Source organism: Citrobacter sp. RHB35-C21, assembly GCF_013816515.1.
GTDB lineage: Bacteria > Pseudomonadota > Gammaproteobacteria > Enterobacterales > Enterobacteriaceae > Citrobacter > Citrobacter braakii.
The window spans coordinates 1,956,857-2,014,527 of sequence record NZ_CP057147.1 but is presented as its reverse complement, the minus strand read 5'-3'; the positions used below and the strand labels follow the sequence as shown (position 1 = coordinate 2,014,527).

The following is a 57,671-nucleotide window of genomic DNA, read 5'->3' as shown; positions in this document are numbered from 1 at the left end:
CGCGAAAACCCGCAGGTTCGCGACAAAGTGGTGGCCATCTTCGCCGATGCGGAACCCTTTACGCCATCAGATAACGTAGACGCACAGTTGTACAATGGTTTTTTCAGCGATGCCGACCGTGCCGCAATGAAAATCGTCCTGGAAACTGAGCCGCGCAATTTACCGGCGCTGGATATATCCTTTGTCGATAAGCGCATTGAAAAGCTGCTGTTTAACTACCGCGCACGTAACTTCCCCGGAACGCTGGATGAAGCCGAACAGCAGCGCTGGCTGGACCATCGTCGTCAAATATTCACACCAGAGTTTTTGCAAAATTACGCCAATGAATTGCAGATGCTGAGCCAGCAATATGCAGATAACAAAGAGAAACTGATGCTGCTGAAGTCACTCTGGCACTATGCGCAAGAGATTGTATAACTCCCACGTATAAAAAAACCGGAGAACATGTCTCCGGTTTTTTTTATCTAAATACAGCTATTACGCGATATCTTCGTCGTACTGTGGCACCGGGTTACGGAAACTTTTGGTCACGCAAGCCAGGTAAATCAGACCAATAGCGGCCCAGATCAGACCCAGAACCATTGAGCTCTCTTCCAGGTTCACCCACAGCGCACCAACGGTCAGCGCACCGCACATTGGCAGGAACAGATACTGGAAGTGGTCTTTCAGCGTCTTGTTACGCTTCTCACGGATCCAGAACTGGGAGATCACCGACAGGTTAACGAAGGTAAACGCCACCAGCGCACCGAAGTTAATCAGCGCCGTCGCCATCACCAGGTCGAAGTTAATTGCCAGCAGAGCAATCGCACCAACCAGAATGATGTTCATGGACGGAGTACGCCATTTCGGGTGGACATAACCGAAGAAACTTTTCGGGAACACACCGTCACGCCCCATCACATACATCAGACGCGCTACGCCTGCATGCGCCGCCATACCTGACGCCAGTACGGTAATGGTAGAGAAAATCAGCGCGCCGACCTGGAAGAACTTACCAGCGACATACAGCATGATTTCCGGCTGCGAAGCGTCCGGATCCTTGAAGCGTGAGATATCCGGGAAGTACAGCTGCAACAGATAGGTGGAGACGATAAAGATCAGGCCACCAATCAGCGCGGTCAGGAAAATCGCCCGCGGGATCACACGTTCAGCGTCTTTGGTTTCTTCAGACAGGTTGCTGATACCGTCAAAACCGGTGAACGAGAAGCACAGAATAGTCGCTCCCGTGATCATCGGGATCACATGCGCATCACCTGACCAGAACGGACGGCTGCTCGCCAGCGTACCGGCACCTTCCCCTTCGAACACGCCATAAACGACCATGCCGAGGATCACTGCAATCAGCACCACCTGCAACAACACGATAACGGTGTTGAAATTCGCAACAGATTTCAGGCTGCGCAGGTTAAAGGCGGTCATAAAGGCCACCAGCGCCACCACGAATATCCATGACGGTATCGACGGCACCAGAGCTTCAAAATAAATTTTCGCCAACAGAATGTTGATCATCGGTGCGAACAGGTAGTCCAGCAGTGATGACCAACCCACCATAAAGCCAACGGTCGGGCTAATGGATTTCTGGGCATAAGTGTAGGCAGAGCCTGCAGACGGATAGCGACGCACCAGTTTACCGTAGCTCAGTGCGGTAAAGAGGATGGCGATCAGTGCAAAGGCGTAAGCTGTCGGGACGTGACCATCGGTCATTCCTGATACGATACCGAATGTATCGAACAGCGTCATCGGCTGCATATAGGCAAGGCCCATCATGACAACCGGAACCAGCGTAAGCGTTTTACGTAATTCCACGCGAGAGGTGTTTGGAGTAGCGTTATGCGACATGGTTATCCCCCATTACGGCGAAAACCGTCGCGTAAGCAAAAAATTGCCCCATTTTTTGTTAATCCTCAGCGACAACAACTGTCGATTTTTAAGTAAGTATCTATCCGGTACGAAGCCCGGCCTCTTTTATGAATGATTGGTTTGATGCAAAAAAATAACCGACGCGTATTAAAACGTCGGTTAATGTCATTTTTTGCAAGCGGCGTATTTTGCACTAATTTGGAGAGAAATAACAAGAGATTGAAGCTACTACAAAAGAATATTTTTTCTTAACTGATTGATTTATCAGCAGCCGTTTTAACGTACACCCCCGCAATAGCACTATTTGCTAAAATCTCATCTCGCCACCAGGCACTGGCCAACCCGGCAGTCTGTTCATTCCAACCTATCCACACGGGTTCAAAGATAATTTGTGCGACTACCTTTTTCTCAATCAGAGCGCCGCTCTCCAGAAATCGCTGCGCCAGATAGCGCGGAATATAGCCGCATCCCAGACCACTGATTTGCAGTTCCAGCTTGGTTTTGAAGTCAAAAACGGTGATGGCTTCCTGATCGTCGAGCACCTGAGAGCCCGAAACGTTGGCATGCTGTGCATTGTCGCCCACCACAATCGCGCGAAATCGCCGAATAGTGCGACGATTCAACGGCTCCTGTTCCTGCGCCAGCGGATGATGCGACGCAACCACAAACACCTGCTCCAGAACCCCTAGCTGCGCAAAGCCAAATTCGCTCGCGGCAGGCGGTTCATGCGTGGCGCCGACAATAATATCTGCCCGCCCCTGAGTAAGGGCATCCCAGGAGCCGCCCAGCACGCCATTGATAAATTTCAGGCGCGTCACACTGTGGTGTTGATAGAAAGATTCGATGAGAGGGGCCAGCAGCGAAAAGGGAAACGTATCATCTACGCCAATAACCAGTTCATTCTCCCAGCCTTCGTGAAGTTTAATCGCCTGCTTTTCGAGTTCGCGGACGGTGTGCAACACCTCCCGCCCCTTTTCCAGCAGCATCTGCCCGGTACGGGTAAACTTAGCCCGATGGCCGCTGCGATCGAGTAGCTGAATATTAAGATCGCTTTCCAGCTTATGGACGGTGTAGCTAAGCGCAGACGGCGTCTTAAACAATTTTGCCGACGCCGCAGCGAAACTGCCCTCTTTTTCCAACGCATCGAGGATGATAAGAACGTCCAGCAGTGGTTTCATACTCGCCCCCTGGCGGTATCAGCGGCACTCTGCTGGTCTGTCACTCCATCGGCATCACCAGCGGGTCAGGATACTGGTACTCAAACCCAAGCTCGTTACAAATACGGTTGCCATCAATGACTTTACCTTTACCGTTATCCTCATTACCACGAAATTCCGGCGGCTCCATCCCCAACTGGCGGGCCATCTGTGGATAGAACACATTGCGCGCCGGATGCATAGGCGCACATATATTATAGATGTGTCCCCCTTTTGGTGCTTGCAGCAGCAAAGAGATGGCGGAAACCACATCATCCAGATGCACCAGATTTACGCCATGGTGTCCATCTGGTGCCGTCTTGCCAGCGAAAAAACGACCGGGATGTCTTCCCGGGCCGACAAGTCCGGCCAGGCGCAAAATATCCACCGAAGTGCCGGGTAAATTGTGCAACCAGTCTTCAAGTTCTTTCAAAACGCGACCACTTGCCGTGACCGGGTTACGCGGAGTCCCTTCTTTCACGATGCCTTGTGCATCGCCATAGACCGACGTCGAACTGGTAAAAATAATCCGCGGGATACGGTACGCCAGCGCACTGTCGACCAGCTCCTGCATAGCCTGCAGGTAAAATGTCTCCCCCGGACCGCTACGGCGCGCAGGTAGCGTAATAACCAGCGCGTCGGCGTCCATCAGTGCGTCGAGATCGTCTGTCTCACAGACCAGTTCAGGCTCCAGGCGCAGCGAGTAGCTCTCTATACCACTCATGCGGGCCGCTTCCACCCCATCCAATGTGGTTTTGCTGCCGGTAACCTGCCAGCCTCTCGCCGCCAGCGACATAGCTAACGGCATGCCTAACCAACCTAAACCGACAATTGCGACCTTTTTCATGCCTTCTCTCCTGACTTTTGGCCTATAACGCAAGGCTACGCTAGCCCACAGTGGCTGACAATTCATAGTATCAATATGAAATGAATTAATGATCAAAAAAAGCCCTTGCTTTCCGTAGCTAAAGTGGTTTAGGTTAAAAGACATCAAATGAATAAACATTCATCGAGAAAATTTATGACACGCGCTCAATTCAAACACCATCATCACCATCATCCTGACTAGTCTTTCAGGCGATGTGTGCTGGGAGACATTTAAATCTTCCAGCGGTGCATGAGCGTATGAGAAAGCCCCCGGAAGATTTCTTCCGGGGGCTTTTTTTTGTGCGTGACCCAAACTGATTCAGACAGGATAACGAGGAATAAAGAATGTTAGATAACACCCGTTTACGCATAGCTATGCAGAAATCAGGTCGTTTAAGCGATGATTCACGCGAATTGCTGGCCCGTTGCGGCATTAAAATTAATCTTCACACCCAGCGCCTGATCGCGATGGCTGAGAATATGCCGATCGATATTCTGCGCGTGCGTGATGACGATATCCCGGGTCTGGTGATGGACGGCGTCGTTGATCTCGGCATCATCGGGGAAAACGTTCTCGAAGAGGAACTGCTCAACCGCCGGGCACAGGGTGAAGATCCGCGCTATTTTACCCTGCGTCGTCTGGACTTCGGCGGTTGCCGTCTTTCGCTGGCTACCCCGGTTGATGAAGCCTGGGATGGCCCGGCAGCGCTGAACGGTAAGCGTATCGCTACCTCTTACCCACACCTGCTTAAACGTTATCTTGATCAAAAAGGAGTGTCGTTTAAATCCTGTCTGTTAAACGGCTCTGTAGAAGTCGCTCCCCGCGCAGGTCTGGCTGATGCGATTTGCGATCTGGTGTCAACCGGAGCCACACTTGAAGCCAACGGTCTACGTGAAGTGGAAGTGATTTACCGCTCTAAAGCCTGCCTGATTCAGCGCGACGGCGAAATGGCCGAAGCCAAGCAACAACTGATCGACAAACTGCTGACCCGTATTCAGGGGGTCATTCAGGCACGTGAATCAAAATACATCATGATGCACGCACCGAGCGAACGTCTGGACGAAGTCATCGCCCTACTGCCAGGCGCTGAGCGCCCTACCATTCTGCCACTGGCGGGTGACCAGCAGCGCGTAGCCATGCACATGGTCAGCAGCGAAACCCTGTTCTGGGAAACGATGGAAAAACTGAAAGCGCTCGGCGCCAGCTCAATTCTGGTGCTGCCGATTGAGAAGATGATGGAGTGATAGCCATGAGCTTCAATACCCTGATCGACTGGAATAGCTGTAGCCCCGAGCAGCAGCACGAACTGCTGATGCGCCCGGCGATATCCGCCTCTGAAAGCATCAGCCGCACGGTGGCCGAGATTCTTGAGAACGTCAAAAATAACGGCGACCGGGCGCTGCGTGAATACAGTGCAAAGTTTGACAAAACCGAGGTCGGCGCGCTGCGCGTCAGCGAAGAAGAAATTCAGCAAGCCAGTAGCCGCCTGAGCGACGAGCTGAAACAAGCCATGCAGGCGGCGGTGCGTAATATTGATGCGTTCCACACCGCGCAAATTCTGCCGCCGGTGGATATTGAAACTCAGCCTGGCGTGCGCTGCCAGCAGATTACTCGCCCTATCGCCTCCGTAGGCCTGTATATTCCAGGGGGATCGGCACCGCTCTTCTCGACCGTATTAATGCTGGCGACCCCGGCGCGTATCGCCGGCTGCAAAAAAGTGGTGCTCTGCTCACCGCCGCCGATTGCCGATGAAATCCTCTACGCCGCGCAACTGTGTGGCGTAAAAGAGGTGTTCAACGTGGGCGGCGCGCAGGCCATTGCCGCGCTGGCGCTGGGTACCGAGTCTATTCCTAAGGTCGATAAAATCTTCGGGCCGGGCAATGCTTATGTGACCGAAGCCAAACGTCAGGTCAGCCAACGTCTTGACGGCGCGGCTATCGACATGCCTGCGGGCCCGTCTGAAGTGCTGGTTATCGCCGACAGCGGCGCGACGCCTGACTTTGTTGCCTCTGATCTGCTTTCTCAGGCCGAACACGGCCCCGACTCGCAGGTTATCCTGCTGACGCCAGACGCTACGCTTGCCGAAGGCGTGGCCAAAGCCGTTGAACGCCAGCTTGCCGAGCTTTCCCGCGCCGACACCGCACGTCAGGCGCTCGCCGCCAGCCGACTGATCGTCGCCAGAGATCTGGAGCAATGCGTGGCCATATCTAACGCCTACGGCCCGGAGCATCTGATTATTCAGACCCGTAACGCGCGTGAACTGGTTGATGATATCACCAGCGCTGGTTCGGTCTTCCTGGGTGACTGGTCTCCTGAGTCGGCTGGCGACTATGCTTCCGGCACCAACCATGTTCTTCCGACCTACGGCTATACCGCAACCTGCTCAAGCCTTGGGCTGGCTGATTTCCAGAAACGGATGACGGTACAGGAATTAACTCCCCAAGGTTTCTCTACCCTGGCCTCCACCATTGAAACACTGGCCGCGGCTGAACGACTGACTGCCCACAAAAATGCCGTCACCCTGCGCGTTAACGCCCTGAAGGAGCAAGCATGAGCACTGACAACTTTCTCAGCGTCACTGATTTAGCCCGTAAGAATGTTCGCGAGTTAACGCCCTATCAGTCTGCCCGTCGTCTTGGCGGTAACGGGGACGTGTGGCTCAACGCGAATGAGTACCCAACCGCCGTTGAGTTCCAGCTACGCCAGCAGACGCTGAACCGCTATCCAGAGTGTCAGCCGAAAACCGTAATTGAGAATTACGCGCAGTATGCTGGCGTCAAACCAGAGCAGGTGCTGGTCAGCCGCGGTGCAGATGAAGGGATCGAACTGCTGGTGCGCGCTTTTTGCGAACCCGGTAAAGATGCAATTCTCTACTGTCCGCCGACTTACGGCATGTACAGCGTCAGCGCCGAAACGATTGGCGTTGAATGCCGCACCGTCCCGACCCTGGATAACTGGCAGCTGGATTTACAAGGCATCGCGGACAAGCTTGATGGCGTGAAAGTGGTCTACGTATGCAGCCCCAATAACCCAACCGGCCAACTGATAAATCCGCAGGACCTACGTTCACTGCTCGAAATGACGCAGGGTAAAGCCATCGTGGTCGCTGATGAGGCATATATTGAGTTTTGTCCGCAGGCCACGCTGGCAGGCTGGCTGTCTGAGTATCCGCATCTGGCAGTATTACGCACGCTGTCTAAAGCGTTTGCTCTCGCCGGTTTACGCTGCGGATTTACGCTGGCGAATGAAGAGGTTATCAATCTGCTGTTAAAGGTGATTGCCCCCTACCCGCTTTCTACCCCGGTAGCGGATATTGCCGCCCAGGCGCTGACGCCACAAGGGATTTCCGCCATGCGCCAACGCGTAGAGCAGATCCTGCAAGAGCGTCAGTATCTGGTGGAGAACCTGAAAACCATTCGCTGTGTAGAGCAGGTTTTCGACTCTGAAACCAACTATGTTCTGGCGCGCTTCACCGCATCAAGCAGCGTATTTAAATCTTTGTGGGATCAGGGCATTATCTTACGAGATCAGAATAAACAACCTTCATTAAGCGGCTGCCTGCGAATTACTGTCGGAACCCGCGAAGAGAGCCAGCGCGTCATTGACGCCTTACGTGCGGAGCAAGTATGAGCCAGAAGTATCTTTTTATTGACCGTGATGGAACCCTGATTTCCGAACCGCCAAGTGACTTTCAGGTCGATCGCTTTGACAAACTCGCCTTCGAGCCGGACGTCGTTCCCGTTTTGCTGAAGCTGCAAAAAGCCGGCTTTAAGCTGGTGATGATTACTAACCAGGATGGACTCGGTACGCAGAGCTTCCCGCAGGCCGATTTTGACGGTCCGCATAACCTGATGATGCAAATATTCACCTCTCAGGGCGTAGCATTTGATGAGGTGCTGATCTGCCCGCACCTGCCAGCGGACGCGTGTGATTGCCGTAAGCCAAAAGTGAAACTGGTTGAGCAGTATCTGGTTGAACAGGCCATGGATGTGGCAAACAGCTACGTCATTGGTGATCGGGCGACCGATATTCAGCTCGCAGAAAACATGGGCATTAGCGGATTACGCTACCACCGTGACACCCTGAACTGGGCGATGATCGGTGAGCAGTTGACCAAAAGAGACCGCTACGCGCACGTTGAGCGCAATACCAAAGAGACGCAGATTGATGTCAAAGTCTGGCTGGACCGCGAAGGCCGTAGCAAAATCAATACCGGCGTTGGCTTCTTTGACCACATGCTGGATCAAATCGCCACCCACGGCGGTTTTCGCATGGAGATTGCCGTCAAAGGCGATCTGTATATTGACGATCACCACACCGTTGAAGATACCGGTCTGGCGCTGGGTGAAGCTTTAAAGCTGGCATTAGGCGATAAACGCGGTATCAACCGTTTTGGTTTTGTGCTGCCGATGGACGAGTGCCTGGCACGTTGCGCGCTGGATATCTCGGGGCGTCCGCACCTGGAATACCGCGCGGAGTTTACCTACCAGCGCGTTGGCGATCTGAGCACAGAGATGATTGAACACTTCTTCCGTTCACTCTCTTACACCATGGGTGTCACCTTGCACCTGAAAACCAAAGGGAAAAATGACCACCACCGTGTGGAGAGCCTGTTTAAAGCCTTTGGTCGTACGCTGCGTCAGGCTATTCGCGTAGAAGGCGATACGCTGCCCTCCTCAAAAGGAGTGCTGTAATGAACGTGGTGATCCTTGATACCGGCTGCGCCAATCTGCACTCGGTGAAATCCGCCGTCGCGCGCCATGGATACGACCCGGTTGTCAGCCGTGACCCGGACGTGGTGCTGCGTGCCGATAAACTGTTTCTGCCGGGCGTCGGTACCGCCCAGGCGGCTATGGACCAGTTGCACGAGCGTGAACTGATTGAACTGATTAAAGCTTGTACGCAACCGGTACTGGGGATCTGTTTAGGCATGCAACTGCTTGGCCGCCGCAGCGAAGAGAGTAACGGTGTCTCTCTGCTGGGCATTATTGAGCAGGACGTTCCGAAGATGACCGATTTCGGTCTGCCGCTGCCGCATATGGGCTGGAATCGCGTCTATCCGCAGGCAGGAAATCGTCTGTTCCAGGGCATTGAAGATGGCGCATATTTCTACTTTGTACACAGCTATGCTATGCCGGTGAACCCGTGGACCATTGCCCAGTGCCATTACGGCGAACCGTTTACCGCGGCAGTACAAAAGGACAATTTCTTTGGCGTGCAGTTTCACCCTGAACGCTCGGGCGCGGCTGGGGCGCAGTTGCTGAAAAACTTTCTGGAGATGTAATGATTATTCCGGCATTAGATTTAATCGACGGCACGGTGGTGCGTCTTCATCAGGGCGATTACGCAACGCAACGTGATTATGGCAACGATCCTCTCCCCCGTTTACAGGATTACGCAGCTCAGGGTGCCGAAGTACTGCACCTGGTTGATTTAACTGGCGCGAAAGACCCGGCGCAGCGGCAGATCCCGCTGATTAAAACGCTGGTCGCTGGTGTCAATGTTCCGGTACAGGTTGGCGGTGGCGTGCGTACTGAAGCGGACGTTGCGGCGCTGCTTGACGCAGGCGTGGCGCGCGTGGTGGTAGGTTCGACGGCAGTAAAATCCCCCGAGGTAGTCAAGAGCTGGTTTGCCCGTTTTGGCGCCGACGCGCTGGTACTGGCGCTGGACGTTCGTATTGACGAGCGCGGTAATAAACAGGTAGCGGTTAGCGGCTGGCAGGAAGATTCCGGGGTTTCTCTGGAAGAACTGGTTGAGACCTATTTACCCGTCGGCCTGAAGCACGTGCTGTGCACCGATATCTCCCGCGACGGTACGCTGGCTGGCTCAAACGTCGCGCTTTATGAAGAAGTGTGCGCCAAATATCCGCAGGTAGCATTCCAGTCATCTGGCGGCATTGGCGGGATCGAGGACGTAGCAGCCCTGCGTGGAACCGGCGTACGCGGCGTGATCGTCGGACGCGCCCTGCTGGAAGGTAAGTTCACCGTTGAGGAGGCCATTCAATGCTGGCAAAACGCATAATTCCTTGTCTGGACGTTCGTGATGGGCAGGTGGTAAAAGGCGTCCAGTTTCGCAATCACGAGATTATTGGCGACATTGTCCCGCTGGCAAAACGCTATGCCGATGAAGGCGCAGATGAACTGGTGTTCTACGATATCACCGCCTCCAGCGATGGCCGCGTAGTGGATAAAAGCTGGGTATCTCGCGTGGCGGAAGTGATCGATATTCCGTTCTGCGTTGCCGGTGGCATTAAATCCATCGACGATGCGGCGCGCATCCTCTCCTTCGGGGCGGATAAAATCTCTATCAACTCCCCGGCGCTGGCCGAACCGGAGCTTATCACTCGTCTGGCTGACCGCTTTGGCGTGCAGTGTATCGTGGTAGGCATTGATACGTGGTATGACGCAGAAACCGGCAAATATCATGTTAATCAATATACCGGGGATGAAAGCCGTACCCGCGTCACGCGGTGGGAAACGCTGGACTGGGTGCAGGAAGTACAGAAGCGCGGCGCGGGTGAAATCGTCCTGAACATGATGAATCAGGACGGCGTACGCAACGGCTACGATCTGGAGCAACTGAAAAAAGTGCGCGATGTGTGCCACGTACCGCTGATCGCGTCCGGCGGCGCGGGCACCATGGAACACTTCCTTGAAGCATTCCGGGACGCCGACGTTGACGGCGCGCTTGCCGCTTCCGTCTTTCACAAGCAAATTATTAATATTGGCGAATTAAAAGCGTACCTGGCAACACAGGGCGTGGAGATCAGGATATGTTAACGAAGCAACAATGCCGCGAGCTGGACTGGGAAAAAACCGACGGACTGATGCCAGTCATCGTGCAGCATGCGGTTTCCGGTGAGGTACTAATGCTGGGTTATATGAACCCGGAAGCACTGGATAAAACGCTTGAAAGCGGCAAAGTGACCTTTTTCTCGCGGACCAAACAGCGCCTGTGGACCAAGGGTGAAACCTCCGGTCACTACCTGAACGTGGTGAGCATCGCGCCCGACTGCGACAACGACACCCTGCTGGTGCTGGTTAACCCGATTGGCCCGACCTGCCATAAAGGCACCTCAAGCTGCTTTGGCGATGCCAGCCACCAGTGGCTGTTCCTGTATCAACTCGAGCAACTACTGGCCGAACGTAAAACCGCTGACCCGGCAAGCTCCTACACCGCGAAGCTGTATGCCAGCGGCACCAAACGCATTGCGCAAAAAGTGGGTGAAGAAGGCGTAGAGACCGCGCTGGCCGCAACCGTGAACGATCGTTTCGAACTGACCAATGAAGCCTCTGATCTGATGTATCACCTGCTGGTTCTGCTGCAGGATCAGGACCTCGACCTGACGACGGTGATTGAGAATTTACGCAAAAGACATCAGTAATAGACAGATACCGGCACTATGCCGGTATCTTTATTTAACTGAGTGTTTAATCATTTCCGAATAAATCTCTGGTATAGACTTTATCGGCTACATCCAACAGTTCTTCGGCCATCCGGTTAGAGATTATAACATCGGACTCGCTTTTAAATTTATCCAGATCACGCTCAACCCGCGAATTGAAAAAACTATCATCTGGCAATACAGGCTCATAGATTATGACCGGGATACCTTTCGCTTTAATACGCTTCATAATACCCTGGATAGACGATGCCCGGAAATTATCTGAGCCACTTTTCATAATCAATCGGTAAATACCGACGACCTTTGGCTTTCGTGAAATAATTGCATCAGCAATAAAGTCTTTTCGCGTCCGGTTAGCATCAACGATTGCTGAAATAATATTATTTGGTACAGATTTATAGTTGGCGAGTAATTGCTTAGTGTCTTTTGGCAGACAGTATCCACCGTAACCGAATGAGGGATTGTTGTAATGGTTACCAATACGCGGGTCCAGACAAACCCCTTCGATGATCTGTCGAGCATTAAGCCCCAGGCTTTCTGCATAGCTATCAAGTTCGTTAAAATAGGCAACACGCATCGCCAGATAGGTATTTGCAAAGAGCTTGATAGCTTCGGCTTCAGTTGAATCTGTAAATAGGGTCGGAATATCTTTCTTCAGAGCCCCTTCCTGTAGCAGTGCAGCAAACGTTTCAGCACGGGAAGATCGTTCACCAATTACAATGCGTGAAGGGTACAAATTGTCATATAGCGCTTTACCCTCTCGCAGGAATTCTGGGGAAAAGATGATATTGTCTGAGCTATACTTTTGACGCATCGATTGAGTAAAACCGACAGGAACCGTTGATTTTATTACCATTACTGCATCTGGATTTATTTTAATAACATCCTGTATAACTGACTCGACACTGCTAGTATCGAAATAATTAGTTTTGGGATCGTAATCTGTTGGGGTAGCAATAATGACAAATTCTGCGTTCTGATAAGCTTTGTACTTATCCATGGTAGCGCTGAATGTTATATCTTTTGATTGCAGATACTGTTCAATTTCTTGATCAACTATCGGAGATATCCGATTATTTAGCATCTCGACACGGGAAGGAACTATGTCCAGAGCAATGACCTGATGATGTTGGGCGATAAGAAGACCATTTGACAGGCCAACATATCCGGTACCAGAAATGGTGATTTTCATTTCATGCTCTCAGTATTATCTTAATATTTAATCATGATGTCGTACATCCTGATAAGAGAATAATGTTTTAACGTTTTGTTGAATATTGTGTCAACGAAGGTTAAAACAATTCAGATTTTCTTTATCAGAGTACGCTAGAAATATTAAGTAAAGATTAAGCAATCAACTTAAATCAATAAGATTTGAGAGGAAAAATCATCTACATCGCAGGTGGCATCGAGTTCCCCCGCGGGACAAAACTGAGACCGACTCTCAGTCTCAGAGAGCTTTTCCTGAACTCTTTATGTAATATGTACCATATGTTCTTCAACATCATGAGTTTATTGATATATCAAATACTCTATAATCATTTCTTAGTTTTATATTTACGATATCAACGCCGCAGCATTGCGGCTCAAAATAATTCCCTATAGTTCGATCATTTGCAAGTAAGGGCATTTACTGAATGAAAGAAGTGGCTTTTTGCTTTTCAAATTACCTATTACACATGAAATTGAAAGTATTGCGGTCGGTTTACCGACATTTTTTCAAGATGTGAAGTCTGTTCTTGAGCGACCATACAATATGATATTGACAGCACCAAAAAATTTAAGATGCTTTCTGAGATTTACTTATGATTAAATTACTATCAGTTATATGGGTATCAGATTCTCATTTCCCCATGAGTAACATTATTGATAGTTCCAGTCTGTTATTATTCACATTCATGGAAGACTCTATTTATGCAAAAAACCCGGTTATGTCCCGGGTTTTTTATTCTATCAAGGTGTTTAAAAAACGAATTTGATAGAGAGGATAGCATTCAATTTTCAGCTAAAGCATTCAATTTCTATTAATATTTAAAGGCCTTTGCAGATTACGGCAAATGAATGTTTCATCTCCGGTGCGCCCTGCTAGCGTAACCGAAAACTCCCCATCGAGTGAAGAAGTATCAATAGTTGATATAAAACCGGCATTGTCAAGTTCCTCCCTTCCGAACACAGCCACTAAATCACCGCGGTTATTTCTGTTACTAGTGAAATACCGTTTATGGTGGTTTTTATCCGTCAGCGTAACATATATGGCGTCAAATAATACACCCTGCGCGGTCGATTTAGCTAGCCAGCCCTTAACGCTAAGTGGAAGTGAATAATCTTCTCCTCTAATAGGATCAATAGCCTGATCAATACTGCCTTCACAATCGATATCCGTTGAACGTACCGTAGCAGGCAACGTAACTGGCTCATTGTAGTTGATTTTACGCCGCTGGTATGTGATTAGTGGAGTTTCTGTTGCGACAAACTTTGCCTCAAACTCAGGCTCGAAATAGTAATCAGAATCTGTTTCGAACATCACTTCAGCTACATCTTCTCCGCTGAAACCAAGAGGCTCAAGACCATCGAGAAGCGGTGAGGCCCAAACGCCACTTTGAGCGTTTATAATATTTAAACGATACTGCCGTTGCTCACCTGATTTAAGTTTGTAACTTATTTTTACAATATTCCCTCTAAAAAAGAAGTTTTTAAGTTTTCCTAAAGTTGTAATTTTAAAATCAGGGTAGACCTTAACAATATTTTGTTTAGCCTCAGGTACTGGATACCACATACCAAACTTCATTCGCTCCGATTTTTTGAGCACAAAATTAGCAACTTGTTTTTGATCTCGCGCAGAAAATAACAGCATAGGTTCATCATTTCTGCCGTGAACAAAACCACTGGCGCTATAATTCTCAAGAATTGCCATAGATGTCAATGGGTCTTCGTTAAGAATGAATTTATTGTCAAGACCAATGAAAGTATTACACTCGGCATTTCCACATGCAAGACCGCCATTCCAGAGGATTTTTTGCGGTTTCTCGGGGCTGTTCAAAAACTCTGCATTCGCCAGATCGAGTGCTGGAGTTAATGTCATGTAATTTTGAAAAAGCGGACGCGGTTTATAATTGAGCTTATTAGCATACATATACTCATTATTGTATGGATATACATCAATAGTTGATTCACCAATTTCCCTGACAAAATCATCATCGAGTTTATACTGTTCGTAATCCTGAGCCATTCGATCTTGATATGACATCCCCGCAGCAAATGGTAATTTGAATGGGTTATTCATCGAAGGGATATTTATGGTGGAAAACGCGAGTCCAAGTTTTGGTGAGTTATGATATGCAGAATGCGTACCAAGATAATACAAACTAAAAAAAGAAATAAAGAACAGGCCTTTCACAAACCTTCCTTTATCAAAAGAAATAAGTAACATGATAAAGGCACATGGCACAACAAAATAGATTACATAATGATCTGCTCGTCCGAATCCTAGTTTAAACAATAACAACCAAGTTACAACCAATGGCAATATGAATAATTTACGCTTGAATATACCATAGGCAATAAAACAGCCCAAAACTATAAAGGAACATACATATGCAAAAGGATAATTTACGATATCGAGAGTCATATCGACACCGTTACCATAGCTAAGCTGAATATTCGTAGTGAAATATTTCAGTACCAAACTTGCATCACCGTAAACCAGTATACCAATGACAAATGAAGATACTGCAAACGAGATAATAAAACAGACCGTTTGTTTTAATCGAAAATCTCGCAAAAACTGAGCAGCAAGATATCCGCCAAAAACTGCGATAGTTATTAGTCCATAAAAGAAACGGATGTATAAAACAAAACCAGCCAACACCCCAAATAAAACACAAACACTAACATTAATATAATATTGTTTATTTTCAGAAAACTGGCGATAAAATAAAAAAACCAGAGGCCAAAGAAAAATCAAAACCTTAAAATAGGAGAAAGAAAAAAAGCAAACTGCAATAAGTAAAAAAAACAAATACCCACGTGATTTATACATTAGTGAGAGCGTTGCCCATACAATAACCGCATAAATTCCCAAAACGAACATAATGGAGATATAATAGGTACTCGTATTGTAGTACTCACTTACCCCCCCTACTAACCAAAACAATGGGCCATAACTGAAAATGAAATTTTGCCCATTGATAAACATGGCATTTGTTAAATTGACCCAGTGCTCTGCATTATCAATCGAACTCTTTACTCGTCCGGTCGCAAACAAACTAAGAAAAGGTAGTAATACTAAGCAAACAACGATAAAAGAAGAAAATTTTTTAGTCACTAAACGTTGAGATAGTAGTGCTGAAAGAGTCCCTTTCATTTTACCCTCTTAACATTGTAGACGCCAAAACAGCTTTTAAATAAAATCTTCAGGACTGCCAGATTGCCGCTAAAGCTGCTGATCTTGGTTGGGACTTCACCTTCTGGATAAACACGGGAGGTCGGTAATTCGATGCAGCGGAAGCCCAATCTAGGGCCGATGTAAGAAAGATAGGCTAACAGTTCATAGGTCATAAAAACATTACGGAAAGGTGCTACACGTTCATCTAACAGCAATCTGCTGCTGTAGGCACGAAATCCTTGTGTGGTATCGGTCCAGTGAAATCCTGATGCTAAACTTAGGGCCGGTGCGTGAATATATTTAATCGCGAAGTCACGTGATTTTGGTGTATTCACCGCAACGCCGCCATTAACAAAACGTGAAGCCTGGACAAAATCATAGCCTTTTTCCAGGGCGTTGAGGAATTCAGGAATCGGTGAAGGATCATCTTTGTCATTACCGTCAATAGTAATGATATTCTTATATCCCTGCTCAAGCACAAACGCATAACCACAACGTAATTGCGCACTCAGCTTTCCTGGGCCTGTTTTAAGTATCAATCCAGAAACCCCTAGAGATAGCAATCGTTTTTTTTCAAGGGAGCCATCAGTACTACCACCATCGACGATAATAATATCAGCGATATCATTAATTTTCAGATTACTCATTTTCGTGAGCAGGCTGAGGATTCGGTTACCTTCATTAATAACCGGGATCACGACACATGCTTCATGCTTTTTATTAGTCCACAGGGTGATATCGAAAGCTGGGACTTCCCAATTTTTTTCATTTTTCATTGATAAATTCATTATTAAGCAGCCTTTGAAGTAATTAGCGCTACACCGACGATGACAAATACCACGCCAGCAATAGTCGTCCAGTGGAAGGTTTCATTAAAAACAAGGACGGATAAAACCGCCACTGCGGCAACCGCTCCGGTTGTCAAAACGGGATGTGCAATATTCAAAGGGAAAACGGCTAATGCCGCAGCATAGAATAAGAATGCTCCACCATAAAGTGCCAAACCCAGCCAGAAAGGCCAGTTACTCAACGACGCTAATGGATCCGCGAAGGAAGGAAATTTACGTGGAGGCATCATTGCCATTTTGATCAGAACGCTAGCCGAGGCATTACATGCAATGCCCAGAATAAGAATTAGCCATTTCAAGGTAAATACACCTGATTAACGATAAAGAGAAGTCACGAGTTGAAGCGCGCGACGAATAGAAACTAAATGTGGCTCGTTTTGGGTTGCCAGCATTTCAATTGTGGCAGGATGCGCAGGAAATTGAGATGTGATTAGCGCAGCAATATCCTCATGGTGCGAATAAGTATCCCCTGGTGGCGCAAGCTGCGCTTCACTGATATGCACATGACCAATCACATCTTTTGCTTGTGTCACTACAGCAGAAATATCTTCCTGATTGATAATAACCGCCCCGGTATCAAGCTGCATTTTGATTGCTGGATGATCAATATCATTAACAACATTGCAGGTTTCGAGGCTGGTTGTCATAAAGTTTGCACCGTAAACACTCGGATTTGGCTCAAGACAAACAATAACTCCATAGTCAGCGGCGATATCGCCAAGCTGACGAAAAAACAATCGAGATATCTCCTGCACCTGGCTAACTGATAGACCAGAACAATCCCGATTTTTGGGCGAACCGAATACCAGTCGCGAAGCCCCTAGTCCTGCTCCGATACGGCAAACTGCAGCCAAGTGATCGAGTAGTTTTTTCTGGATAGATTCACTACCAAATACATTCAGACCTATAGTACCAAATAACAGTGCCTGCATGCCAATGATGTCAATGCCTCGCTCCTGCCACCAATCTTTAACTGCATGAATATCTGCTATTGACGCGCTAGCAGGTTCAGGGAAATATTTACCTGGTGCAATATCAATCGCATCAACGTTAAATAAGTTCAATAAATTAGCAACTTCTAGATCTTCTTTAACGTCCCAAGCAAGGTTGGAGATTGATATTCTCATTTATTATATTCCTGCACTTTTTTGGGCTCTGATTGCGCATAATGTCTGACAGCCTGCACCGTGTCTTTCACCGAATATTGGTAATGCTCACTGCCCCCATACAGTGGACCATACACGCTGCGCATATCATAGGTAACAGGTTGTGCGGCCTGCTGCACATCAAAATTAATATTGAAACCATCTCGAGCAATTTTCGCCACCGAAACCGGGGCTGCCGTCAGGTGAACAAGATTAATTTTTTTCTCAAGCGCAATCTTAATATCGAACCAAAGGTTCACCATAGGATAGAATTGAAAGATGCTACGGCTTTCGATTTTCTCAACGTTATTCTCATTAAGAAAATCAAAAATAATATTCTTACGTAGCCCCGGACCAACTAAACCAGGAAGTCTGACTATCAGATGCTGTTGGAACCGCTTTGAAACAAATTGCTCAAGCCGATAGCGATTCAGACCATAGGCATGCAGTTCCTGCGTATCGATCACGGAATTCTCATCAACGCCATTGGGTGATTTGAATACATCCACCGTACTGATGAGGATAAATGTTTTACACTCAATACTATCCAGGCAGTCAATCAGCGAATCAATAATTTCCTGATCACCTTTGGGATCAGCATTTGCGATCCATTTTTTCGCTGGCGCACCAGCGCAGACCACCAAATCAAATTTTTTACCCTTAATATCATTAATATTCGTAGAACGGTAAAAATCGTCAAATTTGGTTTGCTTTAAGAGCGTCGTGCCTACAAACCCGGTATAACCAATCAAAGCCTTAGTCATGATCTCTCCAGTATTTAGCGGTCGCGTCCGGTTTGCACCAGATTAGCCTTTTCGACAGTCGCATCATTTAGCACATTAACGCGGTCTTGGTTAACCATGACAGCACTATTTTTCTCAAACACGACGGAATATGCTGCCTGTTCACTTCGGTCATCCAGCAAACGGCTGAGATATTCCCCGAAAAAAGCCAACATAATAAACTGCAGCATAAACAAAATGGACATAAACAAAACCGTGGTGGTCCAACCCTCCACAACATGGCCATTGATTAGATTCACGATAATACTATAAACCGCAAAAAGCAGCGCACTTAGGCTACCTACTGTGCCAACAATTGACATCCATCGCAACGGACGAGAAGAGTTGAAGACCATCAGGCGCACTAAATTGCGAAAACCGTATGTGATAGAACGCTTAACATGCGTTTCACTAACAGGCTGATAAGTCAGTTCACTGGCGGGATAGCCCGTTTTCTGAATACGCATATAGAACTGGTGGTGAAAACGACCAGTGTCCGTTACCGCATTCACCGCACGGCGACTAAGACAGCGTAGACCTGTTGAATTTTTGGGAATATGGTAATCGATCGCTTTTAGAATACGCGAGGCAGTATCGCGCATAATGCGGTACGCGCACGGGAGAGACTGGGTTGAGACACCCACAACTACATCGTAGCCGGACTTACATTCTTCCACGGCGCGATGAATGACATTAACAGGATCAGTCAGATGATCATACAAAACCACAAAGTCGCCAATCGCATTTTCAAGACCTGCAGCCCACACCACATCATCATGAACACAGCCCGACAGTTGCAGAAAACGCACGCTCGGAATGGTTTGTAAAATGTTGTCGATCGCAGAGGTTCTTGGTACATCACGATACGGTCCTTTAGAAACAATTAAAATTTCGTAGTCGGTGTAATTATCGTCGAGTAAGGACTGGATCTGCTGCAATTTATTTGTTAATTCATTCGATAGGTCGTGCGTATTTAAAACGACCGAAACAAAAGATTCACTTTTCACTTGAGTAGTCTCTTTATTTTTAAATAACGTTCATATTTTTAATGGCTTCAAAGGCATCGTATACGTTATCTATTTTGCCCCCCATAATACAGTGAAAACCCTGCATTCCGTGATTCGGCCTAAAGAGAATCGGGCGGGAATCATCTGTTTCACTGCGTGGGAGAAGCGTCTTCACTTCCCACAGAGAACGCTCATAACGGCACTCACTCAAAATTGGCATGTAACGTGAGGCATCTTTAATCATATATTGCCAGGCACTAGTTCTCGTATCGGAATCAAATTTCTCATGTGAATCGAGGTACTTTTCACCGGGCTTATCGTGCCACTCATAATGAGGTGTATAACGCACGTGACTAAATGAATGCAATCCAACGGATGGGAATGGCATCACGGAGAAAAACGGGCCACACATGATGGTAAAACCAGCTTTTTTGCACACTTCCGGCACATCAACCAGGCACATTTCGGTCATCTCGTGCTTCAAGGGGATCAGTTCAATCCCTGAATTATCCAGAAGATAATTCAGATGTGAATAAGTGCAATTGAACACGTGATCAGCAACATATTCTTGCACTTCACCGGAGCTTATATCTCTGACCAGAGTTTTAATGCCATTTTCCAGTTTTTCGATTTTATCAACGGAATAGCCGCAGTAGAATTCAGCATTTGAACTATCCAGCCTCTTTAACATAAGTTCACGGAGCTTAAAGGCATCGAACGCAAATTCTTTAACCGTAAAACAGGCATTAATCATTTTTGGATTTACCATGTTCTGGATTTTCGCTGGCGCATAATCACAATCAGCACCAATGCGGTCACAGAACATGCGAAACTGGCTGGCAGACACTTTTCCTAACATTTCGCTGATTAAATAGTATTTATCAAAGTCGGAATCAATGCAGTCACGGAATTCATCAACAAAACGTGGGAAAGAGATACGTGAACGTAAAGCAGTCAAAATACTTCTGGGGTAGTGGTAGCCATTATGCACACGCGCCTGGTTGTTATATGATGCGCGGGACATGTAATTCTTCTCTTTTTCGAAAAGTTTCACTCCATGTCCTAAAAGAGAAAATTGCTCAGCGAGGTACATACCAAAAAAACCACCGCCCACAATTATTATATTTTTACGCATGATTGCATTAATGCCTTAAGTAGAACGCATTTATGTTATTCTCTTCAGATATTAAAACCAAGAGACAACTCTAATGCTATAAAAGGTTTACATGCAATAAGGCCATCCATTCGGATGGTCTTATTGTTAAAACAGAAGATATAAAACGCTGTTAATTAATCCAGCCATTCCGTATGGAACACACCTTCTTTATCAGTACGTTTATAAGTATGCGCACCAAAGTAATCACGCTGGGCCTGAATCAGGTTTGCAGGTAACACCTCTGCACGATAGCTGTCGTAATAAGCGACAGCAGCAGAGAATGTCGGTACCGGGATACCATTCTGCACAGCATACGCAACAACATCACGTAGCGCCTGTTGGTATTCATCGGCAATGTTCTTGAAGTACGGGTCGAGCAGCAGGTTTGCGATACCAGCGTTTTTAGCATAGGCATCGGTGATTTTCTGCAGGAACTGCGCGCGGATGATGCAGCCCGCACGGAAGATTTTTGCAATCTCGCCGTAGTTCAGATCCCAATTATGCTCGTCAGATGCGGCACGCAGCTGAGAAAAGCCCTGAGCATAAGACACGATCTTACCGAGGTACAGCGCACGACGTACTTTCTCAATAAATTCTGCCTTATCACCCGCAAGCTGAGTTTTAGGACCTGACAGGACTTTAGAGGCAGCAACACGCTGATCTTTCAGTGAAGAGATGTAACGTGCAAACACAGACTCAGTAATCAGAGACAGTGGTTCACCGAGATCCAGAGAGCTCTGGCTGGTCCATTTACCCGTCCCTTTATTCGCCGCTTCATCCAGGATGAAATCCACCAAATATTTACCATCTTCATCTTTTTTAGTGAAGATATCTTTGGTGATATCGATCAGGTAGCTACTCAGTTCGCCGTTATTCCACTCGGTGAAGGTGCTAGCCAGTTCTTCGTTGCTTAGGTTCAAACCACCTTTCAATAATGAGTAGGCTTCAGCAATCAGTTGCATATCACCGTACTCAATACCGTTGTGTACCATCTTCACATAGTGACCAGCACCGTCGGCACCGATATACGTCACACACGGTTCACCATCTTCTGCAACAGCGGCGATTTTGGTCAGGATTGGGGCAACCAACTCGTAAGCTTCTTTCTGGCCACCAGGCATAATAGATGGTCCCTTCAGCGCACCTTCTTCGCCACCGGAGACGCCGGTACCGATGAAGTTAAATCCTTCAGCTGAGAGCTCACGGTTACGACGGATTGTGTCCTGGAAGAACGTATTACCGCCATCAATAATGATGTCCCCTTTTTCCAGGTACGGCTTCAGGGAATCAATGGCAGCATCCGTACCCGCACCCGCCTTCACCATTAACAGGATACGACGAGGAGTTTCAAGTGATTCCACAAACTCTTTTACCGTGTAGTAAGGAACCAGTTTCTTATCCGGATTCTCAGCAATCACTTCTTCGGTCTTTTCACGGGAGCGGTTGAATACTGAAACGGTATAACCACGGCTTTCGATGTTGAGCGCCAGATTGCGCCCCATCACTGCCATACCAACGACGCCGATTTGTTGCTTGGACATGTAAAACTCCTGTCAGGTGTGGTAACCCAGCGGCAACGAGGCCATTGGGCTTTAAGTAAACAAAGATAGTAATGCAGATGCTACAACCTGGGTACCCGTGAGTTTTCATCAAACACACAACAGAATGTCAACGTGACATTTAATAATACCAAGATTGGCAGACGTTAAAAGCCTCTACATTTAGATAATAACGACTTGTTATTACAGAAAAAATCATTCAACAAGTACATAAGCATTAAATTACATCGCTTTTTTGAGAAGCAATTAACGGATACACTATTAAATTAACATATTAGTGTCACCCATTAATCATTAAGCTCACAAAAAAATTTGAGACTAATCTTGTGCACAAATATATTCAACTAAGTATAGATATCTAACCTAATAAATCTATACGCAAAATTTCACTTAAAAAGTGATGGCAACTATATAATTAGCTTACGATATAGTCTTTAACGCAAAGAGATTTTAGCCGTGAACTACCCCAGGCATCGAAATTAGAAACCTCAGTAATCGCAGAAAATTTTTTCCAGCTATTATTTTGCACCAAATTTAACATCCCTAATGTTAACTCATGAGGCGTTAATTCAAAACTCAACTTTTGACAAAGCTGTTGGTAGCTCAAACTAAATAATAATGCACCATCACAGATATCTCGGACTGACTGTGATATGTCAGATTGCAATCCTCGTCCCTTATCTCCAACAGGTTCAGAAGTGATTGCATCATACCCAATAATAGAATCATGTGGTGCGGAAAAAAATAACTCTACGGCAACGCGGTTCTCATAAATTGTGTCTATAAGAGAAGCATCTGCATTATCGCTTTCAAACATCGCAAACATATTAAGGAATGATTTACGCCTTAATTTCTCAGTCGTATTCGACAGACAGAAATAATAGCCAAAAATATCAATGTCGATAAACTGTTTTAAAGCATGGTAAAAGGCTTCCTGAGTGGTCCCACTCCAACCTACATCAACAAGTGCAATTTTTTCGCCCTGTTTGATTCCTAATTTCTGGATATAATTAAAAAGACCACGACGATTTTTCCGACAAACTTGCAAAATCTGCCACCGCCAGGCATATAAAAACTTGCTCATTAATGGGAACAACGATGAGGTGAGCGGCGTCTCGTCCGATAATCCAAAAGAGGCCATAACCTCAGGTGCGGGAGGTGTCACACCGATGCGTTCGAGAACTTCACGTGGCTGAAGCCCTTCTGAACCAGACAACAAAAATGGAATGTATTGAACAAAGTTTTGATCGTTGATGGTTGCAAGTGTCAAGCTTGTACGAGAACCGTAAAAATAAGTTGAATCGGGGAAAGTACCAATATCACCACGCTCAACCATTTTTTGCATGATGTAACCATCACGAGCTAAAAAGAAAACATGATCAATCTCTTGAATAGCAGCCTGATTCTTGATCCACTTTAAAAAACCAAGAGATGCCGCACCGCCATAAGCAAACCCAAGGCTTTTGTATTCTTGCAGAGAATGATATCCCTCATGATTTTTCAGCATACCCTGTGCAAAAGACAGCGCTAATGGCAAACCTTTACTGATAGTTCCAAGATAATGCGAGCGATAATGGAATGCCTGCAGGCCTTTTTCACGTGGACGGATAACATCTGAAACTTCATTATCTCCCACATGTAATATTTTCTCTGGTTCCACATTAAAATGACGGATAATAACATCAAAAAGTTCACCTGAGTCGCGCTTGGTCACGTTTTCGTCAGCAGAACAAAATATTTTTACTCCTCTTATGCCGTATTTCTCCAGCACTTGGTCGAAGAAGCAGGCCGGAAGATACATATCAGATGCGACAACAACAGTTTTACCCCGCTCATGTATCTGTTTAAATAACTCAAATATGTTTCCGTTAGGTTCAACAAGATTCAGTTCTAATTGATATTCAGCATCTGCGTATTTTCTTGCGAGAATCGAGTCTTGCGTAAAAGCAGAGTATATATCTTCAAGAGTTATTTCTTTACGTCCATCAGCAACCATCCTACGGAAGGCCTCAGCTTGTGCCCGCTGTCGTCTTATCCGAAAGTTATCAATACCAAACTTTTTACCCAAAATATCGAAAGTGTCTTCAGGGTCCGCAATGGGCCGAGTAAATAACGTATCAAAAAAATCAAAAGAAAAGATCTCTACATCATTCAGTACTGATAATGGCATATCCTTAAAAGATTTTATCGCATCAGAATGAATTTCGAATTCAGGTCCCAGAATTGTATTCATAAGCATTAGCAACCAACCTCAAAATTAATTCCGTTAGGATGCAAGTTAATATTAAAGAAAGGATCGTATTGATAGTAACGAGGGTGCTTCTTATTGAGCCGCTCCAACTCAGCCATTAGACGACGAACTTTCGCTTCATCTTGATGATCCAGACCACGGCTAACAGACTCATAATGATAAAGTTCAACCGCCGGACACATCACGTTGTAGTAACCTGCATCAACACTACGGAAACATAAGTCAACATCGTTATATGCAATTGGGAAAGATTCATCGAATTGACCTACACGGTCAAATTTTGCTCTCTCCATCATCAAACATGCACCTGTTACTGCTAGCCAGTTGTACTCTAAAAGGTTGCGCATAAAATAACCTGGCTGCATGCGTTCGGTGTTATGAAAAGCATGCATAGGACCCGCAGCAAGATTAAGTACACCAGCATGCTGTATAAGATTAGTCTCAGGATAAAGTAGTTTAGCGCCAACCGCCCCAACATGTGGTAATTGAGCATAACCAATCAGACGCTCAAGCCAGTCAGAATGAATAACTTCGGTGTCATCGTTAAGGAAAAGTAAGACCTCCCCTCTTGAGTGAGCCACACCAACGTTATTGAGTTCTGAGAAATTGAACGGATGGTCATGAGAAATGATTCTAATATTATCAATCTCAGCAAGAGAAGAAAAATATTCAAGGGTGCCAACATCGACCGAGCCGTTATCAATAATAATTATCTCGTAGTTAGAGTAGCGCGTTTTATCTAAAATCGAGTTGATACAACGACACAGAACATTACCGTTATCACGCGATGGAATAATAATGCTAACTAAAGGATTACCCACTGGGAAATAATTCACGCGAAAATAACCAGGAGGATTAATGATAGCTTCAACACACCCCTGCAAACCACGGCGCTCAAGCGCATCTTTACGTACATTAATTGAAGATTGTAAAACATAATCCTTTGCAGCAATATCTGAGGCTGTGGATTGCGGAATAATACGCCAGTGATAAAGCACTTTAGCAATATGACTAATTTTAGTAGTTTGTTCCGCAACACGGAGGACGAAGTCCCAATCCTGACAGCCATCAAAAGCAGAACGCAGCAGACCTGTTTTTTCCAAAAGAGATACCTTGACACAAGAGGCATGGCAAGTAAACATCGTACTCATCATTGTATCTGGTGACCAATCTGGTTTGAAATGAGGCTGAACGTAGCAACCCTCTTCTGAAATTTTATCTTCGTCGCTATATATAAAGTCTGGATCTTCGTTATTAATGCAAAGAGCCATCTCATACAAACAATCGGGTGTTAAAAGATCATCATGATCCGTAAAGACGATATAATCACCAGAAGCATTTTCAATAGCTACGTTAGTCGCTCCAGAAATACGGCTATTCGTTTTTAGATGAACGATTTTAATTTGTGGATTTATAATATTTTCAAGAGCATCATACAACTCAGGGTCTGTGCTGCAGTCATTGGCAAGAATTAATTCCCACTTGGGATACCACTGTGCTTCAATTGACTCTATAAGTTCTTGTAATAGATCCAGTGGTGTATTATAAATCGGAACAACAATTGAAAATAATGGTTTTACAACCATCTCAGCGATAATGTGATTTAAATCTTCAGGCTGCGCAGGTGTAACATAACAGTACTCCGCCCTACCTGATTTCAAGCTATAACCTTCACTGCGGTTGTATGTTATTGAGGAATTTAACATACCCGACACTTGCTGAATACCCGAAGATATATTGCTTTCGGCAGAATTGGCGGGGATGGGTTGTACAGGCGTATTAAGGTTTGCTGAAGTATGCATCATTTGGATAATTCTTTGATGGCGCAGACGGGCAATAACACCTTTTACCCCTTCATCGCGCAACGTTTGCATTCCACGTGAAACTATTTTTTTAAGTCCATGTTGGCTATATAATCGTCTTGTTAGGGAGGTTAAAATCTTGCAGCGGCGCTTAACCATTCCAATACGTCGCAGTGGTGCAGTTATTCTCCAGCTTGATGACGATTCAAGGGCATTGACTCTGCTCATCGCACCAGTAAATTGATTATTCGTATGTTCAAGTTGCGCCTTAGTTGTAGATAGTTGAGCTTTTGAGTTTTCTAACTGTGCAGTAATGACATCCAACTGCGCCATCGCTGTTTCAAATTGCGCTGTCGTAGTAATCAACTTTTCAGTGGTTGCGTTCAATTGCTCCCTAATGGTTTCCATCTCATGTTTCTCGTTATTTTGAAAAATTGTAATTAACGAATCATTCTTGATAATTTCTATTTCAGCTTCGATAATTATTTCCGGGAGTAAAGGGAGTTGTTTAAGTAAAATTTGAGGGTCGTCAGATATTGAATAATAAATTTGATTGAACTCGCTATTTTTTATGGTCAAAATATCAATGTACTCAGCATAATCATGTTCATTTCTAAGCTGCCAAACAACCTCCCCATCAGCATTTTTAATAATAAATGTATGTAGAATAAACCAGATACGACTGTCTACAGGATCGAAGCGAAGTTTAATCTGCGGAGACTGAATATCATTTTTTATTTTCCAGCGAATTATATTTCTCCCACTGGATAATACAGAATATTGTTTTTTATCTTCTGTGAACTCCGTCTCCTGCGAAGCATAATAAATACATGCTATATTCTGTTTTATATTCACAGGTGATAAGTTTTTTTCTCCATTCCAATTAAGCAATTCACCGACACTGCGACCAGTAACTTGGTGTTGGAACTCTGCTTCTCTTTGCATATAATTGTGTAAATCTTTATCACTGAGATGCATTCCCAAATTCTCAAAAACATACTTTATAAATTCTTTTCTAGTAATTAATTCATTACCTGTAGGTGATCGTACCTGGGCTTGATTTAATACAAGAATGATCCCTCGAAATAATAGGTGGCCAAGCTCAATTCCATCGGAATGTTGCCATTCTAAATCAAACAACACCGGGCCTTCATCCTGTATTATGATGTTCTGCGGTATGGCATCAATAAAAGATCCTGGCAAAAGGTAGTTGGTTTCTATTACTAAAGGCTGAACGACTGAATTACTTTTCTGGATGAAACTGTTAAGCGCATACAGCCATTCTTTCATTAACCCTATAAAATTATTAAAATCCCAATCATCTGTACTGAGAGTATTAATAAATTTTTGCCCAAGCAGCACACCTTTATAATAATGGTCGTTATTTCTTCTTATCTGTGTATATTTTATATTATCTGACTCGACAAAATCTTTCTGAAAAAATTGATATGATATATTAATTTCACCATTTTCATTTTCACGGAAAATGGTTTCCTTCGAATATTCTTTTTTCCTCTGCGTACTATAATGATAGGCAAGTACAGAATCATCAATCAGCACGTCACCATCAACACTCGCAACAAATATGAACGAGTTAGCCAAGGAAACACCAAGCTTATTATTAAATATCTCAGGAAAGCATTTTGCCAGCGAAAATGTCAAATGCGTTGGTAACTGAGGGTCACTGAATACACTTTGCACCGCAAGCGCAGAAGCATCAAATACAGTTGAATTACTCCCCTTTGGGGTAATAATTGACATGGGTAGCTTATAATCCGGGAAAGGGAGCATAACATCCGAATTGTTATAGCCAGTTTCAGTAAGAAGATTAGTTAGTTCTTCATAACCCCATGTTTTTGGTTCTCCGGATTTATAACGCCCCTCAATACCATACATCGACTGACGTATATGGTCCTCTGGTGCACCAGCAAAATATTTGAGACCTAGCTTATTTTCAATCGCGATAAACAAGAACCCGCCAGGTTTGAGTAACTTTCGAATCTGAATTAGAAGATCTTTTTCAGGATGGTCACCATCACCAAACATTGTTGCGTATTCAAGCACACCAATCAAGGTAATCGCATCGAACTGGCGGTCAGGCTTAAAAGAATCAAAGCGCTCGGCAACCACCTGAACGTTTTTCAGATCTCGGGTACGACTCGCAGCTATTGAAGCACGGCGTTGACTCCCTTCCAGAGCGAGGATATTTCCACCATTTTCGCCAAGAAAACGACTAATAGCGCCACATCCAGCCCCAATTTCTAGAACATCCCCTCTTAATAAGTGTGCAAAGGGGCGTAGAACATTTCCGCGTTGGGAACTGAGATGATACAAAGTTTGCCAGTCAGAGCACTGATCGCGGAGTTCAGATGAAAAAAGGCTAATGTCATGTGCATTTCTAATAATCTTTGCAAGATGGTTTTCTGCGGCATCACCGTCATTATAACCAATGTTGGTGTAGTCCTCACGCTTCCATACATTGAGGTTTTTGTCTAAAAAATATCCAAGACTTTCGAGCTGAAACATAAAACCACCTGTGTTCGACATATCTCTTATAATCAAAGTGATGTCATAATTCATTGAAACTGATTCGAGTGCCTAAGTTAACTAAACCGATAAACTGCACACGATTAGTCACACTCAAATGTATAGAGTCATAACGCCTGTCATGTGGCACTACAGAGCCACCCTCATTACAACTAGCAATACCTACGGAGATGAAATAATCTCCGGTGGCCAGATTGACAGGCATTGTCAAAGAAACATGCATAATATCACCTGGATTAAAAGGTTTTGATATATCAATATTCTGAAATTCATTGTTAGTATTATAAATTGTTATCCCTTCTTTGGTTTTAAGAGCAAAACCAAAAATAGGGCGGTACACCGCCTCTGTAAACCTTACATAAAAATCCAGATGAATTGCACGCTCACCTTCGATAACCAGCGGATATTCTTTGTCATCCTGAATCAGGCGGTAATCAACAAGTTCCGCTTTTCGATCGCCCCAACGATATTCAGAAGCATTGTAGTTAGGCCTTAATTCATAACCAATACTATTTTTTATCCAGCTGTCTTGCGCCACGTCATCTTGCAGTTTTTCTTCCGACAGTAGTTGCTCTATACTCGACTCGACTTCCTGTTCAGCAACCTTCTTTTCATCCGTCTTACCGAACAAGAGATCAAGATACTTATTGACCACCATGCGTGGCGTATCTTCCATAAGCAAGACGCCATCGTTTATTAAGATGGCAGAATCACAGTGGGTCACAATTTGTTCAGTCGCGTGTGATACGAACAGGATCGACGTTCCTTTTTCTTTCAACTGTTTCAATCGAGCAAAACATTTAGCTTGAAATTTAGCATCCCCTACAGCGAGTGCTTCATCAACGATCAATATTTCAGGCTCAATTTGTGCCTGAATAGCAAAAGCCAAGCGGACTAACATTCCACTTGAATAGGAACGTACCGGCGACTCTATAAAATGACCAATATCAGCAAAACTTATAATATCATCGATTTTTTCTTCTATTTCAGTCCGACTAAGTCCCAGTAAAGCTGCATTCAAGTATATATTTTCACGGCCAGAGAAATCATTATTAAAACCTGCCCCCAATTCAAGTAACGCGGCAACCCGACCATTTAATTTTACATTCCCACTTGTAGGTGTTAGCGTGCCAGCTATAATTTGCAAAAGTGTGGATTTACCGGATCCATTTTTACCAACAATGCCTACAGTCTCACCTTTTTTTAGGCGGAAGCTTACGTCTTGCAAGGCCCAAAAATCATCATGATATAATCGTGACACCTTACCCAATCGATGATGAACTTTAGGTACCACAAACTCTTTTAAGCGTTTTAGTGGGTTATCATAGACTTGGTAACATTTACTGATATTATTAATCTCGATTGCATACAAATCAGATGACATCAGCAAATCCCTTTCTGGTTTTCTGAAACCAGATATAGCAAAAATAAGTTAGACATAAAGAGACAAATGAATAAATGCTCAGTCCCACGAAGTCGGGTAATTGTCCCCAAACAATCACACTCCGGGATTGTTCGATTATGTATGTCAACGGATTAAGAAGTACAATATGTTGCATTCCAGAAGGTAACGCAGAAAGAGGGTAAAAAACGGGAGATAAGAAAATCAGCACAGTAACAATGACCCCGATTGATTGACCAATATCACGAATGTAAACCCCTAAAGAGGAAATGAGCCAAGTAAGCCCAAGAGATAAAATTATTAATGGTAAAAACACCAGTGGAGCGAAAATTATTGTCCAGTTAACAAAGCCGTTAAATATAAAAAAAGCCATGATCAAAACTGCACTGCTTATTAAGCTCTGAAATACCGCAGAAAGTACAACAACAATAGGTAATATCTCCAGAGGAAATACAACCTTTTTAACATAATTCGAATATTGCAAAATCAAGTTTGGTGCTCTTAATAAACATTCAGCCAAGAATGAATGCATTATCAAACCAACGAATAGTATAATTGCAAACTGAGTTTTCGGTTCATTAACAGCAGCAGCTCCCCATCGAGCTTTAAATACTACAGAAAAAACCAAAGTATATATCATAAGCATGAGAATGGGATTAATTAGAGACCATACAACACCAATCGCAGAACCTTTATACTTACTAAGAATATCTCTTTTTGTCATTTGAAAAATAAGACTTCGATTCAGCCATAGCGAGTTAGTTAGTAAACTTAAGGAAGTCGCATTTATTTTCACACTCACATCTTCACCTCAAAAAAAATTACCTTTCCAACATCAAATTTTGTTAAGAAAAATGGCGACAATTAGAGCGATATTTCCGCACAAAGTTTGTCGATATAAGCGCAATTCGTAAATCATCTTGATCCTGCTAAAAATATCAGCATTTCTTTTATTCTCGAAACTGCGTAAGACTTTAGCATTCTCAGTAGTTAGTTGTTCTCTGAATGGTTTTAAAAGCTCAATATTTTTATCATTCCAACGTTTAAAATGCCCACCCATTAATTTCTTAATTCGCTGAAACCGAGCAAAAATTGTTAGATTTGACCCGATGATATTTTCTTGGTGTTGCCGGTACTTTATTGTAGGTGAACGATCATAATAAACACTCCCCCCACAACCTGTAATCAAAAGATAAACCCACCAATCGTGTGAAATTATTTCCTGCCATTTCGGTGTATTTATGACAATATCCCTGGCAGGTTTGTTCATTACCATTGTATTACCACCTGCAATACTCTGAACCAAAGCATTGCGGAAAGATGGTGTTTTCGTAAATAAGGGTGATAAACCAATTTCTCGCCCTACTGCGTCAGTCAGAATGGTTCTACCACAGTACACCGCTGGCACCTGACCAGCCTTAGAAGTCAAATGATTTAATGCACAAGTCAACTTCTCATCAAGCCATTCATCATCCTGATCGCAAAATGCAAAATAATCAAATCCCTCTCCACAATACTCGAGCGCGGATATAAAGTTCCATGCAAAACCTTTATTAGGGCCGCCAATCAGGACAATCTTATCCTGCCCATAGCTTTGCTGATATTCATGGATGATATCAATGGTACCATCAGTTGAACCATCATCAGATACGAAAACAACCCAATTCTGGTACGTCTGATTTATAATTGAGTCAAGCTGTTTGTTTAAGAACTTAATTCCGTTGTAAGTACACAAAAGAATAGCGACTCTCTCATCTTTCTTCATGATTAGAGGTAGGTTTCCGCATCTGATAATAATAGCCCTTTCTCATCTTTAGCTGAGAGCTGAATTTGAGAGGTGGCTGGCCATTTGATATCAATTTGCGGATCATTCCAGATAATACAGCGTTCTGACTGAGGCGCGTAGTAATTTGTTGCTTTATATACAAATTGGGCAGTGTCGCTCAGGGTTAAAAAACCATGAGCAAATCCTTCCGGAATCCAAAACTGACGCTTATTCTCAGCACTTAAAACCACACCAACCCATTGACCGAAAGTGGCTGAATGTTTGCGAATATCGACTGCAACATCAAAGACTTCACCTTCAATACAACGAACAAGCTTGCCTTGGGCATTTGGTTCCAATTGGTAGTGCAATCCACGTAGCACGCTTTTCTGTGACTGTGAATGGTTGTCTTGCACAAATTCGATTTTCTTACCTACAGCCTCTTCAAAACCCTTCTGGCTAAAACTTTCAAAGAAGAATCCACGTGCATCACCAAAAACCTTTGGCTCAAGAATAAGAACTTCCGGAATTGCAGTTTTAATGATATTCATTTATTTACTTTCCAAGTATTTCAGTTACAACACGTTTGACGCCTACGGTCCAATCTGGAATCACTGTAGCAAACGCTCTTTGGAATTTCAGGTTTGATAAGCGCGAATTAAGCGGGCGCTTTGCCGGAGTAGGATAGGCTGATGTATCAATGCCTTTAACATTGCTAACAACCAGCGATTCACCGAGATCACGAGCAATATCAAAAACAAACTGGGCATAATCGTACCAGGTTGTTTCTCCACTGGCGACCAAGTGATAAGTGCCATAAAGCGTATGATTGGTCACCGCAGCACGGATAGCTATTGCCGTACAATCAGCCAACAACTCCGCGCCTGTTGGAGCTCCAAACTGATCGTTAATGATCGACAACTCTTCTTTCTCTTTCGCCAAACGCAGCATGGTTTTAGCAAAGTTTGCGCCACGTGTTGCAAAAACCCAACTCGTACGAAAGATAAAGTGACGTGGGTTATTTGAAGCAACTGCAATTTCACCCGCTAGCTTGGTTTCGCCATAGGTATTTAATGGACCGGTGTCTTCATCTTCAAGACGGAAATGTGTACCTTCCCCATTAAAAACATAGTCAGTGGAGTAATGTACAAGCAGCGCTCCCAGAAGAGCAGATTCCTTCGCGATCACTTCCACGCTGTCTGCATTTAATAACTGTGAAAGTTCACGTTCGCTTTCAGCTTTATCTACTGCAGTATGTGCTGCAGCGTTGACCACTACATCCGGTTTGACTTGACGAATAGTCTGCGCAATACCTTCCAGATTAGTCAAATCACCGCATAATTCTGTATCAAAAAAGTCAACAGCAATAACTTCACCCAATGTTGACAAAGAGCGTTGTAATTCCCAGCCAACCTGACCATTTTTACCTATTAATAAAATTTTCATTGTTTTCCCGGCCGCAGCGCATTCACTTTTATTCGTTAATCAACATCTGTAGATAACGACCGTAATCCGTTTTGGAGAGTTTCTTAATCTGTTCCGCAACCTGGGCTTTAGCTAACCAGCCTTTACGATATGCAATCTCTTCCAGGCAAGCAACCTTCATACCCTGACGTTTTTCAATGGTATGTATAAACTGGGATGCTTCTACCAAGCTGTCATGGGTACCAGTGTCAAGCCATGCAAAGCCACGCCCCAGCAGTTCAACCTGCAGATCCCCCTGATCAAGATACATCTGGTTCAGGGTAGTAATTTCTAGTTCGCCACGAGCGGAAGGCTTAACACGTTTCGCCATTTCCACTACGTTGCTGTCATAAAAGTAGAGGCCGGTGACCGCCCAGTTGGATTTGGGTTTCAGCGGTTTTTCTTCGATAGAGAGAGCTTTGTTATTTCCATCAAACTCAACCACCCCAAAACGCTCGGGATCCTGGACCTGATACCCGAAGACCACTGCCCCGTTGGTTAACTGCGCGGCAGCTTCTAGTTTTTTACCAAAACTCTGACCAAAATAGATATTGTCACCGAGTACCAGCGCACAAGGTTCATTGTTAATGAACTCTTCGCCGATGATAAAAGCCTGAGCCAGGCCATCCGGGGACGGCTGCACCTCATAGGAGAGGCGGATCCCAAACTGCTCACCATTTCCCAGCAGACGCTGAAATGACGGCATATCTTCCGGTGTTGTAATAATTAAAATGTCACGTATCCCAGCCAGCATCAGCACAGAAATGGGATAAAAAATCATAGGTTTGTCGTAAACGGGTAACAGCTGTTTCGACACCCCCTGAGTAATAGGATACAGACGGGTTCCGGAACCACCCGCTAATACAATGCCTTTCATCATTTTGTCCTGTAATTATTAATCCGTCAGACCCAGACGTTCGCCTGCGTAAGAACCATCCATTACACGTTTCCACCACACCTGATTGTTGAGATACCATTCAACAGTTTTTCTGATGCCAGACTCGAAGGTCTCTTCAGGCACCCAGCCTAGCTCATCCTGTATTTTGCTTGCATCAATGGCATAGCGTAGGTCGTGGCCGGGGCGATCGGCGACATAAGTAACTAATTGTGAATAGCTACTAATTCCATCAGGTTTGTTAGAAATAATCTCATCGAGAATAGTACAAATTGTGTTGACCACTTCGATATTCTTACGCTCGTTGTGGCCGCCAATATTATAGGTTTCACCCGCCACACCAGTGGTCACGACTTTATACAGCGCACGCGCGTGATCTTCCACATACAGCCAGTCACGAATCTGCTCACCGTTGCCATACACCGGCAGAGGTTTACCGGCCAGTGCATTCAGAATGATCAGTGGAATGAGCTTTTCCGGGAAATGGTATGGACCATAGTTATTGGAGCAGTTGGTCACCAGCGTTGGCATGCCGTAAGTACGGCGCCAGGCGCGAACCAAATGGTCGCTGGATGCCTTGGAAGAGGAATAAGGACTGCTTGGGGAATAAGGCGTTTTTTCTGTAAACAGTGGCAATTCTGTACCGGCAGGAACCTCATCAGGATGAGGTAAATCACCATACACTTCATCAGTTGAAATATGGTGGAAACGAAACGCAGCCTTACGGGGATCATCCAGTTGCGACCAGTATTTTCGCGCGGCTTCAAGCAGTACGTAGGTTCCAACAATGTTGGTTTCAATAAACGCAGCTGGCCCAGTAATAGAGCGATCCACATGGCTTTCAGCTGCAAGATGCATCACCGCATCCGGTTGATGTTCTGCGAAAATGCGCGCCATAGCGTCACCATCACAAATATCCGCACGTTCAAAAACGTAACGGCTATTACTGGAAATCTCAGCCAAAGACTCAAGATTACCTGCGTAGGTTAATTTATCAACATTAACAACAGCATCTTGCGTATTATTTATGATGTGCCGAACAACAGCAGATCCAATAAACCCTGCCCCACCAGTGACCAATATTTTCACGTGAATCTTCCGTTTTACTTTCGCTAATTTAAATAACGCACCGGGCAGACCATAAGATGAGCGAAAAACATGCTTTATCAAGGCACGCTACCGCCCCTGGCTCTATAGCTACCAGCGTACTAGATACAACTACCGTCAATTTCTGTGAAAGCGCGTAGAATAACGTAGTTGAAAATCGTTACCAAGCACAAAATGTTACATCTATTTTCTGCTCAAACCTACAGGGAAACAAGAAAAATCTCGCACTGTTAACCAGCTCCGAAGGTACAAATTTCAACCTTAATCACTGAGTCAATTAGCCAAAAATAAAAAGCAGTGAAGACGACTGAAGCCTATTATCTCTTCTTTTGTCCTCAACTGCCTTTACAATAAGCAAATTCTTGCACGTCTTATTTATGACTACTTAGTGAGCAACTTTTCAATACTTACGCGGAACTTTGGCCCTTCCTTCAGGTTACGCAGCCCGTACTTAACAAACGCCTGCATATACCCCATCTTCTTCCCGCAGTCGTAGCTGTCGCCAGTCATCAGCATCGCATCAACAGACTGTTTTTTCGCCAGCTCAGCAATAGCATCCGTCAACTGAATACGCCCCCAGGCACCGGGCTGGGTATGCTCCAGTTCTGCCCAGATATCAGCAGAAAGCACGTAGCGCCCTACTGCCATCAGATCGGAATCCAGAGTCTGCGGCTGGTCTGGTTTTTCAATGAATTCAACGATACGGCTGACTTTACCTTCGTTATCTAAAGGCTCTTTGGTCTGAATAACAGAGTACTCAGACAGATCGCCTTCCATACGCTTAGCCAGCACCTGACTACGCCCGGTTTCATTAAAACGAGCAACCATGGCAGCCAGGTTGTAGCGCAGCGGATCTGCGCTCGCTGTATCAAGAACAACGTCAGGTAATACGACGACAAACGGGTTATCCCCAACAATTGGGCGAGCACAAAGAATTGAATGACCCAGGCCCAGTAACTGAGCCTGACGAACGTTCATAATAGTCACGCCAGGAGGACAGATAGACTGCACCTCGGCTAATAGCTGGCGCTTAACACGCTGCTCAAGCAACGATTCGAGTTCGTAAGAGGTGTCGAAGTGGTTCTCAACCGCGTTCTTAGACGCATGAGTCACCAGCACGATTTCTTTGATACCTGCAGCTACAATTTCGTCGACAATGTATTGAATCATCGGCTTGTCTACGATCGGTAGCATCTCTTTAGGGATTGCCTTCGTGGCAGGCAACATGTGCATCCCCAGACCTGCTACCGGAATAACTGCTTTCAAATTAATCATTAAGTCATTCACCTATTCAATTGTTGCTGAATTATAGCTTTTTAGCTTGTTTTAGCCAGTATGAATTACATTACTCCGATGCAGCGTATGTTACGCCGCTTAACTTCGCAATGCAGTAATCTTAATCCCATGGAGGTGTCACTTTAGCCAGGAATGGTCGCAAAGTTACCTCTCCCGTCCCGGGAGTCGAAAATTCACCGCTTCGACATTCACCACCTGATGGTTTACCCGGTCGATGTCAACTGAGCTTTGCCCGGTTTCGTTTACCGCATGGACATTCGCCAGCGAGAGTAATGTGTCCTGTTTTGCCATAAACTTGCCGCGCACATCCTGACGGAGATCGAAGTGCATCTTAAGCGCGGGTCCCATCGCGGATTGCTGCATCACCCTGATGTTACGTAAAAAAAGGTGCTGTGGTTGGTTATGCAACTCAAGCGTGGCACGTTTCATCTGCACATTGGTGATCGCCACAAATGATGTCGCATTACCAGAGGAGATCTGAATACCGCGCAATTTGTATTCACGTTTCGTATTATCCAGATGGATATTATTTAACTTAAAGTTTTGTGGAATGGATAAATAACGCCCTTTGATTACGCCGTAACCAATGAGCATACCTGCGCTATTCTCCATATTGATATTATCAATTACGAAATTATCACATCCGTAAATAGCGACCGTCGCATTATCAATGCCCGCTTTCTTACTATAATCCGGAGTGATATTTCGCGCGGTAATATTACGAATAATAAAGTGTTTGCCGTTCTCCACATGGACTAACTGTCGGCAGTCGGTGCCGGTGATGTTCGCTACCACAAAGTTTTTTACCGCCAGTTCATCGGGATAGCTATTGTCATAGGTACTCCCCGCCAGACCGATGCCAATGCCCCAGTTCACGTTGCCGTTGGTACAGTTGATACGTTCAATGACATGGTCAGAAATGAGGATATTGCTGTCGTTTATCGCCACATTCCACTCAATTGCATCACCCTGTAAATCGCTAAAACGGCTGTTCGTGATCTTTACGCCGTCCATTCGATTATGAAAACCCTGACGCAAAATGCCATAGTTAGCGCGCGTGACGGTAATATCATCGATAATCAGATTACGCATCAGCCTAGAGGTTTTACCGCCGATATAGATTTGCGTCACCGGACCGAAACCGCTCATGGCAATCCCTTTTATCACACAGTCCGACCCCCGCACATCGAGGGTAACGTTCCTCAGGCTCCCGCCCTGCTCGCCCATCACCTTGCATCCATCCTGCAGAACAAAGCGCCCACGGCCATTGCCGCTTATTCGCCCTTGCAGGAATAGCGTTTTGCCTGGCGGGATAACGATGGCGGTATTGAGATCCTTACATTCCAGCCCTGTTGGTACGACGACCGTTTGTCCTTCTTTGAACGCCTGCCTGAAAGAGGCCACCCAATCCTGTGGGTTGTAATCCTGAATGTTGACGCTGCCCGGTGATTCTAGCGCCCGAACAACGGGAGAATGCAGCACGACAAGCGCAGAGCCTGCCGTCAGAAAAGTACGGCGTGAGAGTTTTTTCTCTGACATACAACCTCGATTTACATCGTTTGCAGCAGACTGGCTAACTGTTTATTGATCGCTAACTGATTAAATTCAGTTGCAATTTTTTCTCGCGCGCACTGCACAATCGGCTGCACCTGCTCACTGTCGAGCAGGCTAAATGCCGCTAATCGCTCGGCCAGCGCCTGCGCATCGTTTTCCGGTGCCAGCCAGCCAGACTTGCCCGACTCGACCAGTTCAGGGATCCCACTATGGACGGTGGAAATCACCGGGATCCCCACCGCCATCGCCTCCATCAGCGCCACCGGGATCCCCTCCATATCGCCATCCCTTCCGGTGATCGACGGCAGCAAAAAGACATCCGCCTGCTCAAGCATTTCCTTCACCTGATGGCTGGGTTTAAAGCCAGGCATCTCAATCACATCATCAAGTTGATATTGCTCAATTAGCGTACGCAGACGACGCTCCCAGGGGCCAATGCCAAGGATGCGATAACGGAATGCAACGCCCTGCTCTTTCAACTGACGACAGGCTTCGATGGCGACGTGCAGTCCTTTTTTCTCAGTTAACCGGGCGACAGAGATAATCTCCAGCGGTGCGGCTGGCGATTTCAACTGGCGTGGCGTAAAGCGCGTCATATCGATTCCCATGCGCGAGACCGCGATTTTCTGCGGCGGGCACCCCATATTTTTTAAACGTCCGGCCCAGAGGTTGCTGATGGGTAACATCAAATCCCCACGTTCAAACAGCTGCTGATATTCAGGGGTGTAGTGGGCAAGCACATCCCGATGCGAAACATCAATGCCGTGAAATACCGTGGCGATTTTGCCGCGGATCATCCCTAGCTCACGCAGTTTGGCGGCCGTTACGCCTGCGGGTCCAAAATGAGCGATAAACACATCCGCTTCAAACGCCCGCGGGTTCGCGCCACAAATGGCCGCCAAAATCAGATTGCGCGCCTCATCGCCATAGCGTGAAACATTCAGCGCTTTCCAGGTGGCTGCGTGGGTAATACCGCGCAGGGCCGCCACTGCCCTATACTTAAGCTTCGCCAGTTTACTGTTCGGCTCATTCAGTAACCAGCGCGTTTTTTCACCCAGACGGTAGGTATTAAATGAAGCATGGGTATTTTCAAGATCGCCCTTGTGCAACGCGACAATTTCCACGTCGTAGCCCATGTCGATAAATGCGGTAATCTGATTGAGTACAAAGGTCTCGGAGGAGAGCGGAAATTTAAGCAGGAAAAAGCCAACCTTCATTTTTCCCCCTCAATACGCGTTAAAACCGATTGCACCATGTTCACCCCACGTTCACGCTCACGCCTAACCGCGTCGCCGAGACGTATGTTCAGCTCAGGTAGCTGTCCGAGAGCATCGGCGACCTTCCCTTCCAGGCTGCCATCGAGCAGATGGCGAATATCGACGGCCATCTCTGCTAACCCCAGTTGTTGCATGATCCCTGCCGATTTATGCTCATAATTAATGGCGATGGCTGGCGTCATAAAATTCATCGAGATGATGGCCGAGTGCAAACGAGTCCCCACCGTCAGATCGCATGCAGCCAAAATTTTCCCCATCTCCAGGTCGTTGAGTTCATCCATCACCACGTGATAACGGCCCGGGTCGTTAACATACTGGCTCAGGTTCAACGCCACCATGCGGTCATCTTTGTTGTAACTATCAATACCGGTACAGGTTGACAGCGCTATCACCTGGTAACCTTCATCAAGGATGCGGTTCACTACCCCAGCAAAAGCTTGCTCATAGGCCTGCTGCGTAGTCCCCAGACGCTTATCAAAAGGAGCCAGCTCACGCAGAGTAATGGCAACGGTCTTCTGTTTTGCCGCCATGTGTAACCAGTGCTGTACGGCATAACCAGGCTCATAATCCTCATCATGGTTGTTTACCAGCCAGGCGGTATCTACCCCGGTTTCGACTTTATCCGTGTTTATTGCACTGCGCTTCATCAGATCCAGACTGACGGATTCACGCAAAATCAATGCATTACAGTGTCCAAAAACGTAGTTCGCCAGTTGATTAAACTGTTCATCCTGAAATGGCCCCACGCTGTGGCCAATCATGTACAGCGGTTTTTTCGCCATAAACGTACACAGGGCATGTTCAAACTGCGGTACGCCATACAGATCGACAAAAAACGATCCGCCGACCTGGATAATGGCGTCGTAGCGCGACAGCAGACGAACAAAATCGGTAAACCCCTGGGCGATCGCGATATTGCGCAGATTACCGGAATCGGTGACACGCGAGAGCAGCACCTGATGCTGATAGCGACGACGCAGCACTTTCTTCACGCGTCCCATAACGCCCGCAGCATTATTGTGTTGCTTCATCTGCGAATACAGCGGATCGCCCATCACCGGGCGGTTCAGCAACCACGAAGAACTCACCGGATAACGGCTCATAACATCCACTTCGGTCTCAGGACGCAACGCGTTAATGGCATCCAGCAAACCGCGCAGTATCGCGCTATCCCCACGGTTCCCACAGGTATGGTTGCCTAAAATTAGTAATTTCATTCTGACCTCTTAAAGCGTTGTTCTTATCCTGCACGAAGCAAGGTTTTCATTTTTTCACTGCGGCAGAGCTGGCGTTTTATTTCCACCACTAACGGATGGCGCGACACCACAATCATCGCCGCAAACGCCAGCGCTCCTGCCGCTACCTGGATCCCCAGCAACGCACCTGGCGACAGTTGGCTGCGCAGCATTACGTCCAGCGCATAGCTCACCACAAGGGTCGGTAAAGAGAGATACAATGGCAGCCACAGACTGAGCATGTACTGGCGGTAGCTGGAGCCAAGAACAGGTTTGATCATCACGAAGTAACTGAGGATCGTGTTAATCACCTGGACCAGCAAAAAGCCCAGCGTCACGCCAATCGCCCCGGCCTGATGACCACCGATGAAAATGGCGGGAATAAACAGAAAGGTTTTGAACACATTGAATTTGAAGCTGATGTCGACCCGTGCTTTCGCCATCAGCAGTGAACCGATCGGATTCCCCACAGAACGCAGCAGTCCAACAATGCACAGCAGTTGCAAGACGGGAATAATACCGTTCCACTTCTCGCCAAATACCAGCGGCACCACATTGTTCGACACCACCATCAATCCCAGTAGTACCGGGAAGTTGATGATCCCGACCACCGACAGCAGCTTGTAAAAATTCACCCGTAGCTTTTCACTATCGTCCTGAATTTTGGCAAACGCCGGAAACAGGACACGGGTAATAATCGGGTTCAGTTTGATCGGGGGAACAACCGCCACGTTCCAGGCGAGATTGAATCCGCCCGCCACGCCAGCGCCCAACGTTCTGGCTAAAACCAGCGTGGAAAGGTTGGTATTGAGGTAATTGATAATGCTGTCTGCCGTCAGCCACGCACCAAAACGCAGGTTCGACGAAACGGATGCCAGCGAAAAATGCAGCCCCGGACGGTAAATCCGGCGACCAAAATAGCCGAACAGCAGCGTTCGTAGCGTACAGTTCACCAGATACCCGAGAATGGCCGTCAGCGCGAGCGGCCAGAAATGGGCGCTGACCACGGTAAAGGTAAAACCGGCCAACACCGAACTGGTTTCAATCATGCCAATTTTGTTGAAGGCCAGCTCTTTTTGCATCAGCGCGCGAAACTGCTGCCCTTGCGGTATCACCACAAACGCCAGCGATAAGGTTTTGATGAGTGGCGCCAGTTCGGGATTATTGAGCACGCTGGCAATCGTCCCGCTAAGCAGAAACATCACCACACATACCACCATACCCAGCCCAACGTTGAGCCAGTACAGCGTCGTCAGCTCAAGATAACCGATGTCTTTGCGCTGAATAATTGAATTGGCGATACCGAAATCCGACAGCGTATCGGCCAGCGCAATGATCACCAGCGACACGGTTAACAACCCAAATTGGTGGTTATCAATAATCCGCGCCAGGACGGTCATCTGGATAAGTCCCAGACCAATAATGATCACCGTAGCAATCGCCGACCACTTTGCGCCATTAAGCGTTTTTTCTCGTAAGCTCATGTTAATACGCCGCTTTGTTCACAAAGCCTTTGAATACCGTCAGAAAAACAATTTTGATATCGAACCACACGCTCCACTCGCGAATGTATTCGAGATCAAACTCCACACGTTTTTCCATTTTTTCCAGCGTATCGGTTTCACCGCGCCAGCCGTTGATTTGCGCCCAGCCGGTAATGCCCGGTTTTACCTTATGGCGTAACATGTACCCCTCGATCAGTTGACGGTACTGTTCGTTATGCGCCACCGCATGCGGACGTGGCCCGACGATAGACATCCCCCCGGTCAGGACGTTAATAAACTGCGGCAGTTCATCGAGCGACGTCCGGCGCAGGAAATTTCCCACAGGGGTAACGCGCGGATCGTTTTGCGTCGCCTGCGTTACCACCGCGTCGTTCTCCATCACTTTCATCGAGCGAAACTTCCAGACTTTGATCGGCTTCCCGTCCATGCCATAGCGGGTCTGGCGGAAAATCACCGGACCTTTGGAGGTCAGTTTTACCAGCAGCGCAATACCACACAGCACCGGGGAAATAAGCAGCAGGATCAGTGAAGCCAGCACGATATCTTCCGCGCGCTTTAACAGACGATTAATCCCCGAGAGCGGCGTGTCATACAGCGGCACTACCGGAACGCCGTTCATCTCTTCAATCCGTGAATGCAGGATGTTGAAGGTAAAGACATCAGGAATGAGGATCACCGAGCAGGTGGTGTCGGCCAACTCACGCACCAGTTTTTTTACGCTGGCGCCATCGCTCATCGACATGGCGATATAAACGTTATGAATGCGTGAAGCTTTGGCGTCGTCCACCAGTTGTTGCAGATTACCGGCCCAGTCGCGGGAGTTTTTTCCAGGGATTGGGTCGTGATAGACCCCCGCCACTTCAAATCCCAGCCACGGTTCATGGCGAAAACTGTCCAGCAGCATTTGTCCGGCGGGCAGGTCGCCAGCCACCGCCACCCGGCGGGTGTTGTAACCACGATTACGCAGCCACCCCGCACCGTAGCGAATAAACGAACGACTCAACACCAGGCCGACGCTTGAAAGCAGATACCATGCCAGCCAGACGGCGAGACGGTTATCGAAATCGTTATTAAAGGCGATCAGACCTGCGCTAAAAATCAGACTCAGCGTCCAGTTTTGTAGTAACAGCACCAGCTCAGTGGAAATTTTGACGCCGCGCCAGGAGCGATAAAAATCCGTTATGCCACCGAGCATCTGAAAAACGACCAGCGTGATCAGCGCCACCAGCAGGTGCATATACAGGAAAGGCAAACCGCTTAATTCGCAGATCACCCACAACCCGCCAAACATAATGGTGATATCTGAAAAGCGTTGCACCATCGAAATTAACGACGCATTGGTTTTGGCGCGTTCGCGCTTTTTTAGATGTGTCATCGTGGTTCCTGTTAGTCACCCTTTGCCCATAAGCGGGCAAAGGAAGCACCGGCATTACTGATTCAGTAACGCCAGAAGAGTGCGCGTTCGCGCTTCCATCAACGGAATATTTCCGCGCGATTCCACGTTCAGGCGCACCACCGGTTCGGTATTGGAAGAGCGTAAATTGAAGCGCCAGTCGACAAACGCCATGCTGATACCGTCCGTTCTGTCCACCGTCAGCGCCTCACGGGAAAAGTGCTGCTCCACACGCGCAATCGCTGCCGCCGGCTCTGCCAGCGTGCTGTTGATTTCCCCACTCGCCGGATAGGCCACCATCCGATCACGGACCAGTTCACCCAGCGACTGTCCTTTCAGACTCAGCAGTTCCGCCACCAGCAGCCACGGGATCATTCCGCTGTCGCAGTAAGCAAAATCACGGAAATAGTGATGCGCGCTCATTTCACCGCCATAAATGGCATCTTCATGGCGCATGCGCTCTTTGATAAACGCGTGCCCGGTTTTTGACATCACCGGTTTACCGCCTGCCGCCGTCACCACGTCCACGGTATTCCAGGACAGGCGCGGGTCGTGGATAATTTTCGCCCCCGGATTCTTCTCCAGAAACGCTTCCGCCAGCAGACCGACAATGTAATAGCCCTCAATGAACTGACCTTTTTCATCGAACAGGAAGCAGCGGTCAAAATCACCGTCGAAGGCAATCCCCATATCCGCACCGTGTTCAATCACCGCATTGCGCGTGTCGGCCCGGCATTCCGGCAGCAGAGGGTTGGGGATACCGTTGGGAAAATTGCCATCCGGCGTATTGTGAATTTTGATGAACTCGACCGGCACCCCCAGCGCCTTAAAACGGGCTTCAATGGCGTCAACCACCGGACCTGCCGCACCGTTGCCGGAGTTGAGCACCAGCTTCATCGGTCTCAGGCTGCCGGGATTGATGTAACCCAGCAGGTGGTCGATGTAGGCATCGCGGGTAGTAATACGCTGGTAGTGGCCACGTTTTGTCACATCAACCGCCGGGAAGTCGTTGGCTTCCGCCAGGCGCTGCACGTCGCGCAGACCGGTATCACCGCTGATGGGCCGCGCCCCTTCCCGCACCAGCTTCATACCGTTGTAATCCATCGGATTATGGCTGGCGGTCACTTCAATACCGCCGTCAATGCCAAGGTGGAAGGTGGCGAAGTAAATCTCTTCGGTGCCCGACATGCCAATATCCAGCACATTCACCCCCGCGTCCTGCAGCCCTTTCGCCAGCGCCAGCTTTAGCGTCTCGCTGGTCAGACGCACATCGCCGCCCAGAACGATAGATTTTGGCTTCAGGAACTCGCCGTAAGCGCGGCCAATGCGCCACGCGATCTCTTCATTCAGCTCTTCGCCCAGCCTGCCGCGAATATCGTAGGCTTTGAAACAGGTTAATTTCGTCATGATTTCCCCTTCTTCAGGCAACAGTTAGCCCTCTCCTTACTGGAGATATTTTTCACAAAATGACTAGCCGTTAGTTTTTAGGCCGGATAAGGTGTTCACGCCGCCATCCGGCAACGATGATGTTGTGTTACGCGCGCCCGTAGCGATCCGCAAACCGCACCACATCATCCTCATCGAGGTAAGATCCGGAGCGCACTTCAATCAGATCGAGCGGGATTTTCCCGGGGTTCTCCAGACAATGGGTCGCCCCCAGCGGAATATAGACAGACTCGTTTTCAGCAAGCAGCTTGATATCATCATTGATTGTCACCTTCGCGGTACCGGCAACCACAACCCAGTGTTCAGCCCGGTGATGATGCATCTGCACAGACAATCCCTCACCAGGCTTGACGGTAATTCGCTTCACCTGGTAACGCTCTCCGGCATCAATTGAGTCGTACTTGCCCCACGGACGATAAACTTCGCGGTGAATATGATGCTCATGACGCCCGTCAGCCTTAATTTGCTCTACCACTTTTTTGACGTCCTGCACCGCGTTGCGATCGGCGATCAGCACCGCATCTTTGGTCTGCACCACCACCAGATCTTTCACCCCGACTGTCGTCACCAGGCCGGATTCGGCATACACGTAACTGTTTTCCGTTTTATGGCTAATGACGTCGCCGTGATGCACATTGCCTTCAGCGGTATGGGCACTGATTTCCCACAGCGATGACCAGGAGCCAACATCGCTCCAGCCTGCGTTCATTGGCATCACCACCGCATCGGCTGTACGTTCCATTACCGCATAGTCCACAGACTCTTCCGGGCAGGCGAGAAACGCCTGTTCATCAACGCGGATAAAATCGAGATCGGGGTCGACCGTACTCATGGCGTTCTCACAGGCTTCAAGAATGTCGGGACGATACTTTTTCAGTTCTTCCAGGTAACGTCCGGCCCGGAACAAGAACATGCCGCTGTTCCAGTAGTAGTCGCCGCTCGTCACGTAAGCCTGCGCGGTTTCCAGATTGGGCTTTTCAACAAACTGTGCCACTTCAAAAGCCACGGCGTCGGTATTCGTCGGCGAGACTTCCCCCCGGCGGATATAGCCATAGCCGGTTTCCGCCTGGTCCGGCACGATACCAAACGTCACCAGCTTACCCGCTTCGGCATAGGGCATCGCATTGCGAACCGCCTCGCGGAATGCCTCTTCGTCGGCAATCATGTGATCGGCCGCCAAGACCAGCAGCAGCGGATCCTCACCCGGACTTTGACGTTTTGCCGCCAGCGCGGCCAGCGCTATCGCCGGTGCCGTATTACGCCCGGCAGGTTCGAGAATGATGTTCTCAGTCAGCTTGTGCAGTTGTCGTAGCTGTTCCGCTACGATAAAACGGTGTTGTTCATTACAGATAACCACCGGGCTTTCGCACTCCACGCCGTTCAGACGGCAAATCGTCGTCTGCAGCATGGTGAGATCGCCTTTCAGGCACAGGAACTGCTTTGGGTACAGCACGCGGGACAGTGGCCATAAACGGCTCCCCGAGCCACCGGCCATCACCACCGGAAAGAGTTTGCTTTGACTCATCATGTACCCCGTATATCTGCAAGAAATTGACTCAGCACGTTTTCTTTATCCAGCGTGCGTTCGGCATAATCACGTGCCACCGTGTTTACTTTTGGCATCATCAATGCCCGTTTAATACCGCAAACCAACGCGTTTACCGACTCCGGCTCCACGCACACCGCAATGCCAGGGTGAGCGTCACAAAGCTGACCCAGCTCGGTTTCAGGTTCGGCAGTAATAACTGCGTTACCACCAACAGCGAGGATATTGGTCAATTTGGAGGGCAGTACGGCATCAGCCGCACCACGCTTTTGCACGACCAGATGACAATCCGCAATCTTGAGCAACGCTGGCAGCGCGTCATATGATTGCAGCGGAAAGAACATCACGTTATTCAGGCCGCGTTCGCAGGCCATGCTCTCCAGCCGCGCTTTACCACCGCCCTGCCCGACAATCACAAACAGCCAGGGGTGTTCGCTCAACTCGACCGCTGCGTCTATCACGCTCTCCAGCCCCTGCTTTTCACCGATATTGCCTGAGTAAAGAACGATCTTTTGTTCGGCAGGCAATCCCAGTTGCTGGGACAACGCCAGGGCATCGGCGTCGCTCACATCACGAAAGCGCGTCACTTCTGACCAGTTCGGAAAGAAAATAACCTTGTGCGGCGCAACGCCTTTTTCCATGGCTTTGTGCATCATGGAACGGGAAATCGTCGAAATATGGTCCATATTCAACAGCCCACTGCGCTCAAAGGCGCTGGCCAGTTTTGCCACCATACCGCGCGTGCCTTTGCCCGCCATTCCTAGCCCCAACATGGCATCGACTTCGTAATCCTGAACGTGCAATAGCGTACGTGCGCCACAAAGCTTTGCCAGCAGGCGCATGCCCGGCGTGCAAAACAGCGTCGGCACCACGCCGATAATGCGATCCGGCTTCCAGCGACGTTGCGCCAGTAGCGGGAAAAAACTGCTCAGGGCGAAACTGCCCAAATGCAGCAGGCGCTTGAGCGTTGAGGGTTGCTCAGGCACATACAGCGGACAACGCCAGACGAGGGCGTCGCCCTCTTCGCGACGGTAGCGCCAGGATGAATAACTGCCGTTTACCTTCCACTGGGGATAATAAGGCGGCGCGGTGATCACCCGAACGTCATGCCCCTGCTGCGCCATCCATTCCACCATTTCACCGGTGTATTTGCCGATACCGGTCAACTCCGGCGAATAGTTGATGCCATACACGAGGATCTTCATAGCCCGGGTACTCCGGCCTGACTTGTTTTACAGAAGTAAGCCCGACTGTTGTCGTGCACGTGGTCACTGACCAGAATCTGTGTAGCCGCCATCCATCGGTACGCATCATGTTGGACATTGGGCAGTTGCAAGTCGTTTTCCGACACCCGCAGACGAAATCCCAGCACGATGTAATGCGTTGAGAAATCATCCCCAGAAAAGTTGTCGTCATAGAAGTGCTGCCAGACACCGTAAAACTCCGCAGCGGACAGCGGTATACGTAACCCCAGCTCCGTTTCGGTAAGCCGCTCAAAGGCCACGTGCAGCGGTTCATCTTTTTGCACCCGACCGCCGGGCACAAACCAGTAACCCTGCGCCGGACGATTGAGACGCTTACCGAGCAGAAATTCACCGTGGGTGTTTTCCACGATCAAATCGATGGAAATCAGCGGAGTTGAACGTACTACGGTGGCAAAATCCTCATGACGTAAAAACATGCTTACCCCCGGTAGCGCTGCTGGTTTTCAAGGAACCACTGCCAGGTACTGGCAAGCCCCGCTTCCAGTGATATCTCGTGATACCAGCCCAACTGATGTAGACGCGTAACATCGAGCAATTTGCGCGGCGTTCCATCCGGTTTGCTGGCGTCGAACACAACGCGCCCCTTGTAACCCACGACCTGCGCGATGGTTTGCGCCAGTTCGCGGATGGTGCAGTCCACGCCGGTGCCCACGTTGATATGCGACAGCATCGGCTGGGTATATTCCTGCAAGACTTCCTGATCCAGCTCCATCACGTGGATACTGGCCGCTGCCATATCGTCAACATGCAGAAATTCACGCATTGGCGTCCCGCTTCCCCACACCACCACATCCGGCGTATTGTGCTCGCGAGCGTCATGAAAGCGGCGCAGCAGCGCCGGGATCACATGCGAATTACTCGGGTGGAAGTTGTCATGCGGCCCATACAGATTGGTCGGCATCACCGAGCGATAATCGCGGCCATACTGGCGGTTATACGATTCGCACAGCTTGATCCCGGCAATTTTGGCAATCGCATACGGCTCATTGGTCGGTTCCAGCTGCCCCTGCAACAGTTCGCTTTCGGCTATTGGCTGGGTGGCTTGCTTTGGATAAATACAGGATGAACCGAGGAACAGCAGTTTATTCACGTTATGTAAATGCGCAGCATGAATAATGTTGCTCTCAATCATCATGTTTTCATAAATAAAATCAGCAGGATAAGTATTATTCGCCATGATCCCGCCGACTTTAGCCGCCGCCAGATAAACCTGGTCAATACGTTCAGTGGCAAAGAACGCCTGCACCGCACTGGCGTCCAGCAGGTTAAGTTGGTCGCGGGTACGCAGCACCAGCTCGACATTATCTCGCTGCGACAATTGTCTGACGATGGCGGACCCCACCATCCCGCGATGGCCCGCCACAAAAATACGTTGTGTCTTCATCCTCAGTACTCCAGCGCGATGGCGACCTCGTAACCGTGCGACTTCAGCAGGGAATGCTTCTTCGCTGCTTCAAGATCGTTGGCAACCATTTCCGAGATCATCTGGCGCAACGTGATTTCCGGCTTCCAGCCCAGTTTTTCATGTGCTTTGGCCGGATCGCCCAGCAGCGTTTCCACCTCTGCCGGACGGAAATAGCGCGGATCGACGGCAATCATGACATCCCCAGGTTTCACACCCGGCGCGTCGTGTCCGGTTACGGAAACCACAATGCCTTTCTCATTCACGCCCTCGCCTTCAAAGCGCAATTTAATCCCCAACTGAGCGGCGGCCATTTCCACAAACTGGCGCACGGAATACTGCACGCCGGTGGCAATCACGAAATCTTCCGGCTTGTCCTGCTGCAGCATCATCCACTGCATCCTGACGTAATCTTTGGCATGCCCCCAGTCACGCAGCGAATCCATATTGCCCAGGTACAGACAAGACTCCAGCCCCTGCGCGATGTTGGCGATCGCACGCGTAATTTTGCGCGTGACAAAGGTTTCGCCGCGGCGCGGAGATTCGTGGTTAAACAGAATGCCGTTACAGGCATACATACCGTAAGATTCGCGGTAGTTGACGGTTATCCAGTAGGCGTACAGCTTGGCAACGGCATACGGCGAGCGCGGGTAGAACGGCGTGCTCTCTTTCTGCGGAATTTCCTGTACCAGGCCGTACAGTTCAGAGGTGGAGGCCTGATAAAAACGGGTCTTCTTTTCCAGGCCGAGGAAGCGGATAGCTTCCAGCAAACGCAAGGTGCCGATAGCATCGACATCCGCGGTGTATTCCGGTGAATCAAACGACACCGCGACATGACTCATTGCGCCGAGGTTATAGACCTCATCCGGTTGCACTTCCTGTAAAATACGGGTCAGGTTGGAGGAGTCCGTCAAATCGCCATAGTGCAGATGGAATTTGGGATTGCCCGAATGCGGATCCTGATAGATGTGGTCCACTCGTTCGGTGTTGAATGATGAAGCGCGGCGCTTAATACCGTGTACTTCATACCCTTTTTCCAGCAGGAACTCTGCCAGGTAAGAACCATCCTGCCCGGTTACGCCAGTGATGAGAGCGACTTTTGACATGTTATTACCTCTTAAATGATCCCCTCAGGGAGTAACTTTCTCGACGCGTTCGCGTGTGACTATTGCGGGATTTCCCCGACAAACGACATTGGCTGGCAGCGATTTAAATACACTGCTGCGTGCTCCGACGACGGTGCCATCGCCAATCGTCACGCCAGGCGCGACAAAGACATCTGTCGCCAGCCAGCATTTATCACCAACTACAATTGGTGTGGCGTTAATATCAAAATGTTGACTGGCATAATCATGACTCCCGGTGCATAAATAACTTTTTTGCGAAATAACCGCGTGCGCACCAATCGTAATATCACCCAGCGTATATAAAACCGCGTCATCACCCACCCAGGAATAATCTCCCAGGGTTAATTTCCACGGATAAGTAATTTTTACTGAAGGTCGAATAACTACGTTTTTTCCTATTTTTGCGCCAAACATTCGTAATAAAAACGCACGCCAGCGGTACATTACCTGCGGGGACCAGCGAAATAATGTGGCTTGCACTGCCCACCATAATTGCACTTTAATGGCACCGCCGCCGCGAAAACCTCCCGGCACGTTGAAGCCGCTTAAATCCTGCATAATGTACCCTTACGCTTTTCCATATAAGGTTTTTGTTTTACCGGTTGTGCGCAGACGTAAATATTCTGACAACCCGGTCCAAAAACCTGGCATGTGTAATATCTGGCGCTGTACCTTTTTTGCATCCCGGCACAATTCCAGATTATTCGTCGTTGACACCCCACCCATGGAAAACTCTGACACCAGCCCGCTCAGCTTTTTAAACGCGTAACCTGACTTGTATAATTTGGCTGCCAGTGCGTAATCAGACGATATCTTATATTGCAAATCATAGCGCCAGACATTCAGTCCAGAGAGAGGAAAGAAGATTGCCTGATGGCTGGCGGGAAGGCTGTGATAAATATACCAACCCGGCTTGGCCCGCCGCTTAATTTTGTTACCATTACCGAAATCCAGCAACGCATCGCCAATGACCATCGCTTTATCGCTCTGCGTTTTTAGCTGGCGGATAAAATGAGCCGCATCTGCATGCAGAATATCCCCGGAGTTGAGGAACAGCGCAAACCGCCCGCGCGCCATAGCGATACCTTTGTTCATTGCATCATAGATGCCCTTATCCGGCTCGCTGACAAACCGTAACCGGTGCTCTCCACTGAGTCCTTCAAGAAAGGCCGAGGTACCGTCAGAGGAGCCGCCATCAACAACAATCCACTCAAAACTGATATCACCCGCCTGCGCCAGATGAGCTAACGACGCGTGAGTTTTGACGATCCCTTCCAGATTACGAAAGGCGACGGTAATAATACTGAGCAGCATGCGTTCTACCTCGCTATATTCAGCGCCTTGCGCAAAATAAACGGACATACAATTAAAAATGCGTATTCCGGACTAAATACTGAACCTGTAAAAAACAGCGACAGCGGCGTAAAAAGATAAAGCTGCACCCGATAATTCTGATTATCACCAAACGCATTGATCATCATCTTCATGACTTTCCCCATGTACCACAGGGCTAATATCACCGCGAACCATGAAAAATAAATAATCAGCAGATACAAGCCATTGTCTATCGTTTTACCAACATCTGCACCGTTAAAAATTCCGAATGACGCAACATATTCATAAAGTGAGCCGAATCTCACTACCCCATCAACGTTAAGTAACGAATAACCGACCATTACTAATGGTCCCACGATACGATAATACGATGATGAGCCTTCAGTTCCTAAATCTCCAACCCGTGTCGCGATGTACGGAAACGCAAATATCACACCAACAACAAACACGCTTAATGAGATTATCGCCAGCGGCAACTTCTTTTTTATCGCATCTTTATTCAGATACTGGAACGCCCACTCCAGGAGGTAAAACAAAATAAATGTCATTACCCCTGAAAACGATCCTGATAATATTATCCCTGCCAGAATCATAGCATCGGACTTAGGCGTTTTGATACCAAACTGTTTGATACTGAGCCAAATTGAGATTAACGCCAGAGCGAAGAATGCCGGTTCGAAATAGAGTGCAGTGGTACGTTTCCCGCCAAACTTAATAAAGTTCAGAACATAGCTATTGCTGTAAATAAGATATTTCGAAATAACTTCCATTAAACTGCTGCCGCCACTAAGAATTATCTGCGCCATTTCCACCGCAGCTAACCCCACCACCAGGCCCACAACCAGCCAGAAAAAACGCAAGATCTTAATGTAGTTATGCGGCGAAATGGTTTTGAAGCGAATACTCCACACCATACCGATAATCACCACGGTATAGACAAACAGCATTGCGGACGTCACGTACTTGCTGGCATCCAGTGATTGTCCGAACAGATAGTTAAACGCCGTCAGTCCGCCCCCCACGCCCAGCGCAATCATTAATTTTTTAATATTGATGCGCTCGACAAACAGCAACAGCAGAACGGGCAAAAACGTGACGATAGTTATCGGGAAGCTCTCGCCAAGCTGGGCGAGTTTGACGTTAACCAGCAGATAAAGCAGCGGTAGCACCAGATAGCTACAGATTCTGATAGAACGAGACATACTCCTCCAGCATCTGTTGCCCACTGTATGCCACCCGGCTGCGCTGGCTGAACGCGGCAAGCGACGTGTCAAATACCGCCTGCGCAATGTCTGATCTTTTCAGTTGCACCAGGTGCAAAACATCCGCTTCGCTGAACGTTTTGCCGCCCGATTTCGCCAGCACTTCCTGCGCGGCATCGCTGTGCGTAGCAATCACCGGTACGCCGATGGAAAGCGCTTCGCACAGAATCAGCGGGTAGTTATCAACGCGCGAGCTGAACACCAGCCCATCCATCTCGTTAAGCGCGCTCATCAACGTGCGCTTATCGCTCTCAAACCCGTGATTGATGACGTTATCCCCGACAAACGGAGAAAATTTGCCGAAGGTATGCAGCTCAATTTTGTCTCCGAGCGCAATCATCGCTCGCACCAGTTGCTGACTGGTTTTACCGTCATAGCGCAGGTCATGGGCCACTACGGCGATTTTTGGTCTGCCGCTTTCCTCATGCTTAGCGGGAAGTTCGGCAAGAATGGCTTCCGTTGCCACATCGATGCCGTTGTTAATAATGCGGCAACGACCGACGCCATACAGACTGTTGAATGCATCGGCCACATGCTGACTGGGCGAGATGAACTGGCAGCCCAGCGCCAGCATGGCGCGAAACATCTGCCGTTTACCAGGCAACTGTTGATGGGCTTTATCGATTTTTACCGGCGGATAGTTACTGAGCGTTGGACATTTCTGACAGCCCGTTTTCCAGCTTTCGCAGCCATCGGTAAAGGCACAGCGCCCGGTCACACTCCAGTGATCGTGCAGCGTCCAGACGAAGGTGATATCCGGTTTATGCGCCTTCACTTTTTGGCAAAAGGTGACCACCTCTTCCAGATTCAACCAGTAGCTGTGCAACACATGAAAATGCAGTACCAGCGGGCCGGAAGTGCGGGTAACCGTACGGTACAACTTGTCGAGATTGCCAAACATGTCGCGGTTCGCGAAACGAAACAGCGCAATGTTCGCCGCCGACGTCAGACGTGGCGTATGTTTGATAACCTGCGGGTAATTCGCATGGCTGACGCTTTTCTTACCGCCTTTGCCATAGCCGTAGACAAAATGCGATGACAGCCCTTTTTCCAGCGCCCTCAGATGCAAATCTAACGCTACGCCTGCCGCCCCGCCTTCTGCGAGCCGCACATTAAACTGTAATATTTTCATTTTATTACCTTCACCCGTGCCTTCTCGCCCACGACCAGCGTATTGTCCGGGACGCTATCCACTACGACGCTCCCGGCGCCAATCGTCACGTTATCGCCAATGGCAACGCCGCCAAGCAGAGTGACATTGGCCCCCAGCTCAACGCCGTTACCGATGACCGGACAGGACAGATCGTTGCCGCCAAGATTGCCGATGGTGACGCCATGGCGCAGGGTGAAATCATCCCCCGCCACCACGTGTTTATTGATCACCACCCCATAGCCATGATGGATGGTGAAACGACGACCAATAGATGCAGCGGCCTGGATTTCATAGCCAAACACGCATTCAGTGATAAGGCGATACATCACCAGCACCGGCGCCGCCCACAGGTTGTTCAAGACATTTTTTTTACGCCAGACGGAGCAAAAATGGGCAATCCGATAGGCCACCACCATGCAGCAGGGTCGCAGACTCCAGCCGTTCGCGCGTAAATCTTCCAGCATACTTAGCGTCCTCGCAGTCCGTCGGCCAGGCGCTTACTATTGCGAACAGAAAGCAGCGTCAGCAACGTGCGCCAGTTCATCCGTTTATTGCGGATCTGGTAGAGGGTAAACAGCTGATATTTCTTGCTGGCCCGATCAAATTTGCCTTTGTGCTTACGGTAGAACTGAAAGTAGCCGGAGAATTTATGCGGGGATGAGGTAATACGCATTTCACCGTGATTCACATGCAGGATCTGCGTTGCCTCTTTTACCTTCCACGGTTTGCCATACGCCACCACCATGCGCAGGAAAATGTCATAATCTTGCGCCGCTTTCAGCGTGGTATCGAACAGGCATGCTTTAAACCGCCAGGCCCAGGTAAACACCTGATTACCAATAATATTGCGCTTATAAAATTTACGGCGCGAATAAACGGCCTTCGGATAGAGCGGCAAACTGGTCGGCTGCGAATATACTTCGCCTTCACAGACATAGTCATTGGCATACAGAAACGCCCGCGTAACCAGATGATGGCGATAATTGAGAAATACGCTCAGGCGGTTCGGCGTCCATTCATCATCATCATCAATACCCGTAATATATTGCCCACTGGCCTGCATGATGGCCTGATTACGCACCGCACAGGCTCCGGAGTTAGTGGGATTACGCGTATACGACACACGCGGATCGTTGAGCTCTTCAACAAATTGCTGCAGTTGCTCATACGAGGAAGAGCAATCATCCACAATGATCATCTCCCAGTGAGGATAGTCCTGGCGCAGTACCGATTTAATCGCCCGGATGGCCAGTTGCTGACGGTTCCAGGTGGGCATATAAATTGAAATTAGCGGGTTGTCTGTCGTCATTTTCGTTTCCCAGATATCCCCGTCATACTTCAAGTTGCATCTGCGTTGGCTTTCCTGCAACCCGAATTATTTAGGGTATAAATATGTTTTTGTGGGCCGCTATCCGGCAATGTTCGTAATCTATTTCGAATCCGAGGTGTACTCGTATTCGTAATAACCGTAATCCTGATACCCGCTGGCACGGCGGAAGATCGAGTTCAGGATCACCCCTTTCACCTGAATGCCGTTTTGCTCGAAGCGACTCAGGCTGGTTTCCACTTCTTTCAGCGTGTTGACCGCGTAACGCGCCACCATCAGCGTGGTTCCAACGTGACGACCCACAATAGCCGCGTCGGTCACCGCCAGTATTGGCGGGGTATCGATCAGCACCAGGTCATAGTGCGAGCTGGCCCATGCAATCAGTTCGCCAAAGCGTTCACTCATCAGCAACTCGGAGGGGTTGGGGGGAATTTGTCCGCGAGGGATCAGATCGAAATGTGGAATCGATGTCGGTTTCGCGCTGGATGAGATATCCCCCTTGCCGATGAGGATCTCAGACAGACCGTTAACGTTATTGGTCCCCAGCAGCTCGTGGGTATAGCCTTTGCGCATGTCGCAGTCGATCAACAGCACGCGTTTGTTGGTCTGACTAACGACCGCCGCCAGGTTGGCGCAGACAAACGTTTTACCAATTGACGGGCTGACGCCGGTCAGCATCAAGACGTTGTTGCGCGCCTGCATCATGGCAAAGTGCAGGCTGGTACGCAGGCTGCGGACCGCTTCTATCGCAAGATCCGTCGGATTCCCCACTGCCAGCAACTGGCTTTGTTTGTAGCGTTTCACGCCTTTAATAGTCTGCACGTTATCGCGTGCTTTTTGCCATTCTGATAGCGGAATGCTGGCATACACGCTGATACCATGCTCTTCCAGCGCCTGTGGGCTTTCAATGCCGCGATTAAACAGGGAACGCAGCAGTACGCCCACCACTGAAAGCATCAAACCAAGAATGATGCTGCCGAGAATAATCAACGTCGTTTTCGGCTTCAGCACGCCTGGCTGGGCAATCGCGGGATCGACGATGCGTACATCTCCGACCGTACTGGCCTCGGTAATCTTCAGCTCCTGCTGCTTGTTCAGCAACTGCATATAGACCTGCTGGCCGGACTCCACGTCACGCGTCAGGCGGACAATTTCCTGCTGCGTTTTCGGCATCGCCGTTACGCGCCCGTTCAGCTTGCTTTTCTCATCTTCCAGCGCCTGGCGTTTTTCCAGCAAGGTGCGGTACGCAGGGTGCGCTTTGGTGAACAGCTTGGAAATCTCCGCTTCTTTGAAGGTCAGCTCATTAAGCTGCGCATCAATATTCACCATGGAATCCAGAACCGCTTTGGCTTCCAGCGGCAAATCCACGGAGTCTTTGTCCTGACGAAAGGCATTCAGCTTGTTTTCGGCAACGTCCAGCCGGTTACGTACCTCGGGCAACTGCTTTGCCAGAAACGCCAGACTTTTGGCGGCCTCTTCAGATTTACGCTCCACGTTTTGTTGCAGGTAGTTGCGGGTAATACTGTCAAGGATCTGGCGGATTTGCTCGCGGTCTTCACCGGTAAAGGTCAGGCTCAGTACGCCAGTGTCTTTGCCGGTTTCCGTCACCATCAGATTATTTTGCAAGGTGTTGATCATGCCCAGCGTGGAGAATTTGCTGACGGTAAATTGGCTCTCAGGGCTGGCATGGATCGCCTCGACCAGCATCGTCACGCCGTCATGTTTCAGCACCTGCCCAACCTGCCCCTGGGCGCTAAAACCTCCGTCACTCACCAGCTGATAACTTTTGTCATTCAGCACGCTTAGCGTGAAGGTCTGTTCATTCATTGCCTTTGGCAGCGTGAAAGTCGTCACATTAACCGTTTCGTTCTGGCGACCCATCAACCGATCCCAACCCGCGCCAAAAATGGGGAACGTATCTTTGGTAACCGCGATATCCAGGTTGAGATCGTCTACCGTTTTCCCCAATACCAGCCGTGACTGGATGAGCTGAATTTCCGCTTCAGAGGCCGGAGGTTTGTTCGACAACGCCGAGCCAATATCCTGCACCAGTGAATTTCCGGTATTTTGCTCAATTTGCACCAGCGCGTCCGCACTGTAGATCG

The 57,671-nt window shown here is 47.8% G+C and carries 49 protein-coding genes, 1 pseudogene and 1 other annotated feature (2 of these 51 running past the window's edge); of the genes and pseudogenes, 10 read left to right on the top strand and 40 right to left on the bottom strand.

What is annotated here, in order from left to right:
* Window positions 1-417 carry the end of an exodeoxyribonuclease I gene (gene sbcB / locus HVZ39_RS09560; RefSeq protein WP_181633526.1) on the top strand. 1,014 nt of this gene lie to the left of the window's left edge, so only the last 417 of its 1,431 coding nucleotides appear in the window; its start codon lies off the left edge, out of view; it ends in the stop codon at window positions 415-417.
* Window positions 418-477: 60 nt separating this feature from the next.
* Here sbcB and plaP read toward each other — a convergent pair whose 3' ends face one another.
* The 3 genes and pseudogenes from plaP to HVZ39_RS09540 all read right to left on the bottom strand — a co-directional run bounded on the left by plaP (window position 478) and on the right by HVZ39_RS09540 (window position 3,903).
* Window positions 478-1,839 (bottom strand): putrescine/proton symporter PlaP, encoded by a 1,362-nt coding sequence (gene plaP, locus HVZ39_RS09555; RefSeq protein ID WP_016153551.1) that lies wholly within the window; start codon window positions 1,837-1,839, stop codon window positions 478-480.
* A gap of 214 nt (window positions 1,840-2,053) precedes the next feature.
* Window positions 2,054-3,038, bottom strand: a pseudogene (locus tag HVZ39_RS09545) (LysR substrate-binding domain-containing protein).
* A 40-nt stretch (window positions 3,039-3,078) separates the two neighbouring features.
* On the bottom strand, window positions 3,079-3,903 hold the full coding sequence (locus HVZ39_RS09540; protein WP_016156891.1) for an SDR family oxidoreductase: 825 nt from the start codon (window positions 3,901-3,903) through the stop codon (window positions 3,079-3,081).
* Window positions 3,904-4,077: 174 nt separating this feature from the next.
* Between HVZ39_RS09540 and hisL the strand changes: the two genes are divergently transcribed.
* From hisL to hisIE, 9 genes are all read left to right on the top strand, one after another.
* Window positions 4,078-4,125, top strand: a complete 48-nt coding sequence (gene hisL, locus HVZ39_RS09535; protein WP_100250077.1) for a his operon leader peptide — start codon at window positions 4,078-4,080, stop codon at window positions 4,123-4,125.
* Window positions 4,101-4,223: a sequence feature (His leader region), on the top strand. Its footprint overlaps the gene before it by 25 nt.
* A gap of 45 nt (window positions 4,224-4,268) precedes the next feature.
* On the top strand, window positions 4,269-5,168 hold the full coding sequence (gene hisG / locus HVZ39_RS09530; RefSeq protein ID WP_003834191.1) for an ATP phosphoribosyltransferase: 900 nt from the start codon (window positions 4,269-4,271) through the stop codon (window positions 5,166-5,168).
* Between the two features lie 5 nt (window positions 5,169-5,173).
* Window positions 5,174-6,478 (top strand): histidinol dehydrogenase, encoded by a 1,305-nt coding sequence (hisD, locus tag HVZ39_RS09525; protein WP_181633525.1) that lies wholly within the window; start codon window positions 5,174-5,176, stop codon window positions 6,476-6,478.
* Window positions 6,475-7,554, top strand: coding sequence for a histidinol-phosphate transaminase (gene hisC, locus HVZ39_RS09520; RefSeq protein ID WP_049281927.1), 1,080 nt, complete (start codon window positions 6,475-6,477; stop codon window positions 7,552-7,554). The genes hisD and hisC overlap by 4 nt, the downstream gene beginning before the upstream one ends.
* A complete protein-coding gene (gene hisB / locus HVZ39_RS09515; protein WP_016153556.1) occupies window positions 7,551-8,618 on the top strand; it encodes a bifunctional histidinol-phosphatase/imidazoleglycerol-phosphate dehydratase HisB in 1,068 nt (355 codons plus the stop codon). Before hisC ends, hisB begins: the two co-directional genes overlap by 4 nt.
* Entirely contained in the window at window positions 8,618-9,208 is a 591-nt protein-coding gene (gene hisH / locus HVZ39_RS09510; protein ID WP_003030129.1) for an imidazole glycerol phosphate synthase subunit HisH, read from the top strand. The genes hisB and hisH overlap by 1 nt, the downstream gene beginning before the upstream one ends.
* Window positions 9,208-9,945, top strand: a complete 738-nt coding sequence (gene hisA / locus HVZ39_RS09505) for a 1-(5-phosphoribosyl)-5-[(5-phosphoribosylamino)methylideneamino]imidazole-4-carboxamide isomerase (protein WP_016153557.1) — start codon at window positions 9,208-9,210, stop codon at window positions 9,943-9,945. The genes hisH and hisA overlap by 1 nt, the downstream gene beginning before the upstream one ends.
* Complete coding sequence (gene hisF, locus HVZ39_RS09500; protein ID WP_181633524.1) at window positions 9,927-10,703, top strand: imidazole glycerol phosphate synthase subunit HisF; 777 nt, start codon at window positions 9,927-9,929, stop codon at window positions 10,701-10,703. Before hisA ends, hisF begins: the two co-directional genes overlap by 19 nt.
* Window positions 10,697-11,308: a bifunctional phosphoribosyl-AMP cyclohydrolase/phosphoribosyl-ATP diphosphatase HisIE gene (gene hisIE, locus HVZ39_RS09495; RefSeq protein WP_181633523.1), complete on the top strand. Its 612-nt coding sequence runs from the start codon at window positions 10,697-10,699 to the stop codon at window positions 11,306-11,308. Before hisF ends, hisIE begins: the two co-directional genes overlap by 7 nt.
* A 46-nt stretch (window positions 11,309-11,354) precedes the next feature.
* Here the strand turns inward: hisIE and ugd are convergent, their stop codons facing one another.
* From ugd to wzc, 37 genes are all read right to left on the bottom strand, one after another.
* Window positions 11,355-12,521, bottom strand: coding sequence for a UDP-glucose 6-dehydrogenase (gene ugd, locus HVZ39_RS09490; RefSeq protein WP_181633522.1), 1,167 nt, complete (start codon window positions 12,519-12,521; stop codon window positions 11,355-11,357).
* An 822-nt stretch (window positions 12,522-13,343) separates the two neighbouring features.
* Window positions 13,344-15,692: a hypothetical protein gene (locus tag HVZ39_RS09485; protein ID WP_181633521.1), complete on the bottom strand. Its 2,349-nt coding sequence runs from the start codon at window positions 15,690-15,692 to the stop codon at window positions 13,344-13,346.
* Window positions 15,689-16,489 carry a glycosyltransferase family 2 protein gene (locus HVZ39_RS09480; protein ID WP_181633520.1) on the bottom strand — a complete coding sequence of 267 codons (801 nt, stop codon included), beginning with the start codon at window positions 16,487-16,489 and terminating at the stop codon, window positions 15,689-15,691. Before HVZ39_RS09480 ends, HVZ39_RS09485 begins: the two co-directional genes overlap by 4 nt.
* 14 nt (window positions 16,490-16,503) lie before the next feature.
* Window positions 16,504-16,860 (bottom strand): multidrug transporter, encoded by a 357-nt coding sequence (locus HVZ39_RS09475; protein ID WP_181633519.1) that lies wholly within the window; start codon window positions 16,858-16,860, stop codon window positions 16,504-16,506.
* 15 nt (window positions 16,861-16,875) lie between these two features.
* Complete coding sequence (locus HVZ39_RS09470; RefSeq protein ID WP_181633518.1) at window positions 16,876-17,688, bottom strand: TIM barrel protein; 813 nt, start codon at window positions 17,686-17,688, stop codon at window positions 16,876-16,878.
* The gene (locus HVZ39_RS09465) at window positions 17,685-18,470 is read right to left on the bottom strand and encodes an NAD(P)-dependent oxidoreductase (RefSeq protein ID WP_181630368.1); all 786 of its coding nucleotides are present in this window, start codon (window positions 18,468-18,470) and stop codon (window positions 17,685-17,687) included. The genes HVZ39_RS09470 and HVZ39_RS09465 overlap by 4 nt, the downstream gene beginning before the upstream one ends.
* 14 nt (window positions 18,471-18,484) lie before the next feature.
* On the bottom strand, window positions 18,485-19,495 hold the full coding sequence (locus tag HVZ39_RS09460) for a glycosyl transferase family 2 (RefSeq protein WP_181633517.1): 1,011 nt from the start codon (window positions 19,493-19,495) through the stop codon (window positions 18,485-18,487).
* A 19-nt stretch (window positions 19,496-19,514) separates the two neighbouring features.
* The gene (locus HVZ39_RS09455; protein ID WP_181599136.1) at window positions 19,515-20,630 is read right to left on the bottom strand and encodes an FAD-dependent oxidoreductase; all 1,116 of its coding nucleotides are present in this window, start codon (window positions 20,628-20,630) and stop codon (window positions 19,515-19,517) included.
* A gap of 155 nt (window positions 20,631-20,785) precedes the next feature.
* Complete coding sequence (gene gndA, locus HVZ39_RS09450; protein ID WP_181633516.1) at window positions 20,786-22,192, bottom strand: NADP-dependent phosphogluconate dehydrogenase; 1,407 nt, start codon at window positions 22,190-22,192, stop codon at window positions 20,786-20,788.
* A 433-nt stretch (window positions 22,193-22,625) separates the two neighbouring features.
* Complete coding sequence (locus HVZ39_RS09445; RefSeq protein ID WP_181633515.1) at window positions 22,626-24,449, bottom strand: HAD family hydrolase; 1,824 nt, start codon at window positions 24,447-24,449, stop codon at window positions 22,626-22,628.
* Window positions 24,449-28,789 carry a glycosyltransferase gene (locus HVZ39_RS09440; protein WP_181633514.1) on the bottom strand — a complete coding sequence of 1,447 codons (4,341 nt, stop codon included), beginning with the start codon at window positions 28,787-28,789 and terminating at the stop codon, window positions 24,449-24,451. Before HVZ39_RS09440 ends, HVZ39_RS09445 begins: the two co-directional genes overlap by 1 nt.
* Window positions 28,790-28,832: 43 nt before the next feature.
* On the bottom strand, window positions 28,833-30,194 hold the full coding sequence (locus tag HVZ39_RS09435; protein WP_181633513.1) for an ABC transporter ATP-binding protein: 1,362 nt from the start codon (window positions 30,192-30,194) through the stop codon (window positions 28,833-28,835).
* Window positions 30,184-31,014, bottom strand: coding sequence for an ABC transporter permease (locus tag HVZ39_RS09430; protein WP_346011482.1), 831 nt, complete (start codon window positions 31,012-31,014; stop codon window positions 30,184-30,186). Before HVZ39_RS09430 ends, HVZ39_RS09435 begins: the two co-directional genes overlap by 11 nt.
* A gap of 33 nt (window positions 31,015-31,047) precedes the next feature.
* Window positions 31,048-31,977 (bottom strand): glycosyltransferase family 2 protein, encoded by a 930-nt coding sequence (locus tag HVZ39_RS09425; protein ID WP_181633512.1) that lies wholly within the window; start codon window positions 31,975-31,977, stop codon window positions 31,048-31,050.
* Window positions 31,978-31,979: 2 nt separating this feature from the next.
* Window positions 31,980-32,528, bottom strand: a complete 549-nt coding sequence (gene rfbC / locus HVZ39_RS09420; RefSeq protein ID WP_181633511.1) for a dTDP-4-dehydrorhamnose 3,5-epimerase — start codon at window positions 32,526-32,528, stop codon at window positions 31,980-31,982.
* Window positions 32,529-32,532: 4 nt separating this feature from the next.
* Window positions 32,533-33,423, bottom strand: a complete 891-nt coding sequence (gene rfbD / locus HVZ39_RS09415) for a dTDP-4-dehydrorhamnose reductase (RefSeq protein ID WP_181633510.1) — start codon at window positions 33,421-33,423, stop codon at window positions 32,533-32,535.
* A 28-nt stretch (window positions 33,424-33,451) separates the two neighbouring features.
* Window positions 33,452-34,318, bottom strand: coding sequence for a glucose-1-phosphate thymidylyltransferase RfbA (gene rfbA, locus HVZ39_RS09410; RefSeq protein ID WP_181633686.1), 867 nt, complete (start codon window positions 34,316-34,318; stop codon window positions 33,452-33,454).
* A gap of 18 nt (window positions 34,319-34,336) precedes the next feature.
* Window positions 34,337-35,425 (bottom strand): dTDP-glucose 4,6-dehydratase, encoded by a 1,089-nt coding sequence (gene rfbB / locus HVZ39_RS09405; protein WP_181633509.1) that lies wholly within the window; start codon window positions 35,423-35,425, stop codon window positions 34,337-34,339.
* 399 nt (window positions 35,426-35,824) lie between these two features.
* Window positions 35,825-36,718 carry a GalU regulator GalF gene (galF, locus tag HVZ39_RS09400; RefSeq protein ID WP_103283994.1) on the bottom strand — a complete coding sequence of 298 codons (894 nt, stop codon included), beginning with the start codon at window positions 36,716-36,718 and terminating at the stop codon, window positions 35,825-35,827.
* A 165-nt stretch (window positions 36,719-36,883) separates the two neighbouring features.
* Complete coding sequence (gene wcaM / locus HVZ39_RS09395) at window positions 36,884-38,278, bottom strand: colanic acid biosynthesis protein WcaM (protein WP_181633508.1); 1,395 nt, start codon at window positions 38,276-38,278, stop codon at window positions 36,884-36,886.
* A gap of 11 nt (window positions 38,279-38,289) precedes the next feature.
* Window positions 38,290-39,510, bottom strand: coding sequence for a colanic acid biosynthesis glycosyltransferase WcaL (wcaL, locus tag HVZ39_RS09390; protein WP_103928352.1), 1,221 nt, complete (start codon window positions 39,508-39,510; stop codon window positions 38,290-38,292).
* A complete protein-coding gene (gene wcaK / locus HVZ39_RS09385; RefSeq protein WP_047500572.1) occupies window positions 39,507-40,787 on the bottom strand; it encodes a colanic acid biosynthesis pyruvyl transferase WcaK in 1,281 nt (426 codons plus the stop codon). The genes wcaL and wcaK overlap by 4 nt, the downstream gene beginning before the upstream one ends.
* Before the next feature lie 23 nt (window positions 40,788-40,810).
* Complete coding sequence (gene wzxC / locus HVZ39_RS09380; RefSeq protein ID WP_181633507.1) at window positions 40,811-42,289, bottom strand: colanic acid undecaprenyl disphosphate flippase WzxC; 1,479 nt, start codon at window positions 42,287-42,289, stop codon at window positions 40,811-40,813.
* Between the two features lies 1 nt (window position 42,290).
* On the bottom strand, window positions 42,291-43,685 hold the full coding sequence (wcaJ, locus tag HVZ39_RS09375) for an undecaprenyl-phosphate glucose phosphotransferase (RefSeq protein ID WP_016156914.1): 1,395 nt from the start codon (window positions 43,683-43,685) through the stop codon (window positions 42,291-42,293).
* Window positions 43,686-43,739: 54 nt separating this feature from the next.
* The gene (gene cpsG / locus HVZ39_RS09370) at window positions 43,740-45,110 is read right to left on the bottom strand and encodes a colanic acid biosynthesis phosphomannomutase CpsG (RefSeq protein WP_181633506.1); all 1,371 of its coding nucleotides are present in this window, start codon (window positions 45,108-45,110) and stop codon (window positions 43,740-43,742) included.
* Window positions 45,111-45,237: 127 nt separating this feature from the next.
* Window positions 45,238-46,674, bottom strand: coding sequence for a mannose-1-phosphate guanyltransferase (gene cpsB / locus HVZ39_RS09365; RefSeq protein ID WP_181633505.1), 1,437 nt, complete (start codon window positions 46,672-46,674; stop codon window positions 45,238-45,240).
* On the bottom strand, window positions 46,674-47,900 hold the full coding sequence (gene wcaI / locus HVZ39_RS09360) for a colanic acid biosynthesis fucosyltransferase WcaI (RefSeq protein WP_181633504.1): 1,227 nt from the start codon (window positions 47,898-47,900) through the stop codon (window positions 46,674-46,676). Before wcaI ends, cpsB begins: the two co-directional genes overlap by 1 nt.
* Window positions 47,897-48,376: a GDP-mannose mannosyl hydrolase gene (locus tag HVZ39_RS09355; RefSeq protein WP_181633503.1), complete on the bottom strand. Its 480-nt coding sequence runs from the start codon at window positions 48,374-48,376 to the stop codon at window positions 47,897-47,899. Before HVZ39_RS09355 ends, wcaI begins: the two co-directional genes overlap by 4 nt.
* A 2-nt stretch (window positions 48,377-48,378) precedes the next feature.
* Window positions 48,379-49,344, bottom strand: a complete 966-nt coding sequence (locus HVZ39_RS09350) for a GDP-L-fucose synthase (RefSeq protein WP_181633502.1) — start codon at window positions 49,342-49,344, stop codon at window positions 48,379-48,381.
* Between the two features lie 2 nt (window positions 49,345-49,346).
* Window positions 49,347-50,468, bottom strand: coding sequence for a GDP-mannose 4,6-dehydratase (gene gmd / locus HVZ39_RS09345; protein WP_016156920.1), 1,122 nt, complete (start codon window positions 50,466-50,468; stop codon window positions 49,347-49,349).
* A gap of 24 nt (window positions 50,469-50,492) precedes the next feature.
* Complete coding sequence (gene wcaF / locus HVZ39_RS09340; RefSeq protein WP_016153587.1) at window positions 50,493-51,047, bottom strand: colanic acid biosynthesis acetyltransferase WcaF; 555 nt, start codon at window positions 51,045-51,047, stop codon at window positions 50,493-50,495.
* 9 nt (window positions 51,048-51,056) lie between these two features.
* Window positions 51,057-51,803 (bottom strand): colanic acid biosynthesis glycosyltransferase WcaE, encoded by a 747-nt coding sequence (gene wcaE, locus HVZ39_RS09335; RefSeq protein ID WP_019077134.1) that lies wholly within the window; start codon window positions 51,801-51,803, stop codon window positions 51,057-51,059.
* Window positions 51,804-51,808: 5 nt separating this feature from the next.
* The gene (gene wcaD / locus HVZ39_RS09330) at window positions 51,809-53,026 is read right to left on the bottom strand and encodes a colanic acid polymerase WcaD (protein WP_181633501.1); all 1,218 of its coding nucleotides are present in this window, start codon (window positions 53,024-53,026) and stop codon (window positions 51,809-51,811) included.
* Window positions 53,001-54,218, bottom strand: coding sequence for a colanic acid biosynthesis glycosyltransferase WcaC (gene wcaC, locus HVZ39_RS09325; protein ID WP_181633500.1), 1,218 nt, complete (start codon window positions 54,216-54,218; stop codon window positions 53,001-53,003). Before wcaC ends, wcaD begins: the two co-directional genes overlap by 26 nt.
* Entirely contained in the window at window positions 54,215-54,703 is a 489-nt protein-coding gene (wcaB, locus tag HVZ39_RS09320) for a colanic acid biosynthesis acetyltransferase WcaB (protein ID WP_049281950.1), read from the bottom strand. The genes wcaC and wcaB overlap by 4 nt, the downstream gene beginning before the upstream one ends.
* A gap of 2 nt (window positions 54,704-54,705) precedes the next feature.
* The gene (wcaA, locus tag HVZ39_RS09315; protein WP_016153592.1) at window positions 54,706-55,548 is read right to left on the bottom strand and encodes a colanic acid biosynthesis glycosyltransferase WcaA; all 843 of its coding nucleotides are present in this window, start codon (window positions 55,546-55,548) and stop codon (window positions 54,706-54,708) included.
* A gap of 120 nt (window positions 55,549-55,668) precedes the next feature.
* Window positions 55,669-57,671, bottom strand: partial view of a tyrosine-protein kinase Wzc gene (gene wzc / locus HVZ39_RS09310; protein ID WP_046275965.1) — the 3' portion only. 160 nt of this gene lie beyond the right edge of the window; 2,003 of the gene's 2,163 nt are visible here — the last part of the coding sequence; its start codon lies beyond the right edge, outside the window — the gene reads right to left on this strand; the stop codon is at window positions 55,669-55,671.

Bases quoted from the DNA above. Each gene is read 5' to 3' on its own strand.
- wcaC (WP_181633500.1), bottom strand. From the start codon at position 54,218: ATGAAAATATTACAGTTTAATGTGCGGCTCGCAGAAGGCGGGGCGGCA.
- HVZ39_RS09470 (WP_181633518.1), bottom strand. From the start codon at position 17,688: ATGAGAATATCAATCTCCAACCTTGCTTGGGACGTTAAAGAAGATCTA.
- hisA (WP_016153557.1), top strand. From the start codon at position 9,208: ATGATTATTCCGGCATTAGATTTAATCGACGGCACGGTGGTGCGTCTT.
- hisC (WP_049281927.1), top strand. From the start codon at position 6,475: ATGAGCACTGACAACTTTCTCAGCGTCACTGATTTAGCCCGTAAGAAT.
- galF (WP_103283994.1), bottom strand. From the start codon at position 36,718: ATGATTAATTTGAAAGCAGTTATTCCGGTAGCAGGTCTGGGGATGCAC.
- HVZ39_RS09465 (WP_181630368.1), bottom strand. From the start codon at position 18,470: ATGACTAAGGCTTTGATTGGTTATACCGGGTTTGTAGGCACGACGCTC.
- wcaF (WP_016153587.1), bottom strand. From the start codon at position 51,047: ATGCAGGATTTAAGCGGCTTCAACGTGCCGGGAGGTTTTCGCGGCGGC.
- HVZ39_RS09355 (WP_181633503.1), bottom strand. From the start codon at position 48,376: ATGTTTTTACGTCATGAGGATTTTGCCACCGTAGTACGTTCAACTCCG.
- wcaM (WP_181633508.1), bottom strand. From the start codon at position 38,278: ATGTCAGAGAAAAAACTCTCACGCCGTACTTTTCTGACGGCAGGCTCT.
- hisG (WP_003834191.1), top strand. From the start codon at position 4,269: ATGTTAGATAACACCCGTTTACGCATAGCTATGCAGAAATCAGGTCGT.
- gndA (WP_181633516.1), bottom strand. From the start codon at position 22,192: ATGTCCAAGCAACAAATCGGCGTCGTTGGTATGGCAGTGATGGGGCGC.
- HVZ39_RS09485 (WP_181633521.1), bottom strand. From the start codon at position 15,692: ATGAAAGGGACTCTTTCAGCACTACTATCTCAACGTTTAGTGACTAAA.
- wcaI (WP_181633504.1), bottom strand. From the start codon at position 47,900: ATGAAGATCCTCGTGTATGGCATCAACTATTCGCCGGAGTTGACCGGT.
- wzxC (WP_181633507.1), bottom strand. From the start codon at position 42,289: ATGAGCTTACGAGAAAAAACGCTTAATGGCGCAAAGTGGTCGGCGATT.
- hisB (WP_016153556.1), top strand. From the start codon at position 7,551: ATGAGCCAGAAGTATCTTTTTATTGACCGTGATGGAACCCTGATTTCC.
- hisF (WP_181633524.1), top strand. From the start codon at position 9,927: ATGCTGGCAAAACGCATAATTCCTTGTCTGGACGTTCGTGATGGGCAG.
- rfbA (WP_181633686.1), bottom strand. From the start codon at position 34,318: ATGAAAGGCATTGTATTAGCGGGTGGTTCCGGAACCCGTCTGTATCCT.
- rfbD (WP_181633510.1), bottom strand. From the start codon at position 33,423: ATGAAAATTTTATTAATAGGTAAAAATGGTCAGGTTGGCTGGGAATTA.
- cpsB (WP_181633505.1), bottom strand. From the start codon at position 46,674: ATGAGTCAAAGCAAACTCTTTCCGGTGGTGATGGCCGGTGGCTCGGGG.
- HVZ39_RS09440 (WP_181633514.1), bottom strand. From the start codon at position 28,789: ATGTTTCAGCTCGAAAGTCTTGGATATTTTTTAGACAAAAACCTCAAT.
- wcaK (WP_047500572.1), bottom strand. From the start codon at position 40,787: ATGAAATTACTAATTTTAGGCAACCATACCTGTGGGAACCGTGGGGAT.
- HVZ39_RS09435 (WP_181633513.1), bottom strand. From the start codon at position 30,194: ATGTCATCTGATTTGTATGCAATCGAGATTAATAATATCAGTAAATGT.
- wcaB (WP_049281950.1), bottom strand. From the start codon at position 54,703: ATGCTGGAAGATTTACGCGCGAACGGCTGGAGTCTGCGACCCTGCTGC.
- ugd (WP_181633522.1), bottom strand. From the start codon at position 12,521: ATGAAAATCACCATTTCTGGTACCGGATATGTTGGCCTGTCAAATGGT.
- wcaE (WP_019077134.1), bottom strand. From the start codon at position 51,803: ATGCTGCTCAGTATTATTACCGTCGCCTTTCGTAATCTGGAAGGGATC.
- rfbC (WP_181633511.1), bottom strand. From the start codon at position 32,528: ATGAATATCATTAAAACTGCAATTCCGGAAGTTCTTATTCTTGAGCCA.
- cpsG (WP_181633506.1), bottom strand. From the start codon at position 45,110: ATGACGAAATTAACCTGTTTCAAAGCCTACGATATTCGCGGCAGGCTG.
- HVZ39_RS09455 (WP_181599136.1), bottom strand. From the start codon at position 20,630: ATGCGTAAAAATATAATAATTGTGGGCGGTGGTTTTTTTGGTATGTAC.
- HVZ39_RS09480 (WP_181633520.1), bottom strand. From the start codon at position 16,489: ATGAAAAATGAAAAAAATTGGGAAGTCCCAGCTTTCGATATCACCCTG.
- wcaD (WP_181633501.1), bottom strand. From the start codon at position 53,026: ATGTCTCGTTCTATCAGAATCTGTAGCTATCTGGTGCTACCGCTGCTT.
- hisH (WP_003030129.1), top strand. From the start codon at position 8,618: ATGAACGTGGTGATCCTTGATACCGGCTGCGCCAATCTGCACTCGGTG.
- HVZ39_RS09540 (WP_016156891.1), bottom strand. From the start codon at position 3,903: ATGAAAAAGGTCGCAATTGTCGGTTTAGGTTGGTTAGGCATGCCGTTA.
- hisD (WP_181633525.1), top strand. From the start codon at position 5,174: ATGAGCTTCAATACCCTGATCGACTGGAATAGCTGTAGCCCCGAGCAG.
- wcaA (WP_016153592.1), bottom strand. From the start codon at position 55,548: ATGACGACAGACAACCCGCTAATTTCAATTTATATGCCCACCTGGAAC.
- plaP (WP_016153551.1), bottom strand. From the start codon at position 1,839: ATGTCGCATAACGCTACTCCAAACACCTCTCGCGTGGAATTACGTAAA.
- HVZ39_RS09425 (WP_181633512.1), bottom strand. From the start codon at position 31,977: ATGAAGAAAGATGAGAGAGTCGCTATTCTTTTGTGTACTTACAACGGA.
- hisIE (WP_181633523.1), top strand. From the start codon at position 10,697: ATGTTAACGAAGCAACAATGCCGCGAGCTGGACTGGGAAAAAACCGAC.
- HVZ39_RS09350 (WP_181633502.1), bottom strand. From the start codon at position 49,344: ATGAAGACACAACGTATTTTTGTGGCGGGCCATCGCGGGATGGTGGGG.
- wcaJ (WP_016156914.1), bottom strand. From the start codon at position 43,685: ATGACACATCTAAAAAAGCGCGAACGCGCCAAAACCAATGCGTCGTTA.
- gmd (WP_016156920.1), bottom strand. From the start codon at position 50,468: ATGTCAAAAGTCGCTCTCATCACTGGCGTAACCGGGCAGGATGGTTCT.
- wcaL (WP_103928352.1), bottom strand. From the start codon at position 39,510: ATGAAGGTTGGCTTTTTCCTGCTTAAATTTCCGCTCTCCTCCGAGACC.
- HVZ39_RS09445 (WP_181633515.1), bottom strand. From the start codon at position 24,449: ATGCTTATGAATACAATTCTGGGACCTGAATTCGAAATTCATTCTGAT.